Raw genomic sequence first — 55098 nt, forward strand, 5'->3', positions numbered from 1 at the left:
CAGGGTCTACCACCGCGGCGTGTGGTGCCAGACCGCCGAGGTCGAACTGCCCACCGCACGGGGGGAGGCCACGCTGGACATCACAGCGGCCGCCTACGCCGACCCCGCCGCGCGCCGGGTGCGGGTCTTCTACCGGGTCAACGACTGGAACACGGACCTCGTGAACCTACCGTGGATCAATGGCGGCAGAACCTTGCGGATGCGCCTGAACTGCGACAACCAATGCGGCGTCATCGGAAACGACGACGCCGACAAGTCCAAGGCCCTGACGGAATGGAGGGTCCCCTCCAGAGACCTTCCCGCCCGCCAACCCAATTGGGTGAGCTGGGACATCACCTCCCCCGACACCGGGTCCGGCCCGGAGCGCATGCTCCAGCACCTGTGGCAGTTCCAGGGCACCCTCGAAGGGCAGCCGCTCCTGAGCGACGACCACGAGTTCGGCCTCCCGGAGCACAGCATCCGCTGCGACTCGGCCGGCCTGGCTCCGGGATACGGCAACTGGACGCCACGGGCCTGCATCAACGACGACGTGCTGCCCTTCATCACCTACAAGAAGAGCGACCCTTTGGTAGGGCAGGTCGCCCACCACATCGACTACGCCCTCAACAAGCCCCGCGAGACCTTCCCGAACTTCGGCTCGGCGAAGTCGATCCCCGGTAAATACACCGGCAGCAAGGACACCCCCGGCCTGCACCGCGTCGCCTATGACTCGGAAGTGGCCAATGCCAACCGACGGGTGAAGGACGCCATCCGCGACCGCCAAGGCGAGTGGAACGGCCCCGACGACCTGCCGCCCAAGGAACGGCCCGAGATGCAGGCCGACGAGTACCCCTTCGCGACAACCGAAGAAGGACTGTCCCGGGCCACCGCGGAGGACGGCATCTTCGACGCCTCCGTGGCCTGGGTCGACGGCGATCAGAACACCGTTGCCGGCAACCAGCTCCAGGAGTTCTATCGCAAGGACCGCGTCCTCTTCGGAGGCAGGGACGAATTCTGGGTCAACGTCCAGCCCTGACGCCCCCAACGCCACTCGGCACGAGGCCGGGGCCTCCCGGGCAGTGGCCCCCCGGCGCAACACCGGGGGGCCACTGCGCATCGCGGCTCGCGGAGGCCACGGCGGCGCCGACGTTGGTCGCGGGAACCTCCAGCCGCTCCACCACTCTCCGGGAAGTCGTGGTCGGTGCCTTCACCGACGGGTGGCCCGCCGCCGGCCCCCTCCGCCGTCAGGCGGAACCCGTGCTGGCCAGCGCCCCCGACAGTTCGGCCGCGACCTCCTTGAGGATCGGCACGATCCGCTCCGTGGCCTCGTCGGTCACCCGGCCAGCCGGGCCGGAGATGGAGATGGCCGCCGGGGCGGGGGAGTCGGGCACCGGGACCGCGAGGCAGCGCACGCCCATCTCCTGCTCGTTGTCGTCCACCGCGTAGCCCTGCTCGTGGACCTGCCGCAGCGCGTCCAGGAACTCGTCCGGCGAGGTGATCGTCTTCTCGGTGGCCGCGGGCATGCCGGTACGGGCCAGCAGGGCGCGCACCTCCTCGGGGGGCGTGCCCGCGAGCAGTGCCTTGCCGACGCCCGTGGTGTGGGGCAGCACCCGCCGCCCGACCTCGGTGAACATCCGCATCGAGTGGCGCGAGGGCACCTGCGCGACGTACACCACCTCATCGCCGTCCAGCAGCGCCATGTTCGCGGTCTCGCCGGTCTCCTCCACCAGCCGCGCCAGATACGGCCGCGCCCAGGTGCCCAGCAGCCGGGACGAGCTCTCGCCGAGCCGGATCAGCCGGGGCCCGAGGGCATAGCGGCGGTTGGGCTGCTGGCGGACATAGCCGCAGGCCACCAGCGTGCGCATCAACCGGTGGATGGTGGGCAGCGGCAGCCCGCTGCTGGTGGACAGCTCGCTCAGCCCGACCTCGCCCCCGGCGTCGGCCATCCGCTCCAGCAGGTCGAAGGCGCGCTCCAGGGACTGGACGCCACCGGAACCGGCGGTGGTGGCGGCGGTCTTGGACTCGGCGGACGGCACGTCGGTGTTCCTTTCACAGCGGTCGGCACCGGCCCGCACACGGTGACGATCCGCTGCCGACCGGCCACGGGCAGCCTACCGGTCCCGGCCGACGCCCACAGCGGGCTTGGAAATGCTGTCGGTGCCGGTCACGGCCGGTATGGGGGACTGGCCATGATCGGCCGATGCCGGAATACCGGGTTCCCTCGACGCGGGCGGCGGGGCTGGCTAGGTTCTCTGTATCGAAAGTCAACTTTCATCCTACGGAATCGACGTCCTGAATCACCGGACCGGAACCGCTGCGGGAGTCCCATGCGCATCCTCGTGCTGAACCCCAACACCACCGCCTCCATGACGGCCTCGATCCGGGCCATCGCGGAGGCGAGCGCGAGCCCCGGCACCGAGATCGTGGCCACCGAGCCGCTGTGGGGGCCCGAGTCGATCGAGGGCCACTTCGAGGGCTATCTCAGCGCCGCCGCCGTACTGGACCGACTGGCCACGTACGACGAGCCCTTCGACGCCCTCGTGATGGCCGGCTTCGGCGAGCCGGGCCGCGAGGGGGCGCAGGAACTCCTCGACGTACCGGTCCTCGACATCACCGAGTCCGCCGCCCAGCTGGCCATGATGCTCGGCCACGCCTACGGGGTCGTCACCACTCTCGACCGGGCCGTACCGCAGATCAGGGACCGGCTGCTCATCGCCGGGCTGGCGCAGCGCTGCGCGGCGGTGCGCGGCACCGGCCTGGGCGTGCTGGAGCTGGAGGAAGACCCGGAGCGGACCGTCGAGGCCATCGTGCGGACCGCGCGCGAGGTGGTGGAGCGGGACGGCGCCGAGGTGATCTGCCTGGGGTGCGGTGGCATGGCCGGGCTCCAGGAGCAGGTCTCGGCGGCGCTGGGCGGGATCCCGGTCGTGGACGGCGTCGCCGCCGCGGTGCGGTTCGCCGAGTCGGTGGTCGGGCTCGGTCTCTCCACCAGCAAGGTGCGCACCTTCGCCCCGCCCCGTCCCAAGGCCATCGGCGGCTGGCCTGTCAGCGCCCGGCCGTCCTGATCCCACGGGTGAGTCCGCGGGCAACGTCGGCGTAATCGCACGGCAACACCTTCAAGGCACCGTCAAGCGGAAAAGTTATTCCGGACGACTCTTATGGAGGGCGCCATGGCATCACCCGTCGAACCGGACCCCCGTCTCCACAACGAAGACCTCGCGCCCGCCGTGGAGCGCAAGTGGGGAACGTACAGCATCTTCGCCATGTGGATGTCCGACACCCATGCGATCAGCAACTACACCTTCGCGGCGAGCCTGTTTGTGCTGGGGCTGCCCACCTGGGAGGTCTTCCTGTCCCTGCTGGCCGGTGTCACCATCCTCTACTGGTTCATGAACCGGATGGGCCATGCCGGCCACCGCACCGGAGTGCCCTTCCCCGTGCTGGCACGGGCCAGCTGGGGGGTGTACGGGGCCAATATCCCCGCCCTTCTGCGGGCGGTGATGGCGGTCGCGTGGTACGGCATCCAGACCTGGCTGGCGTCGGAGGCGTTGATCCTCCTCGGCGTCCAACTGGCGCCCTCGCTCGCCGAATACGACCACAACTCCGTCTTCGGGCTGTCCACCCTCGGCTGGATCGCCTTCCTGGTGATGTGGCTGCTGCAGGCGGTGCTGCTCACCCGGGGCATGGAGTTCATCCGCAAGGTGCAGGACCTCGCCACCGGCCCGGTGGTCTGGCTGGTCATGCTCGCGCTCGCCGTGTGGCTGATCGCCAAGGCGGGTGGCGACATCTCGCTCACCGACAGCCTGACCGGGCTGAGCGGGCGCGAGCAGCTCCACCAGAGCCTGATCGCGGTCAGCCTGACCGTCGCCACCTTCCTCACCCTCGTGCTCAACTACGCCGACTTCGCGCGCTTCACCCCGGACCACCGGGCCTACCGGCGCGGCAATCTGCTGGGACTGCCGGTGAACTTCACCGCCTTCGCCGTCGTCTCGGTGCTGATGACGGCCGGCACCATCTCGGTCTTCGGCGAGGCGATCTCCGATCCGGTCGAGGTCATCGCGCGGATCGACAACCCGGTGGTCACGGTGGTCGGCGCGGTGTCCTTCATGGTCGCCACCATCGGCATCAACGTCGTGGCGAACTTCGTCTCGCCCGCGTACGACTTCGCCAACCTCGCGCCGAAGTACCTCGACTTCCGGCGCGGGGGCATGATCACGGCGGTGCTCGCGATCGTGGTCATGCCGTGGAAGCTCTACTCGAGCCCGGTCGTCATCCAGTACTTCCTGGGCGCTCTCGGCGCCTTCCTCGGCCCGCTGGTCGCCGTGCTGCTCGTGGACTACTACCTGGTGCGGCGCGGAAACATCGATGTCGACGCGCTCTTCAGCGCCGACAAGGCGGGGGCGTACTACTACCGCAAGGGTTTCAACCCGGAGGCGATCATCGCCTTCGTGCCCTCCGCCACGGTCTCGGCGGTGTTGGCCCTGGTCAAGGGGTTCGAGGACGTGGCCCCGTTCTCCTGGGTCTTCGGAATGGCCATCGCCGGGGTCATCTATGCCGTGAGGTCCGCGAAGGTCCGCGTCGGTGGCGAACTGGCCGATGTACCGATTCCCTCGCAGGTCACGGCGGGTGGGGCCTTGACCGCGCCGACGGCGGAGTGAAGAATGCAACGAAAAATGAATTCCGGGTAGCGGAAAACCCAGAGTTGGCGGGTCCGGAGTTGGCGGGTGAGGAGGATGTCGGTGTCCGACGTCGAGCTGGTGCTGCGCTCGGCCAACGTGGTCACGCCGGACGGCCCGCGCGCGGCCTCCGTGTCCGTCGCCGACGGCCGCATCGTGGCCGTCGGGCCGTACGACGCCCCGGATCCGGACGGCGCGCGGGTCGAGGACCTCGGCGACGACGTCCTGCTCCCCGGCCTCGTCGACACCCACGTCCATGTCAACGACCCCGGCCGCACCGCATGGGAGGGGTTCGGCTCCGCCACCCGCGCCGCCGCGGCCGGCGGCGTCACCACCCTCGTCGACATGCCGCTCAACAGCGTCCCGCCGACCACCACCGTCCCGGCCCTGGAGGTCAAACGGGCCGTCGCCCGGCGGTCGGCCCATGTCGACATCGGGTTCTGGGGCGGCGCCGTGCCCGGGAACACCCAGGAGCTACGGCCGCTGCACGACGCGGGCGTCCTCGGCTTCAAGGCGTTCCTGCTCCCCTCCGGCGTGGACGAATTCCCGCCACTCGCCCCCGACCAGCTCCGGACCGCCCTCCGCGAGATCGCGGGCTTCGGCGGACTGCTCATCGTCCACGCCGAGGACGCCCGCCTCATCGACGGCGCCCCGCCGCCCACCGGCCCGCGCTACGCCGACTTCCTCGCCTCCCGCCCGCGCGCCGCCGAGCACGAGGCCATCGCGGGCCTCATCGCCCTCGCCCGCGAGCTGGACGCCCGAGAGTTGGACGCCCGCGTCCACGTCCTGCACCTCTCGTCCGCCGACGCGCTGCCGCTGATCGCCGACGCCCGCCGTCAGGGCGTCCGGATCACCGTGGAGACCTGCCCGCACTTCCTGACCCTCACCGCCGAGGAAGTCCCCGACGGCGCCACGGAGTTCAAATGCTGTCCGCCCATCCGGGAGGCCGCCAACCAGGACGCCCTGTGGGCGGGGCTGGCGGCCGGGGAGATCGACTGCGTCGTCTCCGACCACTCGCCCTGTACGGCCGACCTCAAGGTCGGCGACTTCGGACGGGCCTGGGGCGGCATCTCCTCGCTCCAGCTCGGGCTCCCCGCCGTCTGGACGGCGGCCCGGCGGCGCGGCCACACCCTCCACGACGTCGCCCGCTGGATGTCCACCGGCCCCGCCGCGCTCGTCGGTCTCGACCGTAAGGGCGCCATCGAGGCCGGGCGCGACGCCGACTTCGCGGTCCTCGCCCCCGACGAGACCTTCACCGTCGACCCCGCCGCCCTCCACCACCGCAACCAGGTCACCGCCTACGCGGGCAGAACGCTGTACGGCGTCGTACGGTCCACATGGCTGCGCGGCCGGAAGATCGCCGACCACGGCACGCCGACCGAACCCACCGGCCGACTCCTGGAAAGGCAACCCCGCCCATGACCGCGCCGACCCCCCGCTTCACCGGCGACGCCGCCCCGTACGGCGGTGGCGACCCGTACGCCGACTACCGCACCGCCGACCTCCCCTTCACCCACCTCGTGGACCTGGCCGACCGGCGGCTCGGCGGAAGCGTGATCGCGGCCAACGACGAGTTCTTCGCCGAGCGCGAGAATCTGCTGAGGCCCGAAGCGCCGCGCTTCGACCCCGAGTCCTTCGGCCACAAGGGCAAGGTCATGGACGGCTGGGAGACCCGGCGGCGGCGCGGGGCCTCGGCCGACACCCCGCATCCGGCCGAGGACGACCACGACTGGGCCCTGATCCGCCTCGGCGCGCCCGGTGTCGTCCACGGCATCGTGGTCGACACCGCCCACTTCCGCGGCAACTACCCGCGGGCGGTGAGCGTCGAGGCGACGGCGGTGGACGGCACCCCGTCCCCCGAGGAACTCCTCGCCGACGACGTCGTATGGACCGAGCTCGTCCCCCGTACGCCCATCGGCGGCCACGCGGCCAACGGCTTCCCCGTCTCCGTCCGCCGTCGCTTCACCCACCTCCGCCTCAAGCAGCACCCCGACGGCGGCATCGCCCGCCTCCGCGTCCACGGCGAGGTCGCCCCCGACCCGGCGTGGCTCACCGCCCTCGGCACCTTCGACCTGGTGGCGCTGGAGCACGGCGGTGTGGCCGAGGACGCCTCCGACCGCTTCTATTCCCCGCCCGCCAACTCCATCCGGCCGGGCCGCTCCCGCCGGATGGACGAGGGCTGGGAGACCCGCCGCCGCCGGGACACGGGCCACGACTGGGTCCGCTACCGCCTCGCCGCCCAGGGGACCATCCGCGCCGTGGAGATCGACACCGGCTGCTACAAGGGCAACGCACCGGGCTGGGCGGCGCTGTACGGCCTCGACGCGACAACGGGCGCGGACCCGGCCGACCCCACGGCCCCGGCCTGGACCGAACTCCTGCCCCGCACCCGCCTCCAGCCCGACACGGTCCACCGCTTCCTCCTCCACGCCGCCCCGCCGGTGACCCACGTCCGGATCGACATCTACCCGGACGGCGGCGTGGCCCGGCTGCGGCTGCACGGCTCGCTGACCGAACACGGCGCGAGGCACCTCGCCGCCCGCCACACGGAGCTGACCGCCTGATCGCCTCATTCATGACACTCCCCGACTGGAGGGAGCTTCGCCCTTTTCGTGAGCCGGCGGTAGGTGAGATGCGTACGCAGCCCGTACAGGCCGTAGCGGGCTTGCCGGCCGTCGAGCGTCGTCACCACTGTGCCCCGCTTGACCAGCGAGAGGTGATAGCACTCGGGGTCCGCGCGGCGGATCATGGTCCGGGTCCTGCTGATGGTGGCGGGCTGCCAGTGCGTGGTGTAGACCGTCAGCTCGCTGAATTGCAGCACGTGTTGCCTGCCGCGATAGTCCGCCCCGTAGGCGCTGGCCATCTCCACCCGGAAGCCAGGCTTATGGCCCCGGCCCGAAGGAGAATCACGAGCAGTGCCGGCACCACATAAGGACCCCGGCGAGCTCTGAGAGCGGGCCGTCCGCGAGGTCCGCACCACCGGCCGCCCGGGGGCTGTCCGTGACGGCCGAAGGGAAGGGGCTGGTCGGGCATACCGGGGGCGGTGCCGCCGAGCCTGGCGGACCGGATCGGCCTGAGACGCGTCGTCAAGGGACCGTGGACTCAAAGTCAATGACATCCGGCCGTCACGATGTGACTCTCTTGAAGGGCCGTTCACGAGCCTGCACGACCATCTCGGCGACTTCCATCGACAAACGGGAGAAAGATGAGAAGGAATCACATACGGCGAACGGTTGCGCTTGTATTGGGGGTACCGCTGGCCGGAATTCTCACATTCGGGCAAGGGGCGACCGCGTCAGCTTCCGAGGTCGGGATCATGGCCCATCCCACCGGTTGCGACTATGACGTTTGGCCATATACCGGGGCGCGGGCCACGTGCAGTAACAACAATGGCGGTTCCTACCGGGCCATCGCCGTGTGCACGCACCCGGACACCGGCAAAGTGCGGTGGTTCTACGGTAACTGGTTGCAGCATGGGACCTCTTATGCGTACTGCGAGGGATCGTACTGGCCCACGTCCGCCGGCGTCTCGTTGTCCCCCCGAAACGAGACCTGAAAACGAGTAGATCGATCGAGAAAGGATCGGTAGCGATGCAGAAGCTGCGCGGCGCCCTTCTCGCCGCCTCGATGATGGTGGCTCTGGGTTTCCAAGGTACGGCCGCTGCGGCCCCCACGGCCACCGAGGCGGGCGACGTCTCCATCATGGACTGGCCAACCGACTGCTACTACGGGAAGTTCTCGGACGGCACACAAGCTGAATGCGAGAAGAGCAACGGCGGAAGCTATAAAGCAGTTGTCATATGCACACGCTATGACAATTTTGAAAAGGTAGTTCACGAGCCGCAGCTCTGGAGGACCAGCGGAATCTCCTACGCATTCTGCCCGATGGGAACCTTCTACAGCAGTTCTGGGATAAAAACCAGGGCCAGCAGCTAGCCTCGTTCTCGCATGAAAGGCCCGTCAGCTGCTGAGCTTGAACCCGAGTTGTCGCGGGTGTGAGTGCTAGCCCGGTTCCGGCAAGGCGTCCATCAATCAGGGGGGCGGTACGTCGACGACACCACGCGCCTTGCGTACCTCACTCAACGAGTTGATCACGTCCGTACCTCTCTGTGCTCGGGCCGGATCGGCGGGTGCCACGTGGGCGGTCTCGGTCCGCGCCCTGGGGTTCGGACCGAGACACCCCGGTTGAGTTGGAGTGGGCCTGAAGCACTCAGGTCGGGCTGTCGTCCGGTGGGCGCACCAGCAGTTCGTCTCCAGCCGGGAAACGCGCCGTGCCGCCTCCCTCCCAAGTGACCACGACGGCTGATCCGCCCATCGGGCCCTGGGCGGTCGTCGCCTCCTTGACCGTGCGCCACTCGCCCTCGTAGCCGATCACATCACCCGGACCGATCAGGGCAGCGCACTTGGTGGGCAGGCTTAAACGTTCTCGTCGGCGGGCTTGATGCGGTTCAAAGGGGCTTCCCACTCAAGGCTTCCTCCCCTCGGCCGCATGTACGCCGTTTGGCTGAACAGCTTTCCGGTCCCCTTGACGCGTTCCTCGATCACGCCCTGCAGCTCGCCCGTGCATCCGGTCTCGGTGTCCTCGACAAGCGTGCCCTTTGGGTACGGCAGGTCGCCGTGGCTGAGCACCGTCGGCGGCTTCTCTTCTGTCTGTGCCATGATCCCTCGTCCCACCTGTGCATACGTTTCTCACACAAGAGAACTGCCGCCGCGCAAAGGGAACTTGCACACCCCTTGCACAAGGCGCAACCGCATGAGTGCTGACAGTGAGAAGATGGATCAGAGGTAACGCCAGTCGAGTGGGGAAGACGCACACCATGAGCGTGACCAAGATTCCCGGACCAGGTGCGAATGTGGCGATCCGCCGCAAGGCCCGCGGCTTCAGCCAGGTTGCCCTCGCCCGGCGGGCAGGCGTGTCGGTTTCGCTGCTCAGCAAGATCGAGGTGGGCGACCGTGCGCTGACCCAGGGCATTGCCGCCGCTCTCGCTCAGGCCATGGGCTTGACGCTGGATGAGCTTCTGGGCACGGCCCCCGTCGAGCGCACCGACGAGAAGAGCCTTGCGGACCTCAATTACGCCATTCGGCGGTTCGACATTCCCGAGACGCCCCCGTCACACCCCGAGGACCTTCCGCGCGAGCTGGCCGAGCTGAACGAGCACCGCTATCGGACCGAGCTGTCGGCGGTTCTCCAGAAGCTCCCCGGGGTGCTGGCCGACGCGACCAACTACGCGCACGCCACCCAGTCGCCCGACGCCTGGACCCGCGTCGCCGACACGTACTCCGTGGTCTACTGGCTGGCCGCCCGACACCGCTGGATGCACCTCGCCGAGCTTGCCGTCATGAAACAGCGGCTGGCCGCCGAGCGTGCGCACCCCATCGCGGCCACGGTGGCCGCCCGGGACGAGGCCGGAGCGTTCCTGAACTCCGGAGACTTCGCGGGCGGGTTAGCGATCGTGGACCGTGCTGTTGTTGAGGCCGAGTCGACCTTGCGAGGCCGTGATCGCGCGTACGGCCTGGGCATCCTGCACCTGCGCGGGCTGACGCTGGCCGGTCGGATCAAGGACAAGGCAACCGCCGGACGGCACATCGCGGCAGCGTGGCAGGTGGCCGAGGAGTTCCCCGAGGACATCGAGGACCACGGCATCCACTTCGGGCCCGAGAACACCGCCGTGCATGTCATCTCGACAGCCTCTGACATGGAGGACTACCGCGAGTCTCTCAATACGGCGGATGACCTGATCCGGGGCGGGGTGACGCTTCCGGCCACGCGCGTTGGTCCGCTGCACATGAACATCAGCCGGTCGAAGCTCGCCCTGGGGGACCGTGACGGGGCGCTCGAATCGCTCGAAGCGGCTTGGGACGTCGCCCCGGAGATGGCCCGTGTCCATCCGACCAGCCAAGAGCTGATGCGCGTGCTGACCTCGCTGCACCGCCGCAGCAACCCGCGCCTTACCAAGCTGGCCAAGCGGGCGGGCGTGCCCTTCTGAGCCCGTCAGCGCCGAAACGGGCGATGGCGTGGAGGGGGCTGGGCGGGGGTGGCTGCTTCGCGCGGCGCGGCTTCAGGGCGCTCTTCGGCAGCTTTGGACCGTCGGCTCCGGGACCCCGATCGGGTTGGGGAAGCGGAGGGCGGCGGCGCAGGCCGTGGTGAGGGGGGTGAGGAGGCGGACCAGGGTTGCCACCTGCTCGGGGGCCAGTGGGCGCCAGGGGCGTTCCGCCGCTTGGTCCGTCGCGGTCTCGGCCGCCCGGAGCAGGGCGCGTCCGGCCTCTGTCGCGGCGCTGTTCTGGGTGAGCAGGCCGCGGTCGGTCAGGCGCTGGGCGGCGGCGTCCCACTCCTGATCGGTCCAGCCGCGGTGGGGCTGGAGTTCGGCGCGGGGAACGTCCACGGCGGAACGGAGGACGAGGGCTTCGCAGCCGTCGAGACCGGCGGCGACGAGGGCCGCGACATGGCCGTCGCCGCGGTGTTCGCGCAGCAGGGTCGCCGCGTGCCACAGCCGTTCGACCGGTTTGTCGGGAAAGTCCAGCGCGCCGTTCGCGGCGGCCAGTACCCGGCCGGAGCCGTCCAGGCCTGCCGCGCGGGGGACCAGGGCCTCGGCGGCGCGCTCCACCTCGCGTTCGTGCCCGGCGAGCAGCCGGGTGAGGGCGGCCGCGGTGCCCGCGCGGCGGAGCGCCAGGGCGCGCTCGGGCGCGGTCAGGGACCAGACGTCGGGCAGGGCGCGGGCGACCATCGCGGGGGCGAAGGTGAAGAAGGACGCCACGACGGGCTCCGGTCCGACCGGCCCGAGGGGCGCGGCACGGCCCGCGAAGTAGCCGCGCCAGAAGCCGCGGAGCCCGGCGTCCTCGTACGCGGCCAGGGCCTCGGGGGCGAAGTACGCGACCGCGTGGATCGGCTCGTAGAGGGCCCACATCGTGCGGGCGGTCGTCGCGGCGCTGGTGTTCATCGCCATGCTCCCTGCTCCCTTCGGCGTCGACCCGGGGCCGGACCACGACCGGCATTGTGCCAAGCTCACGGAACCTGGTGGTCCGGGTCGGACGTTGACCCGGATGTCCGGTTATGGCGGCACCTGGCGCCATCCGACACCACCTGACGCGACCCTCGAGGAGATCGGCTGTGACCCTGCGGCAAGAGATCGTCGGCAACGCCATGCAGATGGCGGTCTGCACCCTCCACCCGGGGCAGACCGTCTACTGCGAGGCCGGAAAGTTCCTGTTCAAGACGTCGAACGTGACGATGGAGACCCGGCTGTCCGGGCCCGGCGGGAGCGGCGGCCAGGCCGCCGGGGGTAACGGGGGTAACGGGGGTAACGGTGGGAGCGGCGGGAGCGGTGGCATGGGCGGGATGCTGCGCCAGGCCATGGGCACCGCCATGCAGGTGGGGCAGCGGGCGCTGGCGGGGGAGTCGCTGGCGTTCCAGTACTTCACCGCCACCGGTGGCGAGGGCACCGTCGGCTTCGCGGGGGTGCTGCCCGGTGAGATGCGGGCGCTGGAGCTGGACGGGAGGCGGGCGTGGTTCGCGGAGAAGGACGCCTTCGTGGCGGCCGAGTCCACCGTGGAGTTCGGGATCGCCTTCCAGGGCGGGAAGACCGGGCGCAGCGGCGGCGAGGGGTTCATCCTGGAGAAGTTCACCGGGCACGGCACCGTGATCATCTGTGGTGCGGGCAACTTCATCGACCTCAACCCGGCCGATTTCGGCGGCCGGATCGAGGTCGACACGGGCTGCATCGTGGCCTTCGAGGAAGGCATCCAGTACGGCGTGGAGCGCATCGGCGGGCTCAACCGCCAGGGGCTGATGAACGCGGTCTTCGGCGGTGAGGGGCTGTCGCTGGCCACGTTGGAGGGCAATGGGCGGGTGATCCTCCAGTCGCTCACCATCGAGGGCCTGGCGAACGCCCTGAAGAAGGCGCAGGGCGGCGACAAGCAGGGGCCGACGGGCGGGCTGTTCTCCACCCACTCGGGGTGATCGGCGTCTCGGGGCCCAGCCCGGCCACCGCTCCCGGGGCCCAGCCCGGCGGCCGGGGCAGCGGCTACCTCGCGCCCGCCGCGTATCGGCTACCTCGTGTCGGCTACTTCGCGCCCGCCACATAGAAGAGGAAGAAGAGGAAAGCGGCGATGAAGTGGACCCCCACGAGGTAGATGAAGACCCGCACCGTGAACGTCATCGGCGCCCGGTCCTCCTCGTTCGGCCCGGTCCGGGCCCGCGTCGCGGGGTTCACCGGGGCATCGGTCGCAGCGGTCGCACTCATGTCGTTCGCGTCCTTCATGGCGTACCGTGCCTTCCTCGGCGAGCGGCGTCGCCGAGGCACAGCTCGACCGCGCCGCTCTGCAGCAGCGTGTGGACGAAGAGCAGATCCACGCCGCCGGGCGAGGTGGCGGCGATGCGGTGCGGGGTGAGGGAGTCGAAGTGGGCCGCGTCGCCCGCGGAGAGGGCGTGTACGGTCTCGCCGAGCGTCAGCCGCAGCCGACCCCCCAGGACGTAGAGCCACTCCTCGCCGGGGTGGATCCGCACCAGGTCCTCCTGGGCGGCGGAGCGTTCCGGGACATGCAGCCGCAGCGCCTGCATGGCCCGGCCGGAGCCGCCGGCCTGCCAGTAGGTCCAGCCGCCGGCCTCCTGCGCCTCCATGAGGTCGGCCCGTACGACCGCGTCCCGCTCCGCGGGTGCCTCGCCCAGGAGGTCGGATACCGTGGTTCCGTACGTACGGGCCAGGGCCAGCAGCATCGGGAGCGAGGGCTGGCGGCGGCCCGTCTCCAGCCGGGACAGGTGCGCGGGGGAGAGCCCGACGCGAAGGGCGGCGGCCTCGAGCGTCAGACCACTGCGTCGCCGCAGGTCACGCAGGCGGGGAGCGACGGTGGGCAGCTCGGCGGACGGTCCGTCGGAGTCACCGTCGGCCGGTCCGCCCGTGGGCCCCTCGGCGGGCCCGTGGGGGAGCGGGTTCATGTCTCCGGTATAGCCAGCCTTGACCTCTCAGGCAAAAACTTTGCCTCATAGGCAAAAGTTGCATTCTCGTTACCTCTCCTCACGCTTCGCGCAGCTCTTGTGAACTCCCGGAGAACGGCGGTCACTTGGCATTGACACGACAGCGTCTACGCGCGTCATGCTATGTATATGACAATCCCCCCACGGATCGCCCGCATCGGTGCCCTCGGCGCCCTCGTCTCGACGCTGCTCATCGGCGGTACGGCCACCGCGGCCACCGCCGTCGCCCCGGCGGCATCGCAGACCGTTGCGTCGTCGCAGGTCATCGCTGCCGTTGGCGACATCTGCTACTCGGATCTGCCCTCCCAGGCCCATGACACCCTGGACCTGATCGAGAAGGGCGGCCCCTTCCCGTTCCCGCAGGACGGCACCGTCTTCCAGAACCGTGAAGGCATCCTTCCGTCCCAGTCCTCCGGCTACTACCACGAGTACACCGTGATCACCCCGGGCTCCGACGACCGTGGCGCCCGGCGCATCGTCACCGGCAAGCAGACGGACGAGGATTACTACACCGCGGACCACTACGCCTCGTTCGACCTGGTGGACCGCGGCTGCTGACGCGGGCCCACCGAAGACCGCCACCCCCCGCAACCGCGGCCGCTGCCCCCACCGGGGCAGCGGCCGTGGTGCTGTGCCCGCCGGGGCAGCGGCCGTGGTGCTGTGCCCGCCCTGCCGTGCCCCGCCCCGCCTCGCCCTGCCCTGGACCCCGTCCTCCGCGCCCGCCGCTGTCCTGTATCGGCCACTGCCCCGGGAACTATCGGCCACTGCCCCCGGGAACCCCACGCGGGCCATTGTCGTTGCTTCCCGATACCGTCTCGGTAGCAGCGGACGTGCGGGGAGGCATGGTGGCGAACGGTCCGGAAGTGGTCACGTGCGGGGAGGCGATGCTCCTCCTGCTCGCCGAGCCCGGGGTTCCGCTGGACCGGGCCGTGCATTTCCGCAGGTCGGTGGCGGGGGCCGAATCCAATGTGGCCGTGGGTCTCGCCCGGCTCGGCCACGGTGTGCGCTGGCTCGGCCGGGTCGGCGCCGACCCCGCGGGGGAGGCGGTGCTGCGCGAGCTGCGCGCCGACTGTGTGGACGTCGCCCACGCGATCGTGGACGACCACGCCCCCACCGGGCTGCTGATGCGGGACAGCCACGCGTACCGCGCCATCGATGTGCAGTACTACCGCATGGGCTCGGCCGCCTCCCGGCTGACGCCCGAGCAGATACGCCCCGAAGCCCTCGAAGGCGCCCAACTGCTGCATCTGTCGGGGATCACGCCGATGCTCTCGCCGACCGCGGCGGCCGCGAGTCGCCGCCTGGTGGAGCTGGCCCGTGAGGCCGGGGCGAAGGTGTCCTTCGATCCGAACGTACGGCACAAGCTGGGCGGCGCGGCGCAGTGGGCCCAGACGGCGGGCCCGTTGCTGCGCGACGCCGACATCGTCCTCGCGGGGGAGGGGGAGTTGGAGCTGCTCACCGCCCAGCCCGCCGACGAGGCCGCGCGGGAGCTGCTGCGCGGCGGGGCCGACGAGGTCGTGATCAAGCGCGCCGACCACTCCTCGACCGTCCTCACCTCGGGCGGCGGCTGGGACCAGTCGCCCCACGCGGTGCCGGTCGTCGATCCGATAGGCGCCGGTGACGGGTTCGCGGCCGGCTATCTGTCGGCGCGGCTGCGCGGGTTGCACGAGGACCAGGCGCTCGCCGAGGCGGCGTGCGTGGCCGCCCTGGTCGTCCAGGCCGCCACCGATACGGACGGGTTGCCCACCGCCGCCGCGCGGGACCGGGCGCTCGCCGAGCTGTCCAAGGGCGGGGACGCGGTCTACCGCTGAGCCGACCGGCCGGGGCCGCGGACCGCCCGGAGGGCGCGGAGGCCGCACACCTCACAACAACACAGAGCAGCACCGGTAAGTAAGACGGAGCAGCACCGGTAAGTCGGACAACCCAGATACCGATCCACCAAGCGCAGCACAGCACCGCGTATCGTCCACCGCACACCGAAATCGCCGCATATCCCGGAGGCAATCCGGGGCGGCATCGCCAGCACCTGGGAGAGGAAAGGCGGCGACCGCCGTGTACCGCTGGGAGATCACCCGGGCCGCGCTCGCGCAGCGCGTGCTCGCCATCGTCCGTAGCGACAGCTACGACCACGCGCACGCCACGGCGGACAGCCTGCTCTCCGCCGGTATCACCAGCCTGGAGATCTCGCTGACCACACCCTTCGCCCTGGAGGCGGTCACCACACTGATCCGGGAGGTCGGCGATGACGCGGTGATCGGCGCGGGCACGGTGCTCGATGGCGCCTCGGCCCGGATGGCGGTGGACGCGGGCGCCCGCTTCCTCGTCTCGCCGAGCCTGGACCCCGAGGTCATCCGCACCGGCCACCGCTACGGTCTGCCGGTCTTCCCCGGCGTGGCCACGCCCACCGAGGCGGTGCGCGCGATGGAGTTGGGCGCGGACGCCCTGAAGCTCTTCCCCGCCTCCGCCTACGGGCCCAGATGGATCAGCGACGTACGGGCCGCGCTGCCGCAGGCCGCCGTGGTCCCCACCGGCGGGGTGACCCTGGCCGAGGCTCCGGACTGGATCGCGGCCGGGGCCGTCGCGTGCGGAATGGGCTCGGCGCTGTCCGAGGGCGACCGGGACACGGTGGGCAAGCGCGCCGCCGAACTGCTGGCCCGCCTCGCGGATGTGGCGCCCCCGCTGGTCTCGGCGCCCGAGCCGTACTGACGTCGGCACACGACCCGTACTGACGGTGGCACGCGACCCGTACTGACGTCGGCACGCGACCCGTACTGACGGTGGCACGCGACCCGTACTGACGGTGGCACGCGACCCGTACCGACGGTGGCACGCGACGCGGGTCGTACGGACCACCGCACGGCGTGCGCACCGCGTATCCCATCCGGCGGTCAACGGCTTCCCGTGGGCCGGGACTTCTGCCACCCTGAGCGCGCTGTGATCATGCGGCTCGTAGCAGCCGCCCGCCCGCGCCCAGGAGGTGCCGTGAGACGTACCGTCACGCTGTCCGCCCTCGCCGCCGTGCTCGCCGCCACCGCCGCCGGTTCGGCGCTGGCCGTGGGCTCCACCGCGAATTCCGCGTCGAAACAAGCGCCTGCCGAGCGCGCCCGGCAGCAGCGCGGCACCCTGCTCGACCGGGTGCCCGAGCGCGGGGTGCTGCGGGTGTGCACCACGGGCGACTACCGGCCCTTCAGCCATCGCGACCCCAAGTCCGGCGCCTACACCGGCATCGACATCAAGATGGCCGGGGACCTCGCCAAGAGCCTGGACGCCAAGCCGGCATACGTGCCCACCACCTGGGCCACCTTGGTGGACGACCTCGCCGCCGGACGCTGTGACGTGGGCATGGGCGGAGTGTCGGTGACCCTGGCCCGCGCCCGTAAGGCGTCCTTCAGCGAGCCGTACCTCACCGACGGCAAGACGCCGATCGTGCGCTGCGAGGACAAGGACAAGTACCGGACGCTGGAGGAGATCGACCAGCCCGGCGTACGGGTCGTGGTCAACCCGGGCGGCACCAATGAGCAGTTCGCCCGAGCCCATGTCAAACGGGCCACCCTCACCGTCCATCCGGACAACACCACGATCTTCGACGAGATCATCGCGGGCCGCGCCGATGTGATGATGACGGATGCCAGCGAGACCCGCTATCAGTCCGCGATCCACCCCGAGCTGTGCGCGGTCCACCCCGACGAGCCGTTCTCCTTCTCCGAGAAGGCGTACGTACTGCCGCGCGGCGACGCCCAGTTCAAGGAGTACGTCGACCAGTGGGTCCATCTGGCCACCCACGACGGTACGTACCAGAAGTACGAGGACGAGTGGATGAAGCGGTGACGGAGCGGTGACGCGGCGGCGGAGACGAGAGCGGCGGAGACGAGAGCGGCGGACACGAGAGCGACAGAGCGGCTGAAAATCTGGGCATCCCCGTACGACTCTCGCGTCCGTCGCCCTTCCACCCGGCCCGGAGCGGGAAGATGGCCCCATGAGTCCCGCCCAGCCCGCGCGCCGCCGCTCGGACGCCATCGCCAACCGCGCCGCCCTCCTCGACGCGGCCGAGCGGGTCCTGCTCCGCGACGGGCCCGCCGTGCCGCTGGACGTGGTGGCGCGCGAGGCCGGGGTCGGCATCGCCACGCTCTACCGGAACTTCGCCGACCGCGAGGAGCTGTACGCGGCCGTCGTGCACCGCTCCTACGAACTCGTGGCCGCCCTCGCCCAGGAGGCCGAGGACAGCGCGGCACCGCCGCTGGACGCGCTGGCCGGTTTCCTGCACGGGCTGCTCGCCGAACGGCACCATCTCGCCCTGCCGCTGCTCGGTGCCCCGGGCCCGCTCTCGGCGGACGAGGCCGACCCCCTCGGTTCGCGGATCTCCCGGTCACTGGCCGCGGTCCTGAAGCGGGGTGTCGGTGACGGCTCGATCCGCCCCGACGCCACCGTCGCCGACCTCGTCGTCACCGGCGCGATGCTCGCCCACACCCAACTCCCGCCCGACGCCTGGGGGCGCGCCGCCCGCCGTATCGCCGCGCTCGTCCTGGAGGGCTTGCGCGCCCGCCCCGACACCGCCCCGCTGCCCGCCGGGCTCACCGGGGCCGAGCTGGACCGGGTCATGACCCGTGGCGCGGGCGAAACGGCGGCCTATTAGCCTGGCCTCTTAGCCCGTCGAACACAGCGGGATGCGCATTTGCGCGAATCCGGGCGCGGCCCTCGTGCGGGTGCTACACGCTGACGGATGCCGGTTGTAATGCCCTGGACCGGTGACCGTTTCCTCGCACCCGGAGAGACGACATGAGCAGCCCCCTCAGCCACCCCCTCGTGCGGACCTTTCTGTCCTCGGTCGAGCGGCGGACCGCGGCGCTTCCCGCCGCGTGGCGGGAGGAGCTGCTGGAGGACCTGCGCGAGGAGATCGCGGCGGCGCTCGCGGACGACCTGGCCGAGGAGGGCGCTGGGGACGGTGATTCCGCGATCGGCGACGAGCGGGTGCGGCGGGTGCTCGACTGGATCGGCACCCCGGAGGAGATCGCGGCGGACGCGCTGGCCGAGGAGTCCGGCAGCATCCCGCCCGAGCCGGAGGACGCCGGTGCCACCTGGGTGACGCTCGGCCTCGCCGTGCTGCCCGTGCCACTGTGCCTGGTCCCGGGCGTGGGCATACCCCTGGGGCTGGTCGCCGCCCTCGGTGCGCTCGTCCGGCTGTGGCGGTCCGCGCCATGGGTCCGGCGCGAGAAGCGGCAGGCCACGCTGTTCGTCCTGTCGCCGCTGGTCACGGTGCCGGTGCTGGCGGTGGCGTTCTCCATCGCGTTCGACGGGATCAGCGCCCCCGCGTTCGTGGCCTCCCTGCTGATAGCGCTCACCCTGCCGGTGGTGGGCGCCATACGGCTGGCCCGGTCCGCCGCCCGGCTGCGCGAGCGGGCCGGCGCGGAAGGTTGAGATCGCCCAACGGGCAAGCCCTCAAAGGTCTCACCTCGTCTCCAGCCGCAGCACCCGCACCCCGTACGGCGGCAGGACGACCGTCGGCGGGCGGGGTGAAGGTCACCGGCCAGCCCCGGCCTGCGGCGTGAGATCCATGGCGGGCTCCAGGTCGTGGAGGACTGGAACTCGGCGAATCACAGTGCCCCGGCCGCGTTTCCCTGAGCCCACCGCGACGACGCCCAGCTGCGTGTTCGGCGCCGTCGAAGAGAGTGCCCGAAGCCAGCTCCAACGGCTTCGGGCGCCTCTCGCCGTGGGGGAGGATCTCGTCGATGGTCTTGAGGTCGGTGTCGGTGAGGGTGAGGTCGGCGGCGCCGGCGTTTTCCTGGATGCGCTTCGGGCTGCGGGTGCCGGGGATGGGCACGATGTGCTCGCCCCGGGTCAGGAGCCAGGCCAGGGCGAGCTGGGAGACGGTGGCGCCCTTGGCCGCCGCGAGGGCGGCGAGCCGGTCGACGGCTTCGATGTTCTTCTCGAAGTTGCCCGGCTGCCAGCGCGGGTCGACGTTGCGGATGTTGTCGGGCCGGCTGTTGAGAGGGCCGCCGATCTGCTCGGGAGGTACCGACATGTCGACGCCGAACTTGGTGGCCAGGACCACGTCGTCGCGGAAGTCCCTGACTGCCTTGCCGACGAGGATCTCGTTGGATCCGGTGCCCCAGCCGTACATCTCGGCGGTGTCGAAGAAGGTGACGCCCAGGTCGTGGGCGCGGCGGAGGGCGGCGACGCCGGCCTCCTCGTCGGTGGGTCCCTAGGCCATCGTCAGGCCCATCGCGCCTAGCCGATCGCCGAGACCTCAAGGCCCTGGCTTCCGAGTGTCCGGTTCTGCATGACTCACTCCTCGGAAAGAAACCAGAAGGCAATTTCCGGCGGACCGTTGTGTCAGTGCGTTGCGGCGGTCAGTCCGGCGCGGTGGATGCGGGTGTGCTCGGCGACGCGCCGGCCGAGGTGGCGGGCGGTGTTGAGGTCTGCGTCGTGGACGGCGGGTGTGTCGTTGAAGCTTTGCGCGCCGGCGCCGAGGTAGAAGCCGAGGCGGTTGTCGTCCTGGGGGCCGGATGTGGTGGTGTTCCAGCCCGGCAGGAGGTTCAGGCTCACCCAGAGCATTCCGTGCTGGGCCGCCAGGAGCGCCAGGTACTGCAGGGTGTGCAGCTTGTCGCCGCTCATGGAGCCGGAGTTGGTGAATCCCGCCGCGAGCTTGTCGCTCCAGGCGCGGGTCATCCACCGCTTGCTGGTGGCCTCGGCGAAGGCGTGGAACGCCCCCGAGGCGGTGCCCATGTAGGTGGGGGTACCGAAGATGATGGCGTCCGCGGCGTCCATCAGTTCCCAGTCGGCGTCGCTGAGGGAGGCGACGTCCACGCGGTGAACGTGCGTCCCGGCGATGGAGCGTGCGCCGTCGGCCACGGCCGTGGCGATCTGCGCGGTGTGGCCGTAGCCGGAATGCGACGCGATGACGATCGAGATATCGGACACGGGTGTTCCTATCCTGCCGCGATGGCGGCGTGTTCGGTGGTGTGCCGGCAGACGACGAGCTGCCCGGTGCGGCGGTCGGCCGCACTGCTCCACGAGTGGGGACCGACGTTCCGGGCCGGGGTGCGGGGCATGCCCAGGTGTCGCGGGCCGGCGCCGACCACCAGCAGCGTGGATCGTCGTTCCGCTTTGAACAGTAGCACCGATAAGGCGGCGATACGCAATATGGGATATCGTTGTTCCATGAACGAGGGACGACGCGCCGCGCGGCGCCAGGTACTGCAGGTGGCAGCCAAGCTCCTGGAGGAGGGCGGCAGCGAAGCGGTCTCCACGCGCGCGGTCGCCGCAGCCGCGGGCATCACGGCCCCCGCGCTGTACCGGATGTTCGACGACAAGGACGGACTCCTGGCCGAGCTGGCCGCCTACGGATTCGAGATGTACCTGGCCGAGAAACGGGAGGCACTGGCGCTGACCCCCGACGACCCGGTGGCCGACCTCTACCGCGGCTGGGACCTGCACGTCGACTTCGGACTGCGGCACCCCGCGTTCTACATGCTCATGTACGGCACCGTGCGGCCCGGGCGGCGGCCCCCCGCCGCGGACGAGGCGCACGCCCTGCTGGTGAGACTGCTGCGCCGCGCGGCCGAGGCCGGGCGCCTTCGGGTTCCGGTGGAGCAGGCGACCCGCGTCATTCACGCGGCGACGACGGGCGCCACGCTGGCGCTGATCGGCGAAGAGCCCTCGCAGCGGGACCTGACCACTTCGGCGCGGCTGCGGGACACCGTCATCGCCTCGGTCACCACGGACTCGCCCGCCTCATCCGGGTCCGACCTGGCCTCGCACGCACTCGCCCTCGATGCCGCACTTGAAACCGCGCTCGGCACCGGGGTACCTCTGCGAGACACGGAGACGGCTCTGCTGCGCGAATGGCTACAGCAGTTGGCAGGCTGAAGGGGCCGCCTGCTCCGCGGGCGGTGGGCGCAGTCGGTTACGCCGGCCGTGCAGAACTCGATGTGAGTGTCGGCAAACGACCGCTAGGGGCTTGCGGGCGCCGTGGGCACCGGCGTCAGGGCGACCAGTGCCGTCGAGGCACCGGAGTGGCAGGCCGTGGCGGACGAAGTCGATGAGCGCCTACGTGTGGGTCACCTGCCGCAGTGCCGTCCGCAGCCGGTCACCGGCGCCCAGCAGGTGGCTGCTGAGGAGGCTGGTGGCCTCCGCGACGTCGCGGGAGCGGATGGCGCGCAGCAGGTCGGCGTGGGCTTCCGCGGCGGGGTGGAGGTCGCGGTCCTGGGTGTTGGTGACGTCCAGGATGACCCCGAACACCGGGCGGTACTGCTCCCAGACGGCAGCCAGGCGCCGGTGTCCGGCCAGGGAGTAGAACGCGGAGTGAAACGCCAGGTCGGCCTGGGCGAAGGCGGCCGGGTCCCCCCTGTCGGCCGCCTCCCTCATGGCAGTGACCAGCGAGTCCAGTGCGTCGGTGTCACGTTTCCCGGCGCGCTCGACGGCGCGGGTGAGGGCCAGCGTCTCCATGGACTCGCGCAGCGTGAACAGCTCGTCGACATCGTCCTCGCTGAGCCCGGTGACATAGACACCGCGACGCCGGGATTCCACCAACCCTTCGGCCTCCAGCAGCCGCAGGGCGTCGCGGATCGGGCCACGGCTGACGTCGAACCGGCCCGCCAGGGCCCCCTCCACCAGATGCGTTCCCGGCTCCAGCTGCCCGGTGACGATCAGCACCCGCAGCTGGTGTGCCACGCGCTCCCCCAGCGGCAGCTGCCGCACCTGCCTCACGGCCAGCTGGTCCACGCCGACCCCTCCCTGGTTCTTCGCCACATGCCGTCAACGGTTGACGGGTGACTACTATCCCATCGTGCCCGACGGCCCACGGTCCAGGCGCAGCGGCTCGACCTTCGGCAGGAGGAAGGCGTACGTCGCCGCGCCGAGCAGCGCCACACAGCCGGCAGTGACGAGCGGGACGACGAAGGATCCGGAGCTGCCCATCAGCACGCCGAGGAGCAGCGGGGAGACGATCCCGGCGATATTGCCGGCGGTGTTCTGGATGCCGGCGATCGAGCCGACGTGTCCGGGCGTGGGCGCGATATCGCCGGGCAGCGCCCAGACGCTGGCGGCCGCGAAGGTGGAGCAGAAGTACGACGCGGACAGGGCCGTCAGCGCCATGCCGACGCTGGGCGACACGACGGCGAGCGCGATGACGGACGTCCCCAGCAGTCCTCCGACGAGGCAGAGCTTGCGGGCCTTGGTGATCGGGGTGCCACGCCGGACGAGCCAGTCGGAGACCAGGCCGCCGCACCAGCCGCCCACCATGGACGCGAGCCCCGGCACCATGCCCAGGAAGCCGAACTTCATCGTCGACAGGTGGTACGTCTCCACCAGGTACGACGGGAACCACGTAATGAAGAAGTAGGCGACAAAGTTGACGCAGAAGAAGCCGAGCATCATCGCCCACACCAGCCGGAACCGGAACAGGTCGCGCCAGCGGACCGCGGTCTGCTCGGGTGCGTCCGCGCGGTTCTGGCCGGCCTTGATGTACTCCATCTCCGGCTTCTTCAGTTGCCCGTGGTGCTCAGGGTCGCGGTAGTACAGCCACCAGCCGAACGCCCACAACACGCCCAGTCCGCCGGCCGCGGCGAAGGCGCCCCGCCAGCCGACCGCGGCGACGACCAGCGCGACGAGGGGGATGGACAGCGCGCCACCGACGGCGTTGCCGTTGTTGAAGGTCGCCGAAGCGAAGCTGCGCTCGGTCTTCGGGAACCACCGTGCGACGACCTTGGCGCTGGCCGGGAAGGACGGGGCCTCGCCCAGGCCGAGCACCATCCGCAGCACGATCAGCATCCCCGTGCTCCGCGCGAGCCCCATCAGCGCGGTGGCCACGCCCCACCACAGGCTCGCGAAGAACAGGGTGACGCGCGGGCCGAACCGGTCGGCCAGCCAGCCGCCCGGCATCTGCCCGAAGGCATACGTCCAGAAGAACGCCGACATGATCAGGCCGGCGACGGAGGGCGGTATGTGGAAGTCCTGGCTGATGTGTGGCAGTGAGACGCTGATGGCGGCGCGGTCGATGTAGTTGATCGTGATGCCGACGAACAGCAGGCCGAGTACGGCGAAGCGGACGCGGCCGACGCGGGGCGATCGGCCGGTGGCCGGGGTGTCCGGATCGGCGGGCCGGGTTCCGGGCTGCGTACCGGTCATACGGCGACTCCGTTGACGACGTTGCGGGGCGGCTTGCCGGACAGCACCAGGTCGAGGCTGTCGATCACGCTGGCGCGCAGGTTGTGGTACGCCTCGTGTGTCACGCCGGCGGCATGCGGATTCAGCAGTACGTCGGTACGGCCGCGTAGCGGCGAGGAGGCCGGCAGCGGCTCCTCGGTGAAGACATCGAGCGCGGCGCCCGCCAACTGCCCGGAGTCGAGGGCCCGTACGACCGCCGCCTCGTCCAGCACGCCACCGCGTCCGGCGTTCAGGACCCACGAGCCGCGCGGCATCCGCCGCAGCACATCTTCGCCGATCACTCCGCGAGTGGCGTCGTTGAGCGGCATGTGCAGGGTCAGCACATCGCTGCGCGCGGCGAGTTCGTCCAGGTCGACGTACTCACGGGCGGGCTCGCTGGGCACCGGGTCGTGGACGAGGACGCGCGCGCCGAAGGCGTCGAGGCGGCGGGCGACGGCGCGCCCGATGTTGCCGAATCCGGCGATCCCGACGGTCAGCGACGACACGTCGCGTCCCCTGACCCCTTCCGGTCCCCATTCGCCGCGCTCGACCTTGGCATGGCCGAAGGCGTACGGGCGCAGCAGGTACAGCAGCGCGCCCACGGTCCAGTCCGCCACCGCATCGGTGTTGAAGCCGGGCAGGTTGGCGACGGGGATGCCACGTTCGGCGGCAGCACGGTGGTCGACGCCGTCGAAGCCGACGGCGACGGACTGGAGCAGGCGGCAGTGCGGCATGGCGTCCAGCAGCTCCGCGGTGATGCGGCGCTCCTTCTCCAGCGGTGCCAGGACGATCGTGGCGGTCTCCAGGGTGCCGAGGTGGTCGCGCGGGTCCTCGTCCGGGCCGATCTCGGTGATCCGCAGGTCTGGGTGGTTCGGGAGAAGGCGGCGCAGCTCCGCTGGGCCGAGGTCGTTCAAGTGGTAAAGCGTGACCAGATGTTCGGACGGGTCGGGCATGTGTGCACTCCGGTGTTCGGGCGGCGTGGTGGCCACCCCGGCGGCTCGTGATACCGCAGATCCTCGGGCGCACGATAAGATTCGTCAACGGTTAACCGTAGACTGATTCGAAATGTTTCCGTGCCACCGGAGGGACCGCTCGCCCATGTCTGCGCAGACCACCGTCATCACCCCGCTGACCACCCCGTTCACCCCGGACGGCGAGCTCGACCTGGTCGCTGCCCGCGAACTTTTCCGCTTCACCGCCGACACCACAGGCCAGCTGATGATTGCCGGGACGACCGGGGAGTTCCCCGCCCTGGACCGTAAGGAGCGGCGCCAACTGACCGAACTCGCTCTGGAGGTTGGAGGGCCGGACGCCGCAATGGCCCACGTCGGCGCCCCCGATGCGCACACGGCCGTGGCCCTCACCCGCGACGCGGTCTCCGCGGGCGCCACCCGGCTCGCGGCGCTCACCCCCTACTACCTGCCCGCCGAGGCGGACGAGCTGCGGGACTACTTCCGGCGTGTACGGCAGGCCGCCGGGGACGCCGAGCTGTACGCGTACCTCTTCCCCGAGCGCAGTGGCATCACCGTCACCCCTGAGCTGTTCGCGCAGCTGGCGGGAGAGTGCGACCTGGCCGGCGTCAAACTGAGCGGTTCTCCGTCCACCGAGGTCGCCGCGTATCGTGCTGTACTTCCGGCGGAGTTCACCGTCTACTCGGGCAACGACGCCCTGCTCACCACGGTGCTCGACGAGGGCGGTGCAGGCGTGATCTCCGGCTGCTCCGGTGCGCTCCCCGAGCCCTTCCTGGAGCTGGCCGCCGCCAAGCTGGCCGGTGCCGGAGCCGACGAACTCGCGACGCTGCAGGAGCGTGTGGACCGCGTCGTCGCCTTGCTGGGCCCGAGCCCCGGACGGATCAAGCACGCCCTGCGCGTTCGCGGCCTGCCGGCTGGATCCTCCCGCATGACCGTCGGCGCCCCGGAGGCGACGACGGCGGCTGAGATCGAGAAGCTGGTGGCGGATCTGGTCGGCTGAGTTCCGGCGATGTCAGCCCTCGCGCTGAAGTCGAGCGCGATCGTGGAACACGGCCCCGCCGAGCGCGTAGCCACCGCCCAGGCCCATCCGTACACGCCCCGGAGCTGGGCGCGGCGGCGGCCAGGAGCTGGGTGTAGGGGTGGCGCGGGGCCAGGATCACCTCGTCCGGCCCGACCCGGACCTCGGGCGGGCGCCGGTTACATGCGTCCATCGCGAACGGACAGCGTGGCCGGAAGCGGCAGCCGTCCCCGGCCACCACCTCGCGCCGCTCGGCGTCCCGGCGCGCCCGCGCCGCCAGCCGTGCCGCCCGCGCGGCCCGCGCCTGCTCCCGGTTCGCCACTCCCGGCGCTGGCTGGGGGCGGACGGCGGTGGGCGGCCGTGGCCGTGGCGGTGACAGCGTTGTCGGCCTCGACTGATCACCTGTGCGTAGTTTGTCCTGACAACAGAACTTCACGACTTCCCGTCATGTGCTCATCCGGATACTCTCGGCCCGTGGCTATGGAGGATGAAGACGCTTCGGGCGGGGCGGAGGCGCTCCAGCTCAGCGTCGACCGCAGCAGTCCGGTCCCGCTGTACTTCCAGCTGTCCCAGCAGCTCGAGGCGGCGATCGAGCAGGGGCGGCTGGCGCCCGGCAGCCTGCTGGGCAACGAGATCGAGCTGGCCGGGCGGCTCGGGCTGTCCCGCCCCACCGTCCGGCAGGCCATCTCGTCGCTGGTCGACAAGGGGCTGCTGGTGCGCCGCCGGGGCGTGGGCACGCAGGTCGTGCACAGCCAGGTCAAGCGCCCGCTGGAGCTGAGCAGCCTCTACGACGACCTGGAGGCGGCCGGTCAGCGCCCCGCCACCCAGGTGCTGCGGAACACCACCGAGCCCGCGACCGCCGAGGTCGCCGCCGCGCTCGGCGTCGCGGAGGGCGAGGAGGTGGTGCTGATCGAGCGGCTGCGGCTGGCGCACGGCGAGCCCATGGCCCATCTGCGCAACCACCTCCCGGCGGGCCTGCTCAAGCTGGACAGCGCCGAGCTGGAGGACACCGGGCTCTACCGGCTGATGCGCGCGGCCGGGATCACCCTGCACAGCGCACGCCAGGCGGTCGGCGCCCGCGCGGCCACCGCCGAGGAGGGGGAGCAGCTCGGGGAGCCGGCGGGCGCGCCGCTGCTGACCATGGAGCGCACGACCTTCGACGACACCGGCCGGGCCGTGGAGTTCGGCTCGCACACCTACCGGGCCTCGCGCTACGCCTTCGAGTTCCAGCTGCTCGTACGCCCCTGAGCACCGCCTCGCGCCGTGTGCCGCGCCCTTTGTCCTTGACGTGTCCCGCGTCCCCGGCTACAAGTCCTCAAGCCGTACGGGCGCCGGGCCCCGCCCACCCCGGCGGCCCCGGCGATGACCGGTGACGGATACTTGGGCGGCGGCCGGGACCGATCATGCGGTGCCCGGCCGTGAAGGTGACGCTGGGGACGAACACACAGGGAGAAGGGCGGGTCTTCGTGGCGACGGTGCGGAGAGGGGCACGCGCGATGACCGCCGCCGTGCTCGCGGCGGTGCTGGGTACGGCGTTGGCGGGCTGCAGCGATACGGGCGGCAAGCGGGCCGAGGAGCGGGCCGCCCGGGAGGCGGCCGCCGGGGGACGGGCGGCGGTCAACACCCCGAGGTGGACCTTCGCGATGGTCACCCACTCCGGCGACGGCGACACCTTCTGGGACATCGTCCAGAGCGGCGCCAAGCAGGCCGCGGTCAAGGACAACATCAAGTTCCTCTACGCCCACAACGAGGAGGGCAAGGAGCAGGCCCAGCTGGTCCAGTCCTACATCGACCAGAAGGTCGACGGCCTGATCGTCACCCTCGCCAAGCCCGACGCCATGAAGTCCGTGGTGAACAAGGCCCGCAAGGCCGGGATACCGGTGATCACCGTCAACTCCGGCGCCGAGGTGTCCAAGGCGTTCGGCGCGCTCACCCACGTCGGCCAGGACGAGACCATCGCGGGCGAGGCCGTCGGCGACGAGCTCGACAAGCGGGGCCGGAAGAAGGCGCTGTGCGTGATCCACGAGCAGGGCAACGTCGGCCTTGAGCAGCGCTGCGACGGCGCGGCCAAGACCTTCGACGGCAAGATGGAGAAGATCTACGTCGAGGGCACCAACATGCCCGATGTGCAGTCCTCGATCGAGGCCAAGCTCCAGTCCGACAAGGGCATCGACACCGTGGTCACCCTCGGCGCGCCCTTCGCGGATACCGCCGCCAAGGCCGCCGACCAGGCGGGCAGCAAGGCCGAGATCGACACCTTCGACCTCAACGCGAAGGTCGCCGCCGCGCTCCAGGACGGCACGCTCGGCTTCGCCGTGGACCAGCAGCCGTACCTCCAGGGCTACGAGGCCGTGGATCTGCTGTGGCTCAACCGCTACAACGCCGATGTGCTCGGTGGCGGCAGGCCGGTGCTCACCGGTCCGCAGATCATCACCAAGGACGACGCCGCCGAGCTCGCGTCGTACACGAAGCGGGGGACCCGATGAGCGCGGAGGCACCGCCCGCCGAGGAGACCCTTTCGAGTCCGCGGCCGGTGCGCGGCTCGCTGCCGCGCCGGCTGGTGGGCCGGCCGGAGCTGGGCGCGGTCGTCGGCGCCGTCGCCGTCTTCGTCTTCTTCTCGATCGTCGCCGACGCCTTCCTCCAGTGGTCCAGCTTCAGCACCGTGCTGTACGCCTCCTCGACCATCGGGATCATGGCGGTGCCGGTGGCGCTGCTGATGATCGGCGGGGAGTTCGATCTGTCGACCGGGGTCCTGGTGACCAGCTCGGCGCTGATCTCCTCGATGTTCTCGTACCAGATGACGGCGAACGTGTGGGTCGGCGTCGGGGTGTCCCTGCTGGCCACCCTCGCGATCGGCTTCTTCAACGGCTATCTGCTGGTCCGCACCAATCTGCCGAGCTTCATCATCACGCTCGGCACCTTCCTGATCCTCCAGGGCTGCAACCTCGGCTTCACCAAGCTGATCAGCGACACCGTCTCGACCAAGAGCATCTCCGACATGGAGGGCTTCCCCTCCGCCCGTAAGGTCTTCGCCTCGCATCTGACCATCGGGGACGTCGAAGTGCAGATCACCGTCCTGTGGTGGTTCGCCCTGATCGCGCTCGCCACCTGGATCCTGCTGCGCACCCGCGCCGGGAACTGGATCTTCGCGGTGGGCGGCGCCAAGGAGGCGGCCCGCGCGGTCGGCGTGCCCGTGGAGCGCACCAAGATCGGCCTCTATCTGGGCGTCGCGCTGGCCGCCTGGATCTCCGGCCAGCATCTGCTGTTCAACTACGACGTCGTCCAGTCCGGCGAGGGCGTGGGCAATGAGCTGCTCTACATCATCGCGGCCGTCATCGGCGGCTGTCTGCTGACCGGCGGCTACGGCTCGGCGGTCGGCGCGGCCGTCGGCGCGTTCATCTTCGGCATGACCAACAAGGGCATCGTCTACGCGCAGTGGGGCGCCGACTGGTTCAAGTTCTTCCTCGGGGCGATGCTGCTGCTCGCCACGCTGCTCAACTGGTGGGTCCGCAAGCGGGCGGAGGAGAGCAAATGAGCACATCCCAGACATCCAAGGTGTCTGAGACATCCCCGGCGTCCCGGGCGGCCCTGGTCGAGCTGAGCGACATCAGCAAGTACTACGGCAACGTCAAGGCCCTGGACGGCGTCTCCCTGGAGGTGCGCGCCGGGGAGATCACCTGCGTCCTCGGGGACAACGGCGCGGGCAAGTCCACCCTCATCAAGATCGTCGCCGGGTTGCACCAGCACGACGGCGGAACCTTCGCCATCGAGGGGGAGGAGACCCGGCTGGGCTCCCCGCGCGAGGCCCTCGACCGCGGGATCGCCACGGTCTACCAGGACCTCGCCGTGGTCCCGCTGATGCCGGTGTGGCGGAACTTCTTCCTGGGCTCGGAGATGCACAAGGGCCGCGGACCGCTCCGCCGCCTCGACGTGGAGGCGATGCGCACCACGACCCACCGCGAACTGCTGCGCATGGGCATCGATCTGCGCGATGTCGACCAGCCCATCGGCACCCTCTCCGGCGGCCAGCGCCAGTGCGTGGCCATCGCCCGCGCCGTCCACTTCGGCGCGAAGGTGCTCATCCTGGACGAGCCCACGGCGGCGCTGGGCGTCAAGCAGTCCGGGGTCGTGCTCAAGTACGTCGCGGCCGCCCGGGACGCGGGCCTCGGCGTGGTCCTCATCACCCACAACCCGCACCACGCCTATCTCGTCGGCGACCGCTTCGTGCTGCTCAAGCGCGGCACCATGGCGGGCAGCCACACCAAGGACGAGATCGCCCTGGAGGAGCTCACCCGGCAGATGGCGGGCGGCAGCGAGCTGGAGCAGCTCAGCCATGAACTGGCCCGCACCCCCGCCCCCGATCTGTCGGGAGGGGTCGCCAAGGGTTGAGCCGGTTCGCCAAGGGGTGAGCCGGTTCGCCGAGGGTTGAGCGGGTTCGCCAAGGGGTGAGCCGGTTCGCCACGGGCTGAGCGGCCGGGCCGTCGGCCGTGTTCCGGTGCTTCCCGGGGGCCGCGCGCCGTAGGCTCGCCATGCGGCATGAGGCGCGGGTGAGGCACAATCGCACGGCGGGCCACACCCGCCACGACCGACGCACCCGAGGCCCCGCGGCCTCCCGAGACCCCCGCAGGGACGACGAACTCTTGCGAGCACGTACCCGCAGCGACCGTACCCCCCACACCGGCGAGGGGGCCGGCCGATGAGCATCTACCGCGAACGAGTGCACCGGGGCTCGGCCCGGGCCACCGTGCTGCGGACCGTCGGCACCCGTGAGCGCCGCTCGCACCTCAGCGCGCCCCGGGTGCCCACGGTCGGCATCGACATCGGCGGCACCAAGGTGATGGCCGGGGTCGTCGACGCCGACGGCACCATCCTCGAGAAGCTGCGCACCGAGACGCCGGACAAGTCCAAGAGCCCCAAGGTCGTCGAGGACACCATCACCGAACTGGTGCTGGACCTCTCCGACCGGCACGATGTGCACGCCGTGGGCATCGGCGCCGCGGGCTGGGTGGACGCCGACCGCAACCGCGTGCTGTTCGCCCCGCACCTGTCCTGGCGCAACGAACCGCTGCGCGACCGGCTCGCGGAGCGGCTCGCCGTCCCGGTCATGGTCGACAACGACGCCAACGCCGCCGCGTGGGCGGAGTGGCGGTTCGGCGCCGGGCGCGGCGAGGACCATCTCGTCATGATCACCCTCGGCACCGGGATCGGCGGCGCGATCCTGGAGGACGGCCAGGTCAAGCGCGGCAAGTACGGGGTCGCCGGGGAGTTCGGCCATATGCAGGTCGTCCCGGCCGGCCACCGCTGCCCGTGCGGCAACCGCGGCTGCTGGGAGCAGTACAGCTCCGGCAACGCCCTCGTCCGCGAGGCCCGTGAACTGGCCGCCGCCGAATCGCCGGTGGCGTACGGGATCAACGACCGGGTCGGCGGCAACATCCAGGAGATCACCGGGCCGCTCATCACCGAGCTGGCCCGCCAGGGCGACGCCATGTGCATCGAACTGCTCCAGGACATCGGCCAGTGGCTCGGCGTCGGCATCGCCAACCTCGCCGCCGCCCTCGACCCCTCCTGCTTCGTCATCGGCGGCGGCGTCAGCGCCGCCGACGACCTGCTGATCGCCCCCGCCCGGGACGCCTTCCGGCGCACCCTCACCGGCCGCGGCTACCGGCCGGAGGCCCGGATCGTCAAGGCGCAGCTGGGCCCCGAGGCCGGGATGGTCGGCGCCGCCGACCTCGCCCGGCTGGTCGCCCGCCGCTTCCGCCGCGCCAACCGCCGCCGCGTCGAGCGGTACGAGCGCGCCGGGTCCTCCTCCCCGCTGCGGCTGGCGCCGCGCGGCCAGGCAGGCCGCGAATGACCGCCGCCGACCAGCGGCCCGGCGCCGCGATGCCCCCGGCCGACGGCATGCGCCCCGGCGGGCCCACACCGGGCGGCCCCACACCGGGCGGCCCCACACCGGGCGGGCCCACGTCCGGCGGACCCATGCCCGGCGGCGGCCGTCCGCCCCGCCGCTGGCTCAAGATCCTGGTCGTCTTCCTGCTGATCGCGATCCCGGCGGGCTATCTGGTGATCTCCGCCATCCAGAGCCGCAACGGCGGTGAGGACAAGGCGGAGGCGGCCTCGGCCAAGGGCCTTGCGGCGGGCTACCCGACCCGGGTTCAGCGGCGCATATACGACGTGCCGGTGCCGCCCTACTCCAAGAAGGTCGCCTTCTACGAGACCAACTCCTGGAAGGTCAGCTCGCTGTACGTGCAGTTCGTCACGTCCCGCGATGGCCTCGACTCCTTCCTGGCCAAGCTCGGAACCCGCCGCTCCGCCCTGGACAAGGGCGAGGTGACCATCACCAAGGAGCAGGCCAGGAAGGTCGGTTGGCAGGTCGGAGCGCCCGGTCACGACTGGGCGGGGATGGTCATCAAGCGACAAGATCCGCAACCCAAGCTGAGGATCACCGTCAAGTTCGACAGCCCGGCGCATCCGAAGGTTTACGTGGTCTCCACGGTCACGCCGTAAGGCCTTCACATTCTGGGCGCATCGCGCCCGAAAACCCCGCCACCCGGGTCGGATACCGTTTTCGGGTGAGCGAGACGAAGACACTTCAGTACCGGACCGATGGCCCCGAGGACGGGCCCGTGCTCGTCCTCGGACCGTCGCTGGGCACCACCTGGCACATGTGGGACCGCCAGATACCCGAGCTCTCCCGCCACTGGCGCGTCCTCCGCTTCGACCTCCCCGGCCACGGCGGCGCCCCCGCCCATCCGGCCCCCTCCGTGGCCGAGCTCGCCGCCCGGCTGCTGGCCACCCTCGACCAGCTCGGCGTCGAGCGCTTCGGCTACGCGGGCTGCTCGATCGGCGGGGCCATCGGCGCCGAACTCGCCCTGCGACATCCCCATAGAGTGGGCTCACTCGCTCTCGTCTCCGCCTCCCCGCGCTTCGGCACCGCCGACTCCTACCGGCAGCGCGGCGTCGTGGTCCGCACCAACGGCCTCGACCCGATCGCCCGCGCCACCCCCGAGCGCTGGTTCACCCCCGGCTTCGCCGCCGCCCAGCCCGCCATCGTCGACTGGGCCGTCCAGATGGTCCGCACCACCGACCCCGGCTGCTACATCGCCGCCTGCGAGGCCCTCGCCGCCTTCGACATCCGCGCCGAGCTCAGCCGGATCGGCATCCCCACCCTCGTGGTGGCCGGCGCCGACGACCAGGTCACCCCGGCCGCCGACGCCCGCGTCCTGGTCGCCGGGATCGCCGACGCACGGCTCGCGCTGGTCCCCGGCGCCTCCCATCTCACCCCCGTCGAACAGCCGATGGCCGTCACCGATCTGCTGGTGCGCCACTTCTCCAGCTCCTGGCAGACCCCGGACCACCCGACCGGGATGACCGCGGTCCCCGCGCCCCCGTCCAAGCCCGTGCTCTCGCCGGTGCCGCCCGGCGCCGAGGTCGTCGGTTTCGCCCACAACGTGCCCGAACCGCTGCTGGACGCCCGCGCCGACGCGTACGACCAGGGCATCAAGGTGCGCCGCGAGGTGCTCGGCGACGCCCATGTGGACCGCGCGCAGTCCCTGGCCGACGAGTTCACCGGCGACTTCCAGGACTTCATCACCCGGTACGCCTGGGGCGAGGTGTGGACCCGGCCCGGAATCGACCGGCGGATCCGCAGCGTGGTCACCCTCACCGCCCTCGCCGCCCGCGGCCACCTCGACGAACTCGCCTTCCACACCCGGGCCGCGCTGCGCAACGGGCTCACCCCCACCGAGATCAAGGAGGTGCTGCTGCACACCGGCGTCTACTGCGGGGTGCCGACGGCGAACTCCGCCTTCGCCGTGGCCCAGCGGATCATCCGCGAGGAGACGAGCCCTGAGGGCTGAGGAGACAGGCCCGGAAGGGCAGTGCGGTCAACGGGGGCCGCGGTAGCACAATGATCTCCATGAAGCTCACCAAGAAGGGCCATGCCTGCGTCCGGATCGAGAAGGACGGGCAGACGCTCGTCATCGACCCCGGAACCTTCAGCGAAGAGGACGCCGCGGTCGGCGCGGACGCGATCCTGGTCACCCACGAGCACTTCGACCACTTCAACGAGGAGCGGCTGCGCACGGCGCTCGACGCCAACCCGGCCGCCCACATCTGGACCCTCTCCAGCGTCTCCGCCCAGATCTCGGCGGCGTTCCCCGGGCGGGTGCACACCATCGGGGAGGGCGACTCCTTCACCGCGGCGGGATTCGACATCGAGGTCCACGGCCAGCTGCACGCCGTCATCCACCCCGACATCCCCCGGATCACCAATGTGGGCTATCTGCTGGACGGCACGCTCTTCCACCCCGGCGACGCCCTCACCGTGCCCGCCGGGCGGCGGGTGGACACGCTGATGCTGCCGGTGCACGCCCCCTGGAACAAGTTCGCCGAGATCCTCGACTACGTCCGCGCGGTCGGCCCGCGCCGGGCCATCGACATCCACGACGCCCTGCTGTCCGACGTCGCGCACATGGTCTACGGGCGGATGCTCGGCCCCGAGGGCCCCGGTACGGAAGGCGCCGAGCACCTGCGGCTGACCCCGGGCGAATCCCTCACCCTCTGAGGGCCGGGCCGGCTGTCAGAGCCGGGATGTAGGTTGTGCCCTATGCGCATCGCGACCTGGAACGTCAATTCGATCACCGCCCGGCTGCCCCGGCTGCTGGCCTGGCTGGAGAGCAGCGGCACGGACGTCCTGTGCGTCCAGGAGACCAAGTGCGCCGAGTCCGCCTTCCCGTACGAGCCGCTGCGCGAGCTCGGCTACGAGGCCGCGGTCAACGCCACCGGCCGGTGGAACGGAGTGGCGCTGCTCTCCAAGGCCGGGCTCACGGACGTCACCGTGGGCCTCCCCGGCGGCCCGGACTACGACGGCGGCCAGGAGCCGCGGGCGATAGGCGCCACCTGCGGCCCGGTCCGCCTCTGGTCGGTCTATGTGCCCAACGGCCGGGAGATCGGCCACCCCCACTACGACTACAAGCTGCGCTGGCTGGAGGCGCTGCGCACGGCCGTCGCGGGGGACGCGGCCGGTGAGCGCCCCTTCGCGGTCCTCGGCGACTTCAATGTGGCGCCGACCGACGAGGACGTCTGGGACCGCCCCGCCTTCGACGGGCTGACGCATGTGACGGACCTGGAGCGCGAGGCCCTGGCGGCGCTGCGCGAGGCGGGTCTTTCGGACGTGGTGCCGCGGCCGCTGAAGTACGACCGCCCCTTCACCTACTGGGACTACCGCGAGCTGTGCTTCCCCAAGAACCGCGGCATGCGCATCGACCTGGTCTACGGCAACGAGACGTTCGCCAAGGCGGTCGGCGACGCGTATGTGGACCGCGAGGAGCGCAAGGGCAAGGGCGCCTCCGACCACGCCCCGGTCGTCGTCGACCTGGAGGTGTGACCCCGCGGCGGGTCGGGTGACCCGCGGCGGTTCGGGTGACCCGCGGCGAGGTCTCCTGGCGAGGAGGGGGAACCCCTGAGGCTCCCCCTACCCCGTCAGCTTCCGCAGGTCGATCGACTCCGCCATCGCCCGCAACCCCGCGTCGCCCGGGTGCAGATGGTCCCCGCTGTCATAGGCGGGCAGGATCCGCGCCGGGTGCTCGGGGTCCCGCACCACCGCGTCGAAGTCCAGCACGGCGTCGAACACCCCGCCGCTGTCCCGGATGAAGGCGTTGACGGCCGAGCGCCGCGCGTCCGCGTCCGCCGTGCACAGCGACTCGCCCTCGCACGGGGCGATGGTCGCCCCGACCACCCGCAGCCCGCGCTCCCGCACCCGCGACGCGACCGACCGCAGACCCGCGATCAGCTCCTCGGCCGAGCTGCCCCACCGCAGATCGTTGATGCCCTGGAAGACGACGACCGTACGGGCCCCGGTCTGGGCGAGCACATCCCGCTCCAGCCGGTGCCGGGTGCTGACCCCGCCGGTGTCCGTGGAGACCCCCTCGCCCGGATAGCGGTCGGCCACCACGCGGTTGGCGGAGATGCCCGCGTTGAGCACCCCGTACGCCGGGACCTCGGACTGGCCGCGCAGCCGCCGCGCGAGCACATCGGGCCAGCGGCGGTTGGCGTCATTGGTGGACTTGGTGCCGTCGGTGATCGAGTCGCCGAGCGCCACCACCGAACCCGGACCGCCCCGCACATCGACCCCGGTCAGGAACGGCCAGGTGGTGAGGGTGCCGGTGTAGGACTCAGCCCCCGGCTCGGCGGTCCGGTCCCCGCTGCCCGCCGCGCTCAGATACGACCGCTGGGTGGCCTGGCTGTGCACCGGCACCGCCGCGACCGGACCCGGCAGATGGATGCTCACCAGCAGATTGGCGTCCGCCGGAACCGCGAAGTCCACCGGATCGCTGAACACCTGCGCGCCCGCCGGGATCGAGGTCCCCGGCCGCCCGCCGAACGTCAGCGGCACCGGTGACCCCTGCGCCGCCGCGCCGCTCGCCTGGAGCGCGACCGTCGCATGCCCGATCTCCACGGGGGACGCGGCGAAGGTGTTCTCCAGCCGGACCCGTGCCCTCGGCCCGCCCACGCTGGTGTGCACCACCAGCCGCAGCGTCTGATCGGTCCACGGCCCCACCTTGGTGTACCCGGCGGTGCTCGCCGCCCAGCTCCCGGTCCAGCCGTACGCGGGCTGCCGCAGCGACGCGGCGAAGACATGGAGGTCGGCCGCCGGGCCCGGGTCCCTCGGCAGCACCACCGACGCGACCTCGTGGCCGCGGTCCAACGGAACCGTCACCGCGTACAGCCGGGCCGTCTCCTGCCGCTGCCCGGCGGCGGTGTTGAGGTGGGGGAGGCCGACGGCCTTGGTGGCGGCGGGGCCCGCCCGCCAGTCCGGCGCGCTCAGCGTGTACGGATGGCTCGACCCGTCGCGGTAGCGCACCGTTCCGACGCCGCTCGCCCCGGCGCCGGGCCCGTTCGGCGAACTGCTCGCCACCAGGAAGGTCAGCGCCTCGCCCCGGCCACGCAGCCGCACCGCCTGGCCGTCGGCGATCACATTGTCCGGCCGTGCCCCCGCGCTCCTCGGCCAGGTCAGCCGCGCCGCGTCCAGGGCGATAGCGCGCCCCGGCGTCCAGCCGGCGGCCCGCAGATCCTGCGCGGAGAGCGAGGCGCCCGCACCGTCGAAGTCGGCGTCACCCGGCCGGGTGTCATCGCTGACCGCCCGGTTGTCGAAAAGCCGCTCCAAAGGGAGCGGCTTGTGGGTCGGCACGTCGGCCGGTGCGGCGGAGGAGGGTGCGATCAGTGCGAGGGTGACACCTCCCGCGACGATCCCGGCGGTTGTCCACGGTCTCGCGACGCGCATATGTGTCCCCTCTCGCAACCAACCCGACCGGCGATTCGACAGGCGCCGGAAGAACGTACGGAGGCAGGTGGGTGTCGTCAAGACAAGCATCGGGTCACAGCTCATACCGCGCGCCCTGTGGTGCGCCGGTGGCCTGGATGCCACGCTGAGCGGTATGAACATCTCCTTCTTGGGCAACTGGCGCAAGCGACGTGGCCCCGCCTCGGGCGAGGCCCTGATGGGTGCCCAGGAGGAGGACCCGCAGGGCGTCGCCCAACTGCTCTCCGAATGCGAACTCCTGCGCGCGCGGGCCTCCGCCGCGGGCATCGGGCTCGATGACTCCACGGCCTCCCTGGAGGCGCTGGACCAGATGGCGCCGCGCTGGCGCGACGACCCGGACGAGCTTCCCTGGCTCGGTAACGACGCGGGTCTCTACCTGGGCACGGTCATCGTCCGCACCGTCCCCGGGGCCGTCTGGCAGGTGTGGCCCAACGGCCGGCCCGTCGTCCGGCTGGCCTCCGGCCGCGAGGTCGACGTCGTCGAGGCCGGTCACCAGTGGGCCGCCGACGGCGCCCCCGAACTCTGCCAGCGCTACGCGGAGGTCGCCGAGGCGTAGGGGCGCCTGACGGATCGTGGCCGCCTGCGGCGAGCTGTTCCCCTCCCCGAACCATGGGCTTCGCCCCTGGACCCCGGGGCGTGGGGTGGAGTCCCGGGCACGCGTTGCGCCGGCGGGGCGGGCGGTTCTTTCCCCTCCCCGCCCCTTCCCGAACCATGGGCTCCGCCCTCGGACCCCGGTGCCCGGGGCGGACGCCCGTGCACATTCGGGGCGTCCGGCCGGGGTCTGGGGCGGAGCCCCAGTTGAGGGAAGGGGCGGGTAAGGGGAAAGCAGTCCGCCGCAGGCGGCACGACCCCCCGCACCCCGCACCCCCGTAGGCCCTGTCGGGCGGTATCCGCCCATCGACGCGTGTCCGTACCCAACGCTCCGCAGTTGTCCGGATAGCTTGCGCTGACCGGGACACAGCTGACCTGGACACGCGGAAGGCGGGTGGGGCCGGGTATGGCCGTCGGCGAGCCGCTGATCGAGCTGCGCGGCGTCAACAAGCACTTCGGCGCGCTGCACGTTCTGCGGGACATCGACCTCACCGTCGGGCGCGGCGAAGTCGTCGTGGTCATCGGCCCCTCCGGCGGCGGCAAGTCCACCCTGATCCGGACCATCAACCGGCTGGAGACCGTCCAGTCCGGCTCCATCGTGGTCGACGGCCGCCCGCTCCCCGAGGAGGGCAAGGAGCTGGCGCGGCTGCGCGCCGAGGTCGGGATGGTCTTCCAGTCGTTCAACCTCTTCGCCCACCGCACCGTGCTGGCCAATGTGATGCTCGGTCAGGTCAAGGTCCGCCGCCGCGACAAGCAGGACGCCGAGCGGCGCGCCCGCGAGCTGCTGGGCCGGGTCGGACTGGCCGACCAGGCCGGGAAGTACCCCGCCCAGCTCTCCGGCGGCCAGCAGCAGCGGGTGGCCATCGCCCGCGCGCTGGCGATGGACCCTCAGGTGATGCTCTTCGACGAGCCGACCTCCGCCCTCGACCCCGAGATGATCAACGAGGTGCTGGAGGTGATGCGCCAGCTCGCCCAGGAGGGGATGACGATGGTCGTGGTCACCCATGAGATGGGCTTCGCCCGCTCCGCCGCGAACCGGGTGGTCTTCATGGCCGACGGCGGGATCGTCGAGGACCGTACGCCGGAGGAGTTCTTCCGGGCCCCGGAGAGCGAGCGCGCCCGGGACTTCCTGTCCAAGATCCTCAAGCACTGAGCCGGGTGATGACGGACAGATGACGGACATGAGGCGTCTGCGCCGCGCGACCGCCGCCCTCGCCACGGCCCTGGTCCTGCTGGTCGTGCCCGGCTGCGGGAAGGAGGGCAGCCCGCCCGCCAAGGGCCCGCGGGCCGAGAAGCTGCCCACCTACAAGGTGGACACCGGGTTCCGGCTGCCCGCCTCGCCCACCTGGCGCCGGGCCGAGCGCCGCGGCCACCTCACCGTCGGGGTCAAGGAGGACCAGCCCTATCTGGGCGAGCGGGACCCGGCCACCGGCCGCTACTCGGGCTTCGACATCGAGATCGCCCGCATGATGTCCGCCTCCCTCGGCTTCGCCCCGGGCACCATCCGCTACCAGACCATCGCCTCCGCCAACCGCGAGACCGCGCTCCAGAGCGGCCAGATCGACTACTACGTCGGCACCTACACCATCAATCCGCTGCGAAGGCGGCTGGTCGGCTTCGCCGGGCCGTACTTCATGGCCGGTCAGTCACTGCTGGTGCGCACCGACGAGAACGACATCCATGGCCCCGGCGACCTCGCGGGCAGGACCGTCTGCTCGGTGGCCGGCTCCACCCCGCTCCAGCGCATCCAGGCCGACTACCCCAAGGCCCACGCGGTCGCGTACGACACGTACTCGGTGTGCGTGGACAACCTGCTCAGCTTCCAGGTGGACGCGGTGACCACCGACAACACCATCCTGCTCGGCTACGCGGCCAAGGCCCCCGACGAGCTGAAGGTGGTCGGCCGGCCCTTCTCCAAGGAGCCGTACGGCATCGGCGTGCCCAAGCGGGACACCGCGCTGCGCTTCGCGCTGGACGACGCGATCCTCTTCCACGAGCGCAACGGCGACTGGAAGAAGGCGTACGACGCGACCCTCGGCCTCTCGGGTGTGCCCGCCCCCAAGCCACCCCCCATCGACCGCTACCGCACCGGCTGAAGGCCCTCCCATGGACGTGCTCACCCAGAACTTCTCGCTGTACGGCAGGGGCTTCCTCGGCACCGTGCAGCTGACCGTCTACGCCTCGCTGCTCGCCCTCGCGCTCGGCATCCTCATGGCCGCGTTCCGGGTGGCGCCGGTCGCCTCGCTGCGCGCGTTCGGCACCGTCTGGGTGACGGTGCTCCGCAACACCCCGCTGACGCTGCTGTTCTTCGCGGTGATGCTGGGGCTGCCGCGCTTCGGTCTGGTGCTGCCGTTCACCGTCTTCGCGGTGATCGCGCTCGGCTGCTACACCTCGGCCTTCATCTGCGAGGCGGTGCGAGCGGGCATCAACACGGTGCCGGTGGGGCAGGGCGAGGCGGCCCGCAGCCTGGGCATGACGTTCGACCAGACGCTGAGCGCGGTGGTGCTGCCGCAGGCGTTCCGCACGGTCATCCCGCCCATCGGCTCCACCCTGATCGCGCTCGCCAAGAACTCGGCCATCGCCGGGTCGTTCAGCGTCACCGAACTGCTCGGCACCTACAAGCCCCTCAACGAGCGGGGTTACAACATCATCTGGTCCTTCGTCTGGATCGCCGTCGGATACCTGATCATCACCCTCGCCATCAGCGCGATCTTCTCCCTGCTGGAGCGGCGCTGGGGGGTGCCCCGATGACCGCGCCCGCGACCACCAGCGCCCTCTACGACGTCCCCGGGCCGCACACCCGGCGGCGGCACCGGATGTACGCGCTGGCCGGGACGGCCGTGCTGCTGGTGCTGCTCGGCTGGATCGTCTATCTCCTCATCCACACCGGTCAGTTCGCCTACCGCAAGTGGATGCCGTTCGAGTACAAGGGCATCCAGGAGCTGCTGCTGAACGGGCTCGCGGGCACCCTCAAGGCGTTCGGCATGGCCGCGGTCCTCTCGCTCGCCCTCGGCGGGGTGCTCGCCGCCGGGCGGCTCTCCGAGCACCGGCCGCTGCGCTGGGTGGCCACGCTGGTGGTGGAGTTCTTCCGGGCGATGCCCGTGCTGGTGATGATCTTCTTCGTCTTCGTGGCGCTGCGGGTCCAGCCGCTGCCCGCGCTCGTCACCGGGCTGACGCTGTACAACGGCTCGGTGCTGGCCGAGGTGTTCCGGGCCGGGGTGAACTCGGTGGAGCGCGGCCAGCGCGAGGCGGCGTACTCGCTCGGCCTGCGCAAGACCCAGGTCATGATGTCCGTGCTGGTGCCGCAGGGGGTGCGGGCGATGCTCCCGGCCATCATCAGCCAGCTCGTGGTGGCCCTGAAGGACACCTCGCTCGGCTTCCTCATCACCTATGAGGAGTTTCTGCACGCCGGAAAGCTGATCGCGTCCAATCTCGACTACGGTCTGCCGTTCATCCCGGTGGTCATGGTGATCTCACCGATCTACATCGGGATGTGCATGCTGCTGTCGTGGTTCGCCAACTGGGTGGCCAAGCGGGAGCGGCGCAGTGTGAAGACCCGCCAGGTCGAGGTCGCCGCCGCCGAACCGGCCGCCCCGATGCCGGGGGACACCCGCGGCTGAGCCGGGGCGGCCGGAGGGTGGCTCAGCGGCCAGTGATGTCCGGCGGTACGCGTACGCCTGCGGCGGGCCACGCGGCCGAGCCGCATATCGGTGCTTCCCCCCTCCCCACCCCTTCCCGGCCCCTGACGATATGCGGCTCCGCCGCGTGGGGGGCTCCGCCCCTGGACCCCGGGGGCTGGGGCGGAGCCCCGGTTGAGGGAAGGGGCGGGGAGGGGAAAGGTCCGCCGGACACCGCTTCAGTCGCGGACCGGGATCGTCAGATGGGACGGGTCCGAGTCCGGCGACGAGAAGGTGAGATGGGCGCCGTCGGGGTTGTGCTCGATGTAGAGCGGGTCGACGGTGTCCACGACCAGCGCCAGCCGGTGACCTGCCGGGACGTCGTACGCGGTGGAGAACAGCTCCAGGTCCACGCCGAACGGCGTGCCCGGGGTGCGGTCGTGGAAGGTGAACGGGGCGTGGGTGATGAGCTTGCCGACGCCCAGCGGGCCCACGTCGTACAGATACGCCACCGCCGTACCGTCGGAGCGGTCGCTGGTCACGGTGGTGTGGAGCTTCACGGTGCCGCGGACGCGCTGCTCGCGGGCGTAGGCCCCGGTCTGCCAGACGGCCGCGTAGGACCGGGGCAGCAGCGGGATCGAGGCGAGCGGCGGGATCTTCAGGAACTGGTCGAGGGCGCCGCCGAGCAGCACGGTCCCGGCGTTGGCACCGGAGTCATGGTTGGCGGTGACCTTCTCGGTGCTGTCGAGCGGGACGCTGCGCTGCTCGGAGGGGACGGCCGACCAGCTGGGGTAGCCCTCGTAGTCGTCACCGTCCGCCGTACGGGACGTCAGCTGCACCGGCGCTTGGCGGTCGATGCCGTTGCGCTCGCCCTTGAGGTAGCGGTCGAGCCACTGCCGGGCGTGGTCCCAGGTGGTGTTGGGCAGTCCGAGCACCCCGGTGAGCTCGGCGGTGGCGTGGTCGCCGGGCCGCAGCTCCAGCCGCTTGGGGCCGGTCAGCTTCTCGAAGAAGTCGGCGTAGCTGTTGGGCGGGAAGATCGAGTCGCCCCAGGAGTTGCCCAGCATGATGGCCGCGCCATGGGCGTTGATCCGGTCGAGGTAGGTGGCGGCGGAGCGCTTCTTGCCCCAGGCGATCAGATCCTTCTCCTTGGCGAGGTTGGAGGAGAAGAAGTCATCGAGGATCTGCTGGAACTCCTCGCTGGGCCGGCCGGTCAGCGCCCCGGCCCCGGCGAGCAGCCCGGCGGCCTGGGCGTGCTGGGTGCGGCCGCTGTAGATCGAGCCGACCAGGTCCGCCCAGCCGCTCATGGCCACCACGGCCTTGATCCGCGGGTCGGCCCCGGCCGCGAGCAGGCTGATCCCGGCGCCGTAGGAGAGCCCGGCCATGCCGATGTGGTCGGGGTCGGCGGGGGTGTTGGCGAGCGCCCAGTCGATGACCTTGGACGCGTCGGCGATATCGGGCGGCCCCGCCGTCTCGATCTTCCCGCCGGACTGCCAGAAGCCGCGGGTGTTGTAGGTCAGCACCACATAGCCGGTTTCGGCGAGCTTCTTGGCCTGGGCGAGATATTCGACCTGGGGCAGGGACCAGCTGGTGGGCAGGACGACGAGGGGGAGGTGGTGGGAGGCGTCGGCGTTCGCGGGGGCCACGACGTTGGCGGCCAGGTTGACGCCGCCGTCGCCGGGGATGTCGACGAAGCGGATGGAGACGCCGGAGGAGGTGGCGGTGGAGGTGGCTGTTGAGGCGGGGTAGGCGGCTGTGGAGGCGGTCGGGGCCGGTGCCGCGGCGGCGTTGGCGGGAGCGGGGGCGAGGCCGAAGGCCGCACCGGCCATGACGGTGACGGAGAGTGCGGCGGCGGTCGTGGGGCGCAGGGCTTTTCGGGCAGGGGTCACGATGGCTCCTGGTGGGGGATGCCGTGGGGGCAGGGGAGCGCCGGTGCTTGTGACCTGACGGTAACTCGGGTGTTTACCGGCGGTAATAGCGCGGTAAGTTACGCGTGGGTAACGATAATGGGCCGCGGTCGGCTGCCGGGGCCGACCCGGCCCGGAGCGCTACCCGGGGGCCGGATCCGCCAGGGTCCGGCCCCACCTATGCGGCGTTCCGCTCGCGCGGAACGCCGCCGGTGCTGAGATTTGACCGCGCGTTGAGCCCCGGCCCCGGGCTGGGGGCGGTCACGGGCTGGGCCGCGGCCCCGGGCTGGGGGCGGTTACGGGCTGGGCCCCGGCCCCCGGGCTGGGGGGTGTCCGGCGGGGCTTGACGCCTGCGGCGGGCTGTTCCCCTCCCCGCCCCTTCCCGAAACTGGGGCTCCGCCCCAGACCCCGAACTGGGGCTCCGTCCCAGCCTCGCACTGGGGCTCCGCCCGCGGCCTCGCACTGGGCCTTCGCCCGCGGCCTCGCACTGGGGCTCCGCCCCCGGCCCCGAACTGGGGCTCCGCCCCAGGCCTCGGATCGGGGCCTCGGTCCAGGTCCCGGATTGGGGCTTCGGTCCTTCCCGTGGCATCGATATGCGGCTCCGCCGCGTGGCGGGGCTCCGACCCAAGCCTGGGGGTCCAGGGGCGGAGCCCCTGGTACGGGAAGGGGCGGGGAGGGGTGAGCATCCATATGCGGCTCCGCCGCGTTGTCCGCCGGACACTCCGTAGCGCCGCTCGCGAGGGATCGCGCCCACCGTCCAAGCCCTGGCCCCAGGCCCTGAGTTGGGCCAAGACTCGGGCCCGGGTCCGCGTTACGTGCCGCCCGCCCCGCGAGGCTTGCGGCGGATCTTGATGTTCCGCATGTCCGTCACGCCGATCCGCAGGATCCGATGGGGGTAACCATGGGCGGTCAGCGCCGCGATGGCCCGCTCGGTCGCCTCCTGCTCACCGTCTTCCGGCTCCGCCGGAACCCCGCAGCGGAAGGTGAACGCCGAAAGGCTCCGGTCGCAGGTGAAGGTGCCCGCCTCGGTGAAGGCCACCTGGAGCGAGTCGACCGCACCGCGCAGCGCCTCGCGGTCGTCCTCGCCCAACTCCTCGAAGGCGCCCCTGATCGTCACTCGGAACACGATCGCTCCTCCCGTCCCTCCCGTACGGCGTAGCCGAGCATCGGTGCGCCGAGCATCTCCTCGATGGCGTCGAGGAGTTCCGTCACGGCCTTGGCGATGGCGTCGGGGCGCTCTCCCGCCGTGACGCGCCGTCCGATCTCGCCGAAGATCAGTGAGTGATAGCCGCTGATCTGGGCGGCCACCACGCGCGGCAGTGGATCCTCCGGCGCCGCGCCGGTCTCCTCGGCGAGCACGGCGGCCAGTTCGTCGTTCATCCGGTGGCCGAGCTCCTCCAGCCGGGCCAGCAGCGTGGGGGCGGCCCGCATCATCGCGAAGAACGGGCCGAAGCCCTCGGTCAGCCCCAGCGAGCGGTCGCGCCGCTCCACCTCCTCGCGCAGCCGGTCCAGTACCGCCTGGGCGGCGGACCGGCCGGGCGGGCGCTCGCGCACGATGTCGGCGAGCCGCCGCGGGGATGCCTGGTCGGGCGGCAGGACCAGATCCTCCTTGGCCGGGAAGTAGTTGTAGACGGTGTTGACGGACACTTCCGCGGCCTCGGCGACCTCGGCGACCGTGACCCGGTCGAAGCCGCGCTCCAGGAACAGGCCGGTGGCCACGTCCGTGATCCGCCGGCGCGTACGGCGCTTGTGCTTCTCCCGCAGTCCTTCGCTCATGGCCGTCAGTGTAGTCCGTTGCAAAGTTGCATGTGCCTCAAAGCTTTAAGTCGATTGCAAGTTTGTAGCGCGTTGTGCTCTGATCGGGGCATGTCCTCATCCGTCATCCGCGTTCACGGCCTCACCCGGACGTTCTCGCTGGGCAGCGGCCCCGTGCACGCCGTCCGTGGGATCGATCTGACCGTCCGCCGCGGCGAGATCCTCGGCTTCCTGGGCCCCAACGGGGCCGGTAAGACCACGACCCTGCGCATGCTCACCACCCTGCTGCCGCCCAGTGGAGGCGAGGCCGAGATCGCCGGGCGCGATCTGCTCCGCGATCCGGCGGGTGTGCGTCGGCGGATCGGCTATGTGGCCCAGTCGGGCGGCCTTGACCCCGGGTGTTCCGTACGAGAGGAACTGGTCACCCAGGGGCGGCTGCATCTGATGTCCAAGGGCGCGGCGGCCGGGCGCGCCGATGAACTCGCCGGTGAGCTCGGCCTGTCGGGGCTGATGAACCGCCCGACCGCCGCTCTTTCCGGCGGTCAGCGCCGCCGGGTGGAGATCGCGCTGGGCCTGGTCAACCGGCCTGAGGTGCTCTTCCTCGACGAGCCCACGACCGGTCTCGACCCGGGGAGCCGGGCCGAGCTGTGGGATCTGGTGCGGCGTGTCCGTGCCGAGCACGGCACAACGGTCTTCCTCACCACCCACTACCTGGACGAGGCCGACGCGCTCGCCGACCGGATCGTGGTCGTGGACGCCGGGCGGATCGTCGCCGAGGGGACCTCCGCCGAGCTCAAGAGCCGCTATGCGGGGGATCCGGCCGCCAGTCTCCAGGACGCCTTCCTCGCGATCACCGGTCGGGGCACGGCCGAACAGCCCCTCGCCGTCTAGTGGGTGTCCGGCGGGCTGTTCCCCTCCCCGCCCCTTCCCGAAACTGGGGCTCCGCCCCAGACCCCGACCGGGCCTTCGCCCCACACCCGGACTGGGGTTCCGCCCCAGGCCCGACCGGGGCTTCGCCCCAGGCCCCGTCCGGGGTTCCGCCCCAGGCCCGCCCGGGGCTTCGCCCCAGGCCCCGTCCGGGGTTCCGCCCCAGGCCCGCCCGGGGCTTCGCCCCAGGCCCCGTCCGGGGTTCCGCCCCAGGCCCGGACCGGGGTTCCGCCCCAGACCCCGACCGGGGCTTCGCCCCAGGCCCGGACCGGGGTTCCGCCTCAGGCCCGACCGGGGCTTCGCCTCAGGCCCGGTCCGGGGTTCCGCCTCAGGCTCGGACCGGGGTTCCGCCTCAGGCTCGGACCGGGGTTCCGCCCCAGACCCCGACCGGGGCTTCGCCCCGTCCCGCGGCACCGATGTGCGGCTCCGCCGCGTGGCGGGGGTCCGACCCAAGCCTCGGGGTCCAGGGGCGGAGCCCCTGGTAGCGGGAAGGGGCGGGGAGGGGAACAGCCCGCCGCAGGCGTCACCATCCGCCGGACAGCCCGTAGTGCCGGCCACGACATCCGACCCACCCAAGGGCCTCTTATGACTCTTCTCGCCCACACCGGCATCGTCTTCGGCCGCTGCCTGCGCTCAACGCTTCGCTCGAAGACCAATCTCTTCTTCGGAATGCTCCAGCCGCTGCTCTTCCTCGCCCTCTTCGGTCCGCTGTTGACCGAACTCGACATGGGTGTCAGCGGATCGTCCTGGCAGACGCTGGTCCCCGGTGTGCTCGTCCAGCTCGCCCTGCTCGGGGGGTCGTACGTGGGGCTCGGTCTGCTGATGGACCGTAACCTCGGCGTACTGGACCGGATGCGGGTCACCCCGGTCAGCCCGCTGGCGCTGCTGCTCGGCCGCATCCTGCGCGATGTCGTCCAGCTGGTGGCCCAGTCGGTGCTGCTGGTGCTGCTCGGCGTGGCCTTCGGGCTGCGCGCACCGCTCCTCGGCGTGCTGCTCGGGCTGCTGTTCGTGGCCGTGCTCGCGGCGGCCCTGTCCGCGCTCTCCTACGGGCTGGCCATGAACGTCCGTACGTCCCCGGAGTTCGCCGCCATCGCCAATACGGCGGGCATGCCGCTGATGCTGCTCTCCGGGTTGCTGCTGCCGATGACCCTGGCTCCCGGGTGGCTCGCGGGCGCCTCGCGCGCCGTGCCGTTCCGCTACACGGTCGACGCGGTGCGCCAGGTGTTCCTGGGACACTACGCCAACACCACGGTCGCCGTCGGGGCGGCCGTCACCCTGGGCCTGGCGGCGCTCTGCCTGCTGGGCGGGGCGCGGCTGTTCGGCCGGGGCCGCGGCTGACTCAGCCGCCCTGCCGCCTCGGGGCCGTCCTTGGCCGCCTCAGTCGTCCTTCGCGGCCGCCTTCGCGGCGGCGCGCGGGCCGGCCGAGGTGGTCGCGGGCTTGGTCACATCCGCGACCACCTCGACCAGATCCGGGCCGTACGCCTGCGAGTTGACCACCTTCAGCAGCAGGCAGAAGGAGCCCTGCGCGCCGTACTTCCGGGCCAGCCGGGCGCGGTTGCGGACGAGGTGACGTACGGCGGCGCGATGGGTGACCGGCCGCTGACCGGCGGCCAGGAAGACCGGGCGGCTTTCCTCGCCCGCCGTCAGCCGGGCCAGCAGCACATGCTCGACCGCGCCCGGTTCCGGGCGGTAGTGGGTACCGGCGATGGTGAACATCCCCCGGTCCGTGCCGGAGTCGTCCCCCGGGTGCACGGTGACGCCCGGCAGGAGATTGGTCATATGGGCGGCGAGCCTGCGGTGCGCGGTCGGATCGCCGACGCAGAACTCGGTGCGCGCCCCAAAGCCCTGCAGCCCCGTGTCATGCGGGGCCACCTCGGCGTGCGCCCCGCAGTTCTCCACCACCGACGCCAGCCCCAGCAGCGCCAGCGCGTCATGGCGGGGGATGCTCCAGTGGGCCGAGGTGCTGTCCCGGTGGGTGACCAGCACACACTCCGAACCGTCCGGCAGACCGAAGAAGCGCTGCTCGCGGGCGCGCTTGCGGCGCGCGGACGCGGAGTGCACGGCCCAGCCGGCGGCCAGGCCCACGATCAGCGCGGCCGCGGAGGCGATCAGGTCCTGCAGCGTGTCTGTCATGGCCGCGCATCGTAGCGGCCGACCGGGTACACGTTCGAGCGTACGGATGAACGAGCGCCGAAACGGACACATGAACGGATGGGGGACCGATCCACCCCTGTTGGGGGTGCGTGGCTCGCGGGTAGGCTCCGGCCCCTGTCGTTTCGCTTGGAGGTCACGGATGGGGCACGCCGCACGACCAGCCGCATCGTCAACCAGGTCCACCACCACCGTCGCATCCGCCGGGGCTGCTGGGTCCGCCGCATCCGCCGGGTCCGCCGCGGCGGCCGTCCGGCGCCGGTTGCCCGCGCTCGCGGTCGCGGCCGGAATGGTCGCGGTGCTGGGCGTCGCCCCGGCCGGTGCCGCCGGGCACGGAAGCGCCGACACGGGCGCTCCCGCCAAGACGGCCGCCAAGGGCGCTCCCGCCAAGACGCCCGTGGCCGTCGGCTACGGCGGCGCGGTCTCCAGCGTGGACCCCGACGCCTCGGCGGCCGGGATCGACGTGCTGCGGCACGGCGGCAACGCGGTGGACGCGGCGGTGGCGACCGCCGCCGCGCTCGGGGTCACCGAGCCGTACTCGGCCGGTGTCGGCGGCGGCGGATACTTCGTCTACTACAACGCCAAGCGGCACAAGGTCTACACCCTCGACGGCCGCGAGACCGCGCCCCGCAGCGCGGACCAGAAGCTCTTCCTCGGCAAGGACGGCAAACCGCTGCCGTTCGCCGACGCCGTCACCAGCGGGCTGAGCGTCGGCACCCCCGGCACCCCCGCCACCTGGAACGACGCCCTGAAGGACTGGGGCACCCGATCGCTGGGGCAGGTGCTGAAGCCCGCCGAGCGGCTGGCCCGCGACGGGTTCACGGTCGACCCGACCTTCCGTCAGCAGACCGCCGACAACCAGGCCCGTTTCAAGGACTTCCCGGCCACCGCCAAGCTCTTCCTGCCCGGTGGCGAGCCCCCGGCGGTCGGCTCGACCTTCCGCAACCCCGACCTCGCCCGTACCTACGCGCTGCTGGCCGAGAAGGGCGTCGGCGCCATCTACAAGGGCGAGCTGGGCCGCGACATCGTCGACACCGTGCGCAAGCCGCCCGTCGACCCGAAGGCGCAGCGCGTCGTGCGCGCGGGCGATCTGACCGCCGAGGACCTGCGCTCCTACGGGACGAAGCGGCAGGCCCCGACCCGGACCGACTACCGCGGTCTGGACGTGTACGGCATGGCGCCCTCGTCCTCCGGCGGCACGAGCGTCGCCGAGGCGCTCAACATCCTGGAGAAGACCGATCTCTCCAAGCTCAGCGACGTCGACTATCTGCACCGCTACATCGAGGCCAGCCGGATAGCCTTCGCCGACCGGGGCCGCTGGGTCGGCGACCCCGCCGCCGAGGACGTCCCCACCAAGGGGCTCACCTCACAGCGGTTCGCCGACTCCCGGGCCTGCCTGATCAAGGACGACGCGGTGCTCAAGAGCCCCGTACCGCCCGGTGACCCGAACAACCCGGCCGGGCCCGGCTCCTGCGACACCCGGGGCCACGCCGCCCCGACCACGTACGAGGGCGAGAACACCACGCATCTCACGGTCGCCGACAAGTGGGGCAACGTCGTGGCCTACACCCTCACCATCGAGCAGACCGGCGGCAGCGGGATCACCGTCCCCGGCCGTGGCTTCCTGCTCAACAACGAGCTGACCGACTTCTCCTTCGCGCCCGCCGACCCCGCCGTCCACGACCCGAACCTGCCGGGCCCGGGGAAGCGGCCGCGCTCGTCCATGTCGCCGACGATCGTGCTGGACGGCCACAAGCCGGTGCTGGCGCTGGGCTCCCCGGGCGGGGCGACCATCATCACCACCGTGCTCCAGACCCTGCTGAACCATCTCGACCGGGGCATGCCGCTGGTCGACGCGATCGCCGCACCGCGGGCCAGCCAGCGCAACGCGGCCCAGACGGAGCTGGAACCGGGGCTGTGGAACGGCCCGGAGCGCGCCAAGCTGGAGGCGCTCGGCCACTCCTTCAAGCAGAACCCCGAGATCGGGGCGGCCACCGGGGTGCAGCGGCTGTCCGGCGGACGGTGGCTGGCGGCGGCCGAGACCGAACGGCGGGGCGGCGGCTCGGCGATGGTGGTGAGCCCGAAGGGCTGACCAGGTACGGCGGCGGTACGGCGGGCTGAAGGTTCCGTAGCCCGCCGTACTCCTGCGTGTCAGCCGTCCGTCAGCCCAGCAGGCCGATGATCGCGTCCGTGGAGTCCGTCTCGCCGAGCCGGGGGAAGATCTTCTCGACGCTGTTGCGGTGCGCCTCCCCGTCCATGTCGGTCATGGCGTCGGTCGCGAGGGTCACGTGATACCCGTGCGCGTACGCCCCACGGGCCGTGGACTCCACCCCAATGCTGGTGGCGATGGAGCCGAGCACCACCTGGGTCACCCCGCGGCGGCGCAGCTGCAGGTCGAGGTCGGTGCCGTGGAAGGCGCCCCAGGTGTGCTTGGTGACCACGATGTCGCCGTCCTCGCGGCCCAGTTCCGGCGCGAGGTCGGCGAAGTCGGCCGGGAACTCCCCGCCGCCCCCGCTCCGCTGCGCCTCGGTGCGGCCCGGAGCCCCGGCCACCACCCGGACCAGGACGACCGGCAGCCCGCGCTTGCGGAAGGCGGCGGCCAGCCGGGCACCGCGCTCGACGACCTCGGCGGTGGGGTGGACGGTGGGCAGTCCGGTGATGCCCTTCTGGAGGTCGACGAGGACCAGGGCGGTGTTCGGGTCGAGCGTGGTGGCGGGCACGGTGCCTCCTGGGGTGGGTCTGCGGGGCGTATGAGGGAACGGCAGGTGGTGGTCAGGTGCGGGTACGGGCGCGGCCGCGCAGAGCCCGGTCGGTGGCGGTCAGCACCAGCACCGCGAGGCTGAGCGCACCCGCCACCATGGCGATGCCGTGCAGCCCGGCGGCGGTCGCCCGCTGCCCGTAGAAGAGCCCGATCAGCCCGGCGGCGGTGATCGCGCCCAGGTACTGCGAGGTGCGCTGGAGCCCGGCCGCCGCGCCGACGCTGTCCGGCGGGGCCTGGGTGTAGACGGCGGCCTGGTTGCCGGTCGAGGACAGCCCCTGCGGCAGCCCGAAGAGGACCGCGGCCAGCAGCAGCGCGACCAGTGGGGTGGACTCGTCGGCGAGCAGCAGCACCCCGCTCCCGGCGGCGAGCAGGACGGCCGCGAGGACGAGCGGCGCGTAGATGCCCTTCGTCCGGGCGCCGAGCAGGGAGCACACGGCGGCCGCGCCCGACATGGGCAGCATGATCAGGCCCGCGCGGGAGGCGGAGTAGCCGTGCCCCTCCTCCAGCCACTGCGCGTAGCCGTACATCACCATGTAGATGACCAGGTACGCCGTGCCGTGCCGGAGGTAGGTGAGGGCGAGGGAGCGGTTGCGTCCGATCATCCGCAGATCGATGAAGGGGCGGGGGCGGCGCAGCTGCCACCAGGTCAGGACGCCGGCGAGCACCAGGACGACGGGCAGCAGCGCCCAGTTGGGCCGCTCCAGGTCCATCAGGAAGATCATGAGGGTGGTGAGGGTGGCGGTGAACAGCGCGATCCCGAGCGGATCGAACGCCGCGCCCGCCGTCCGGGCCCCGGCGCCCGCCGCGCCGCCATCCTCCCCGCTCGCCGCGCCGCCGTCCTCCCCGCTCGCCACGCGGGTCCTGGGGAGCCAGAGCAGCGCGAGCGCGATGCCGATGAGTGCCAGCGGCACATTGACCGCGAAGATCGCCCGCCATCCGGCCGTCGCGGTGAGCGCCCCGCCCAGCACCGGTCCGACCGCCGCGCTGCCGAGCGAGGTGAGCGAGAGCCGGCCGAGCACGGGGCGCGGCGTCTCGCGCCCGGTGGCGAAGGACTGGGCGCGCAGCAGCGCCATCGCCGCCGGATAGGCCGCGGACGTACCGATGCCGAGCAGCACCCGCGAGGCGATCAGCCAGCCGAACGCGGGCGCGAGCGCGCCCACCAGCCCGGCGGCGCACACCACGAGCAGCCCGGAGAGGAAGACCCGGCGCGGACCGAGCAGATCCGCGAGCCGTCCCATCGCGGGCTGCGCCACGGCGCTGGCGAGGTAGAGGGAGGCCACCAGCCAGGCCGTCTGGGCGGCGCCGACCCCGAAGTCGTGGCCGATGGCCACCAGGCCGGTGGCGATCATCGTGGAGTTGACGGGGTTGAGGACCGAGCCGATGAGCAGCGGGGTCATCAGCCGGGGGCCGAAGGGATCGGCGGGGGCATGGCTCCCGCCCGTCGCCCCGGCTGTCGTCCCGGCTGTCGTCCCGCCCGTCGTCCCGCCCGTCGTCCCGGCCGCCGGTATGGCGGGCTTTCCCGCGGTGTCGGTCATTCCTGGACCAGTCGCTTGAGGAGGTCGGTGGCCTCGGCGAGGGTGCGGCGCTCCTCGGCGTCGAGGCGGGTGTCGATCGCGTCGAGCAGCCAGCTCTGCTTGGCCTGCCGTACGGAGGTGATCGCCTGCCGCCCCCGCTCGGTGCTCGAGAAGACCACCTGGCGTCCGTCGGTGGGGTGCGGGGCCCGCTCCACCAACTCCTGCTCCTCCAGCGCCGCCAGGATCATGCGCATCGACTGCGGCCGGACCAGCTCGGCGCGGGCCAGCGCGGCGGTGGTGGCCGGCCCGTCGTTGGAGAGCCGGCTGAGCACGGCGCGCTGGGAGGGGGTGAGCGCCCCCTGCGAGGAGGCCGCCCGCATGCGGCGCATCAGCTGGGTGACGACGCCGGCGAGGTCGACGGCGAGGTGCTCCTCCGGCCGTGGGTCGGCCGCGATGGGCGTTCGTTCATGCGGGGTCATGGTGAGAGCATAGGAAATCGACAGGCAAACTTGCAAGTTTGCCTGTCGTGTGCGGAGCAGGAAAAGCGCCCGTAGCACAGCCGTAACCGGTCCCGTAACACGCAGGGTGTCGAATGCGTGGCCTCGGGTTGCGCATCGTCCATCGTCCGAGGGAGGGGTGGCCATGGCGGGCGGGCAACTCCCGGCCGAGGTCGAGGAGTTCGCGACGTATCTGAGGGCGCTGACGAGGCGGCTGGACGCGGGGGCGGGCTGGTACGGCGTCTTCGCCCTGCGCGACCCGGACGGGCTGCGGGCCTGTCTCGACGGCCTCGAGGTGCCGCCGTGGGACCTCGTCCAGTCCCTGCTGCAGGACCTCTCCGCCCAGCACGGCCCCGGGGTCGCGCAGGAGGCGGCGTCCCGCGCGGCGACCCTCTACCGCGCCTCGGTCGCGGCCCACGACGCCGGCCCCGGCCGCCGCGAGGCCCTCCGGGACCGCCTGGACGGCATGCTCCGCGAACGGCACAACGCCGCCCGCCGCGAAGCCGACCTCCGGTCGGCCCTGTCCACCGCCGACGACCCGGCCGCCCGGGACCGCCTCGCCACGGAGCTGGCCTGGGCCCACGACGACCACCAGCGCGCCACCGCCCGCACGGAAGAACTCCACGCCCGCCTGGCCGCCCAGTCCGCGGCGCCGGGCCCCCTCGCAGGTGCGCCCGCGACGGGCGGGGCCGGCCGGGGAGGGCGCCCGCACGCGGCGAGGTTCGCGATGGCGTACGAAGAGGAGCACGCCGCCCCCGCAGCGGCGGCCCCGGGCCCCCGCACCGCGGGGGCGCCCACGGGCTCTGGCGTCGCGGGGGCGGCTACCGGTCCTGGCGTTGCGGGGGCGGCCACGGGCTTCGGTGTTGCGGGGCCGACCCCGGGCCCCGGCACCGCAGGGGCGCCCACGGGCCCTGGCAGCGCAGGGGCGCCCACGGGCCCTGGCAGCGCAGGGGCGCCCACGGGCCCTGGCAGCGCAGGGGCGCCCACGGGCCCTGGCAGCGCAGGGGCGCCCACGGGCCCTGGCAGCGCAGGGGCGCCCACGGGCCCTGGCAGCGCAGGGGCGGCCACCGGTCCTGGCGTTGCGGGGGTGCCCACGGGCGCTGGCACCGCAGGGGCGGCCACCGGCTCCGGCACCGCGGGGGCGGCTCCGGGCTTCGGCGTTGCGGGGGCGGCCACAGGCCCCGGCACCGCGGGGGCGGCCCCGGGTTCTGGCGTTGCGGGGGCGGCTACCGGCTCCGGGGTCGCGTCGCTCGGACGCGCCGTGCCATCGGACGCGCCGGTGGCCTCGGTGTCGGCGGAGAGCGAGTCGGCGTCGGCCCTCCCCGGCAGCGAGCCTGCAGCCGCCGGGGGCGACGGACCCGCTCAGCCCTGGGCGACGACTCCCGGCCCCGGCACCGCCCAGCGCGCTCCTGCCCCCACGAGGCAGCGACCTCGCGGCGCGCGGTTCGCGGGGGCGGAGGATGCGGGGGCGGCGCCCGGGGTGCCGACCCCGGAGGGCGCGGCGACGACCCTGGCGGCGGGGCCCATGGCGCCGGGCGTCCCCGCTGGCGCCTCGGCGTCCGCCGCGGATGCGTCCTTCGAGCCCACCGCGCAGGGCCCGGAGCCGACGACGACCGCGCCCGCGCCCGTTCCTGCCCACGCCCGACCTCGGCCCCGGCCGCGCGGGGCGCGGTTCGCGGGGGTGGAGGAGGCGGACGCGGCTCCGCGACCTCGCGGGGCGCGGTCTGCTGAGGCCGGTGACGGGGGCGCCGCCGTGGCGCCGCCGACGTCGGCTTCGCCCGGGCCTCCCGTGGCGGAGGCCGGAACCGGGGGGCGCGCGACTCCTCGCGGGGCGCGGTTTGCCGGGGCCGACGGTGAGGGCGCCGCAGGGGCGCCGACGTCGGCCTCGCCCGAACCTGCCCCGGCGGAGGCCGGAACCGGGGGGCGCGCGACTCCTCGCGGGGCGCGGTTTGCCGGGGCCGACGGTGAGGGCGCCGCAGGGGCGCCGACGTCGGCCTCGCCCGAACCTGCCCCGGCGGAGGCCGGAACCGGGGGGCGCGCGACTCCTCGCGGGGCGCGGTTCGCCGGGGCGTACGAGGGCGGAGGGGGCGGCAAGCGTCACCGGCGGGACAGGGGGGCGGACGACGGGCGGCGGCTCGCACGCGAGGCGGCGGAGCGCGCGGCGGCGCGGCGCGCCGCCCAGGAGGCGGTCGCGCGGCTGGGCCGGCTCCGGGCCGAGGGCCGCTCGGGCGAGGCCCATGTCGTGCTGTACGAGGCCGCCATCTGGCCCGCCGCGCGGCTGCCGGTGCTCGCGGAGGAGCTGGAGC

At 71.9% G+C, this 55098-nt stretch carries 54 protein-coding genes and 1 pseudogene (2 of these 55 running past the window's edge); 34 read left to right on the plus strand and 21 right to left on the minus strand.

Annotated elements, in window-relative coordinates; translation table 11 throughout:
- On the plus strand, window positions 1–1015 hold the 3' portion of the coding sequence (locus tag IEJ02_RS31835) for a NucA/NucB deoxyribonuclease domain-containing protein (protein WP_191067989.1). 188 nt of this gene lie to the left of the window's left edge; the window shows 1015 of its 1203 coding nt (coding positions 189–1203); the start codon falls outside the window, past its left edge; its stop codon occupies window positions 1013–1015.
- Window positions 1016–1223: 208 nt separating this feature from the next.
- On the opposite strand, the gene IEJ02_RS31840 is transcribed toward IEJ02_RS31835, so the two are convergent.
- Window positions 1224–2015, minus strand: coding sequence for an IclR family transcriptional regulator (locus IEJ02_RS31840; RefSeq protein WP_191067990.1), 792 nt, complete (start codon window positions 2013–2015; stop codon window positions 1224–1226).
- A gap of 291 nt (window positions 2016–2306) precedes the next feature.
- Here IEJ02_RS31840 and IEJ02_RS31845 point away from each other — a divergent pair, with 291 nt between their 5' ends.
- The 4 genes from IEJ02_RS31845 (at window position 2307) to alc (ending at window position 7216) form a co-directional block, all read left to right on the plus strand.
- Window positions 2307–3041, plus strand: a complete 735-nt coding sequence (locus IEJ02_RS31845; protein WP_191067991.1) for an aspartate/glutamate racemase family protein — start codon at window positions 2307–2309, stop codon at window positions 3039–3041.
- A gap of 105 nt (window positions 3042–3146) precedes the next feature.
- Window positions 3147–4634, plus strand: coding sequence for an NCS1 family nucleobase:cation symporter-1 (locus IEJ02_RS31850; RefSeq protein ID WP_223864809.1), 1488 nt, complete (start codon window positions 3147–3149; stop codon window positions 4632–4634).
- A gap of 75 nt (window positions 4635–4709) precedes the next feature.
- Window positions 4710–6074, plus strand: coding sequence for an allantoinase AllB (allB, locus tag IEJ02_RS31855; protein WP_191067993.1), 1365 nt, complete (start codon window positions 4710–4712; stop codon window positions 6072–6074).
- Window positions 6071–7216 carry an allantoicase gene (gene alc, locus IEJ02_RS31860; protein WP_191067994.1) on the plus strand — a complete coding sequence of 382 codons (1146 nt, stop codon included), beginning with the start codon at window positions 6071–6073 and terminating at the stop codon, window positions 7214–7216. The genes allB and alc overlap by 4 nt, the downstream gene beginning before the upstream one ends.
- A 5-nt stretch (window positions 7217–7221) precedes the next feature.
- Here alc and IEJ02_RS31865 read toward each other — a convergent pair whose 3' ends face one another.
- Window positions 7222–7515 (minus strand): hypothetical protein, encoded by a 294-nt coding sequence (locus tag IEJ02_RS31865; protein WP_191067995.1) that lies wholly within the window; start codon window positions 7513–7515, stop codon window positions 7222–7224.
- A 728-nt stretch (window positions 7516–8243) separates the two neighbouring features.
- Here IEJ02_RS31865 and IEJ02_RS31870 point away from each other — a divergent pair.
- Window positions 8244–8588, plus strand: a complete 345-nt coding sequence (locus IEJ02_RS31870) for a hypothetical protein (RefSeq protein WP_191067996.1) — start codon at window positions 8244–8246, stop codon at window positions 8586–8588.
- A 480-nt stretch (window positions 8589–9068) separates the two neighbouring features.
- Here the strand turns inward: IEJ02_RS31870 and IEJ02_RS31875 are convergent, their stop codons facing one another.
- Complete coding sequence (locus IEJ02_RS31875; RefSeq protein ID WP_191067997.1) at window positions 9069–9311, minus strand: hypothetical protein; 243 nt, start codon at window positions 9309–9311, stop codon at window positions 9069–9071.
- A 158-nt stretch (window positions 9312–9469) separates the two neighbouring features.
- Between IEJ02_RS31875 and IEJ02_RS31880 the strand changes: the two genes are divergently transcribed.
- Window positions 9470–10639, plus strand: coding sequence for a helix-turn-helix domain-containing protein (locus IEJ02_RS31880; RefSeq protein WP_191067998.1), 1170 nt, complete (start codon window positions 9470–9472; stop codon window positions 10637–10639).
- A gap of 72 nt (window positions 10640–10711) precedes the next feature.
- Here IEJ02_RS31880 and IEJ02_RS31885 read toward each other — a convergent pair whose 3' ends face one another.
- Window positions 10712–11590: an SCO6745 family protein gene (locus IEJ02_RS31885; protein WP_191068038.1), complete on the minus strand. Its 879-nt coding sequence runs from the start codon at window positions 11588–11590 to the stop codon at window positions 10712–10714.
- Between the two features lie 170 nt (window positions 11591–11760).
- On the opposite strand from IEJ02_RS31885, the gene IEJ02_RS31890 reads away from it, so the two are divergent.
- On the plus strand, window positions 11761–12609 hold the full coding sequence (locus IEJ02_RS31890) for an AIM24 family protein (protein WP_191067999.1): 849 nt from the start codon (window positions 11761–11763) through the stop codon (window positions 12607–12609).
- Window positions 12610–12712: 103 nt separating this feature from the next.
- On the opposite strand, the gene IEJ02_RS31895 is transcribed toward IEJ02_RS31890, so the two are convergent.
- Window positions 12713–12892, minus strand: coding sequence for a DUF6126 family protein (locus IEJ02_RS31895; RefSeq protein WP_223864811.1), 180 nt, complete (start codon window positions 12890–12892; stop codon window positions 12713–12715).
- Window positions 12893–12906: 14 nt separating this feature from the next.
- Entirely contained in the window at window positions 12907–13584 is a 678-nt protein-coding gene (locus IEJ02_RS31900) for a helix-turn-helix domain-containing protein (protein WP_223864812.1), read from the minus strand.
- Window positions 13585–13752: 168 nt separating this feature from the next.
- Between IEJ02_RS31900 and IEJ02_RS31905 the strand changes: the two genes are divergently transcribed.
- From IEJ02_RS31905 to IEJ02_RS31930, 6 genes are all read left to right on the plus strand, one after another.
- The gene (locus IEJ02_RS31905; RefSeq protein WP_191068001.1) at window positions 13753–14181 is read left to right on the plus strand and encodes a ribonuclease; all 429 of its coding nucleotides are present in this window, start codon (window positions 13753–13755) and stop codon (window positions 14179–14181) included.
- Between the two features lie 284 nt (window positions 14182–14465).
- Window positions 14466–15434 (plus strand): sugar kinase, encoded by a 969-nt coding sequence (locus tag IEJ02_RS31910; protein WP_191068002.1) that lies wholly within the window; start codon window positions 14466–14468, stop codon window positions 15432–15434.
- 241 nt (window positions 15435–15675) lie between these two features.
- Window positions 15676–16329, plus strand: a complete 654-nt coding sequence (locus tag IEJ02_RS31915) for a bifunctional 4-hydroxy-2-oxoglutarate aldolase/2-dehydro-3-deoxy-phosphogluconate aldolase (protein ID WP_191068003.1) — start codon at window positions 15676–15678, stop codon at window positions 16327–16329.
- Window positions 16330–16605: 276 nt separating this feature from the next.
- A complete protein-coding gene (locus IEJ02_RS31920) occupies window positions 16606–17451 on the plus strand; it encodes a transporter substrate-binding domain-containing protein (protein ID WP_191068004.1) in 846 nt (281 codons plus the stop codon).
- Between the two features lie 148 nt (window positions 17452–17599).
- On the plus strand, window positions 17600–18256 hold the full coding sequence (locus IEJ02_RS49130) for a TetR/AcrR family transcriptional regulator (protein WP_223864814.1): 657 nt from the start codon (window positions 17600–17602) through the stop codon (window positions 18254–18256).
- A 143-nt stretch (window positions 18257–18399) separates the two neighbouring features.
- On the plus strand, window positions 18400–19038 hold the full coding sequence (locus IEJ02_RS31930; RefSeq protein WP_191068005.1) for an HAAS signaling domain-containing protein: 639 nt from the start codon (window positions 18400–18402) through the stop codon (window positions 19036–19038).
- 289 nt (window positions 19039–19327) lie between these two features.
- Here the strand turns inward: IEJ02_RS31930 and IEJ02_RS31935 are convergent.
- The 3 genes and pseudogenes from IEJ02_RS31935 to IEJ02_RS31945 form a co-directional block, all read right to left on the minus strand.
- Window positions 19328–19902 (minus strand): annotated as a pseudogene (locus tag IEJ02_RS31935) (aldo/keto reductase); the annotation flags it as partial.
- 51 nt (window positions 19903–19953) lie between these two features.
- Complete coding sequence (locus tag IEJ02_RS31940) at window positions 19954–20541, minus strand: flavodoxin family protein (RefSeq protein ID WP_191068006.1); 588 nt, start codon at window positions 20539–20541, stop codon at window positions 19954–19956.
- Between the two features lie 8 nt (window positions 20542–20549).
- The gene (locus tag IEJ02_RS31945; RefSeq protein WP_191068007.1) at window positions 20550–20741 is read right to left on the minus strand and encodes a hypothetical protein; all 192 of its coding nucleotides are present in this window, start codon (window positions 20739–20741) and stop codon (window positions 20550–20552) included.
- Window positions 20742–20781: 40 nt separating this feature from the next.
- Between IEJ02_RS31945 and IEJ02_RS31950 the strand changes: the two genes are divergently transcribed.
- Window positions 20782–21489, plus strand: a complete 708-nt coding sequence (locus IEJ02_RS31950) for a TetR/AcrR family transcriptional regulator (RefSeq protein ID WP_191068008.1) — start codon at window positions 20782–20784, stop codon at window positions 21487–21489.
- A 180-nt stretch (window positions 21490–21669) separates the two neighbouring features.
- On the opposite strand, the gene IEJ02_RS31955 is transcribed toward IEJ02_RS31950, so the two are convergent.
- Genes IEJ02_RS31955 through IEJ02_RS31965 form a run of 3 tightly spaced genes read right to left on the minus strand, consistent with a single transcriptional unit; the run spans window position 21670 to window position 24719 of the window.
- On the minus strand, window positions 21670–22344 hold the full coding sequence (locus tag IEJ02_RS31955) for a GntR family transcriptional regulator (protein WP_275561589.1): 675 nt from the start codon (window positions 22342–22344) through the stop codon (window positions 21670–21672).
- Between the two features lie 54 nt (window positions 22345–22398).
- Window positions 22399–23748 (minus strand): MFS transporter, encoded by a 1350-nt coding sequence (locus IEJ02_RS31960; protein WP_191068009.1) that lies wholly within the window; start codon window positions 23746–23748, stop codon window positions 22399–22401.
- Window positions 23745–24719, minus strand: a complete 975-nt coding sequence (locus tag IEJ02_RS31965; protein ID WP_191068010.1) for a 2-hydroxyacid dehydrogenase — start codon at window positions 24717–24719, stop codon at window positions 23745–23747. Before IEJ02_RS31965 ends, IEJ02_RS31960 begins: the two co-directional genes overlap by 4 nt.
- A gap of 145 nt (window positions 24720–24864) precedes the next feature.
- Between IEJ02_RS31965 and IEJ02_RS31970 the strand changes: the two genes are divergently transcribed.
- Window positions 24865–25737: a dihydrodipicolinate synthase family protein gene (locus IEJ02_RS31970; protein WP_191068011.1), complete on the plus strand. Its 873-nt coding sequence runs from the start codon at window positions 24865–24867 to the stop codon at window positions 25735–25737.
- Here the strand turns inward: IEJ02_RS31970 and IEJ02_RS31975 are convergent.
- The gene (locus tag IEJ02_RS31975) at window positions 25619–26191 is read right to left on the minus strand and encodes an ABC transporter ATP-binding protein (RefSeq protein ID WP_317985976.1); all 573 of its coding nucleotides are present in this window, start codon (window positions 26189–26191) and stop codon (window positions 25619–25621) included. The two genes, IEJ02_RS31970 and IEJ02_RS31975, sit on opposite strands and share 119 nt — an antisense overlap.
- A 44-nt stretch (window positions 26192–26235) precedes the next feature.
- On the opposite strand from IEJ02_RS31975, the gene IEJ02_RS31980 reads away from it, so the two are divergent.
- The 9 genes from IEJ02_RS31980 to IEJ02_RS32020 all read left to right on the plus strand — a co-directional run bounded on the left by IEJ02_RS31980 (window position 26236) and on the right by IEJ02_RS32020 (window position 35140).
- On the plus strand, window positions 26236–27003 hold the full coding sequence (locus IEJ02_RS31980) for a GntR family transcriptional regulator (RefSeq protein WP_191068041.1): 768 nt from the start codon (window positions 26236–26238) through the stop codon (window positions 27001–27003).
- Between the two features lie 248 nt (window positions 27004–27251).
- On the plus strand, window positions 27252–28241 hold the full coding sequence (locus tag IEJ02_RS31985) for a sugar ABC transporter substrate-binding protein (protein WP_191068013.1): 990 nt from the start codon (window positions 27252–27254) through the stop codon (window positions 28239–28241).
- Window positions 28238–29290 (plus strand): ABC transporter permease, encoded by a 1053-nt coding sequence (locus IEJ02_RS31990; RefSeq protein ID WP_191068014.1) that lies wholly within the window; start codon window positions 28238–28240, stop codon window positions 29288–29290. Before IEJ02_RS31985 ends, IEJ02_RS31990 begins: the two co-directional genes overlap by 4 nt.
- Window positions 29287–30144: an ATP-binding cassette domain-containing protein gene (locus tag IEJ02_RS31995; protein ID WP_191068015.1), complete on the plus strand. Its 858-nt coding sequence runs from the start codon at window positions 29287–29289 to the stop codon at window positions 30142–30144. Before IEJ02_RS31990 ends, IEJ02_RS31995 begins: the two co-directional genes overlap by 4 nt.
- A gap of 307 nt (window positions 30145–30451) precedes the next feature.
- A complete protein-coding gene (locus IEJ02_RS32000; RefSeq protein ID WP_137980006.1) occupies window positions 30452–31606 on the plus strand; it encodes an ROK family glucokinase in 1155 nt (384 codons plus the stop codon).
- Window positions 31603–32259, plus strand: a complete 657-nt coding sequence (locus tag IEJ02_RS32005; RefSeq protein ID WP_191068016.1) for a hypothetical protein — start codon at window positions 31603–31605, stop codon at window positions 32257–32259. Before IEJ02_RS32000 ends, IEJ02_RS32005 begins: the two co-directional genes overlap by 4 nt.
- Before the next feature lie 65 nt (window positions 32260–32324).
- Window positions 32325–33611, plus strand: coding sequence for a bifunctional 3-oxoadipate enol-lactonase/4-carboxymuconolactone decarboxylase PcaDC (pcaDC, locus tag IEJ02_RS32010; RefSeq protein ID WP_191068017.1), 1287 nt, complete (start codon window positions 32325–32327; stop codon window positions 33609–33611).
- A 59-nt stretch (window positions 33612–33670) separates the two neighbouring features.
- Window positions 33671–34318: an MBL fold metallo-hydrolase gene (locus tag IEJ02_RS32015; RefSeq protein ID WP_191068018.1), complete on the plus strand. Its 648-nt coding sequence runs from the start codon at window positions 33671–33673 to the stop codon at window positions 34316–34318.
- A 42-nt stretch (window positions 34319–34360) separates the two neighbouring features.
- A complete protein-coding gene (locus tag IEJ02_RS32020) occupies window positions 34361–35140 on the plus strand; it encodes an exodeoxyribonuclease III (RefSeq protein WP_191068019.1) in 780 nt (259 codons plus the stop codon).
- Between the two features lie 87 nt (window positions 35141–35227).
- On the opposite strand, the gene IEJ02_RS32025 is transcribed toward IEJ02_RS32020, so the two are convergent.
- Window positions 35228–37036, minus strand: a complete 1809-nt coding sequence (locus IEJ02_RS32025; RefSeq protein ID WP_191068020.1) for an SGNH/GDSL hydrolase family protein — start codon at window positions 37034–37036, stop codon at window positions 35228–35230.
- Window positions 37037–37190: 154 nt separating this feature from the next.
- Here IEJ02_RS32025 and IEJ02_RS32030 point away from each other — a divergent pair, with 154 nt between their 5' ends.
- From IEJ02_RS32030 to IEJ02_RS32050, 5 genes are all read left to right on the plus strand, one after another.
- Window positions 37191–37631, plus strand: coding sequence for a DUF6278 family protein (locus IEJ02_RS32030; protein ID WP_191068021.1), 441 nt, complete (start codon window positions 37191–37193; stop codon window positions 37629–37631).
- 441 nt (window positions 37632–38072) lie between these two features.
- Window positions 38073–38819, plus strand: coding sequence for an amino acid ABC transporter ATP-binding protein (locus tag IEJ02_RS32035; RefSeq protein ID WP_137980010.1), 747 nt, complete (start codon window positions 38073–38075; stop codon window positions 38817–38819).
- A 28-nt stretch (window positions 38820–38847) separates the two neighbouring features.
- Window positions 38848–39762 (plus strand): glutamate ABC transporter substrate-binding protein, encoded by a 915-nt coding sequence (locus tag IEJ02_RS32040; protein ID WP_370467163.1) that lies wholly within the window; start codon window positions 38848–38850, stop codon window positions 39760–39762.
- Between the two features lie 10 nt (window positions 39763–39772).
- Entirely contained in the window at window positions 39773–40417 is a 645-nt protein-coding gene (locus IEJ02_RS32045) for an amino acid ABC transporter permease (protein ID WP_191068023.1), read from the plus strand.
- Complete coding sequence (locus tag IEJ02_RS32050; RefSeq protein ID WP_191068024.1) at window positions 40414–41286, plus strand: amino acid ABC transporter permease; 873 nt, start codon at window positions 40414–40416, stop codon at window positions 41284–41286. Before IEJ02_RS32045 ends, IEJ02_RS32050 begins: the two co-directional genes overlap by 4 nt.
- 236 nt (window positions 41287–41522) lie before the next feature.
- Here the strand turns inward: IEJ02_RS32050 and IEJ02_RS32055 are convergent, their stop codons facing one another.
- The 3 genes from IEJ02_RS32055 to IEJ02_RS32065 form a co-directional block, all read right to left on the minus strand.
- On the minus strand, window positions 41523–43169 hold the full coding sequence (locus IEJ02_RS32055) for a CocE/NonD family hydrolase (RefSeq protein WP_191068025.1): 1647 nt from the start codon (window positions 43167–43169) through the stop codon (window positions 41523–41525).
- An 829-nt stretch (window positions 43170–43998) separates the two neighbouring features.
- On the minus strand, window positions 43999–44313 hold the full coding sequence (locus IEJ02_RS32060) for a DUF6204 family protein (RefSeq protein ID WP_191068026.1): 315 nt from the start codon (window positions 44311–44313) through the stop codon (window positions 43999–44001).
- Window positions 44301–44963: a TetR/AcrR family transcriptional regulator gene (locus IEJ02_RS32065; RefSeq protein WP_191068027.1), complete on the minus strand. Its 663-nt coding sequence runs from the start codon at window positions 44961–44963 to the stop codon at window positions 44301–44303. The genes IEJ02_RS32060 and IEJ02_RS32065 overlap by 13 nt, the downstream gene beginning before the upstream one ends.
- A 90-nt stretch (window positions 44964–45053) precedes the next feature.
- Here IEJ02_RS32065 and IEJ02_RS32070 point away from each other — a divergent pair, with 90 nt between their 5' ends.
- The gene (locus IEJ02_RS32070) at window positions 45054–45833 is read left to right on the plus strand and encodes an ABC transporter ATP-binding protein (RefSeq protein WP_137980016.1); all 780 of its coding nucleotides are present in this window, start codon (window positions 45054–45056) and stop codon (window positions 45831–45833) included.
- A 621-nt stretch (window positions 45834–46454) separates the two neighbouring features.
- On the plus strand, window positions 46455–47207 hold the full coding sequence (locus IEJ02_RS32075; protein WP_191068028.1) for an ABC transporter permease: 753 nt from the start codon (window positions 46455–46457) through the stop codon (window positions 47205–47207).
- A 39-nt stretch (window positions 47208–47246) separates the two neighbouring features.
- On the opposite strand, the gene IEJ02_RS32080 is transcribed toward IEJ02_RS32075, so the two are convergent.
- Window positions 47247–48002 carry a hypothetical protein gene (locus IEJ02_RS32080; protein ID WP_137980018.1) on the minus strand — a complete coding sequence of 252 codons (756 nt, stop codon included), beginning with the start codon at window positions 48000–48002 and terminating at the stop codon, window positions 47247–47249.
- A 307-nt stretch (window positions 48003–48309) separates the two neighbouring features.
- Between IEJ02_RS32080 and ggt the strand changes: the two genes are divergently transcribed.
- Complete coding sequence (gene ggt / locus IEJ02_RS32085; protein ID WP_191068042.1) at window positions 48310–50112, plus strand: gamma-glutamyltransferase; 1803 nt, start codon at window positions 48310–48312, stop codon at window positions 50110–50112.
- A gap of 70 nt (window positions 50113–50182) precedes the next feature.
- Here the strand turns inward: ggt and IEJ02_RS32090 are convergent, their stop codons facing one another.
- Genes IEJ02_RS32090 through IEJ02_RS32100 form a run of 3 tightly spaced genes read right to left on the minus strand, consistent with a single transcriptional unit; the run spans window position 50183 to window position 52774 of the window.
- Entirely contained in the window at window positions 50183–50740 is a 558-nt protein-coding gene (locus IEJ02_RS32090; RefSeq protein ID WP_191068029.1) for an isochorismatase family protein, read from the minus strand.
- Window positions 50741–50792: 52 nt separating this feature from the next.
- Window positions 50793–52316: an MFS transporter gene (locus tag IEJ02_RS32095; protein ID WP_191068030.1), complete on the minus strand. Its 1524-nt coding sequence runs from the start codon at window positions 52314–52316 to the stop codon at window positions 50793–50795.
- Window positions 52313–52774 (minus strand): MarR family winged helix-turn-helix transcriptional regulator, encoded by a 462-nt coding sequence (locus tag IEJ02_RS32100; protein ID WP_191068031.1) that lies wholly within the window; start codon window positions 52772–52774, stop codon window positions 52313–52315. The genes IEJ02_RS32095 and IEJ02_RS32100 overlap by 4 nt, the downstream gene beginning before the upstream one ends.
- Before the next feature lie 163 nt (window positions 52775–52937).
- Here IEJ02_RS32100 and IEJ02_RS32105 point away from each other — a divergent pair, with 163 nt between their 5' ends.
- Window positions 52938–55098, plus strand: partial view of a hypothetical protein gene (locus tag IEJ02_RS32105; protein WP_191068032.1) — the 5' portion only. The gene runs 398 nt beyond the window's last position; 2161 of the gene's 2559 nt are visible here — the first part of the coding sequence; the start codon lies at window positions 52938–52940; its stop codon lies off the right edge, out of view.

This window comes from Streptomyces sp. 5-10 (assembly GCF_014712245.1).
Classification (GTDB): Bacteria; Actinomycetota; Actinomycetes; order Streptomycetales; family Streptomycetaceae; genus Streptomyces; species Streptomyces violaceusniger.

Excerpts from the sequence above, each read along its gene's own strand:
- IEJ02_RS31845 (WP_191067991.1), top strand. The coding sequence starts at position 2,307 with ATGCGCATCCTCGTGCTGAACCCCAACACCACCGCCTCCATGACGGCC.
- IEJ02_RS31850 (WP_223864809.1), top strand. The coding sequence starts at position 3,147 with ATGGCATCACCCGTCGAACCGGACCCCCGTCTCCACAACGAAGACCTC.
- allB (WP_191067993.1), top strand. The coding sequence starts at position 4,710 with ATGTCGGTGTCCGACGTCGAGCTGGTGCTGCGCTCGGCCAACGTGGTC.
- alc (WP_191067994.1), top strand. The coding sequence starts at position 6,071 with ATGACCGCGCCGACCCCCCGCTTCACCGGCGACGCCGCCCCGTACGGC.
- IEJ02_RS31865 (WP_191067995.1), bottom strand. The coding sequence starts at position 7,515 with ATGGCCAGCGCCTACGGGGCGGACTATCGCGGCAGGCAACACGTGCTG.
- IEJ02_RS31870 (WP_191067996.1), top strand. The coding sequence starts at position 8,244 with ATGCAGAAGCTGCGCGGCGCCCTTCTCGCCGCCTCGATGATGGTGGCT.
- IEJ02_RS31875 (WP_191067997.1), bottom strand. The coding sequence starts at position 9,311 with ATGGCACAGACAGAAGAGAAGCCGCCGACGGTGCTCAGCCACGGCGAC.
- IEJ02_RS31880 (WP_191067998.1), top strand. The coding sequence starts at position 9,470 with ATGAGCGTGACCAAGATTCCCGGACCAGGTGCGAATGTGGCGATCCGC.
- IEJ02_RS31885 (WP_191068038.1), bottom strand. The coding sequence starts at position 11,590 with ATGAACACCAGCGCCGCGACGACCGCCCGCACGATGTGGGCCCTCTAC.
- IEJ02_RS31895 (WP_223864811.1), bottom strand. The coding sequence starts at position 12,892 with ATGAGTGCGACCGCTGCGACCGATGCCCCGGTGAACCCCGCGACGCGG.
- IEJ02_RS31900 (WP_223864812.1), bottom strand. The coding sequence starts at position 13,584 with ATGAACCCGCTCCCCCACGGGCCCGCCGAGGGGCCCACGGGCGGACCG.
- IEJ02_RS31905 (WP_191068001.1), top strand. The coding sequence starts at position 13,753 with ATGACAATCCCCCCACGGATCGCCCGCATCGGTGCCCTCGGCGCCCTC.
- IEJ02_RS31910 (WP_191068002.1), top strand. The coding sequence starts at position 14,466 with ATGGTGGCGAACGGTCCGGAAGTGGTCACGTGCGGGGAGGCGATGCTC.
- IEJ02_RS49130 (WP_223864814.1), top strand. The coding sequence starts at position 17,600 with ATGAGTCCCGCCCAGCCCGCGCGCCGCCGCTCGGACGCCATCGCCAAC.
- IEJ02_RS31930 (WP_191068005.1), top strand. The coding sequence starts at position 18,400 with ATGAGCAGCCCCCTCAGCCACCCCCTCGTGCGGACCTTTCTGTCCTCG.
- IEJ02_RS31950 (WP_191068008.1), top strand. The coding sequence starts at position 20,782 with ATGAACGAGGGACGACGCGCCGCGCGGCGCCAGGTACTGCAGGTGGCA.
- IEJ02_RS31960 (WP_191068009.1), bottom strand. The coding sequence starts at position 23,748 with ATGACCGGTACGCAGCCCGGAACCCGGCCCGCCGATCCGGACACCCCG.
- IEJ02_RS31965 (WP_191068010.1), bottom strand. The coding sequence starts at position 24,719 with ATGCCCGACCCGTCCGAACATCTGGTCACGCTTTACCACTTGAACGAC.
- IEJ02_RS31970 (WP_191068011.1), top strand. The coding sequence starts at position 24,865 with ATGTCTGCGCAGACCACCGTCATCACCCCGCTGACCACCCCGTTCACC.
- IEJ02_RS31980 (WP_191068041.1), top strand. The coding sequence starts at position 26,236 with ATGGAGGATGAAGACGCTTCGGGCGGGGCGGAGGCGCTCCAGCTCAGC.
- IEJ02_RS31985 (WP_191068013.1), top strand. The coding sequence starts at position 27,252 with ATGACCGCCGCCGTGCTCGCGGCGGTGCTGGGTACGGCGTTGGCGGGC.
- IEJ02_RS31990 (WP_191068014.1), top strand. The coding sequence starts at position 28,238 with ATGAGCGCGGAGGCACCGCCCGCCGAGGAGACCCTTTCGAGTCCGCGG.
- IEJ02_RS31995 (WP_191068015.1), top strand. The coding sequence starts at position 29,287 with ATGAGCACATCCCAGACATCCAAGGTGTCTGAGACATCCCCGGCGTCC.
- IEJ02_RS32000 (WP_137980006.1), top strand. The coding sequence starts at position 30,452 with ATGAGCATCTACCGCGAACGAGTGCACCGGGGCTCGGCCCGGGCCACC.
- IEJ02_RS32005 (WP_191068016.1), top strand. The coding sequence starts at position 31,603 with ATGACCGCCGCCGACCAGCGGCCCGGCGCCGCGATGCCCCCGGCCGAC.
- IEJ02_RS32015 (WP_191068018.1), top strand. The coding sequence starts at position 33,671 with ATGAAGCTCACCAAGAAGGGCCATGCCTGCGTCCGGATCGAGAAGGAC.
- IEJ02_RS32020 (WP_191068019.1), top strand. The coding sequence starts at position 34,361 with ATGCGCATCGCGACCTGGAACGTCAATTCGATCACCGCCCGGCTGCCC.
- IEJ02_RS32025 (WP_191068020.1), bottom strand. The coding sequence starts at position 37,036 with ATGCGCGTCGCGAGACCGTGGACAACCGCCGGGATCGTCGCGGGAGGT.
- IEJ02_RS32030 (WP_191068021.1), top strand. The coding sequence starts at position 37,191 with ATGAACATCTCCTTCTTGGGCAACTGGCGCAAGCGACGTGGCCCCGCC.
- IEJ02_RS32035 (WP_137980010.1), top strand. The coding sequence starts at position 38,073 with ATGGCCGTCGGCGAGCCGCTGATCGAGCTGCGCGGCGTCAACAAGCAC.
- IEJ02_RS32040 (WP_370467163.1), top strand. The coding sequence starts at position 38,848 with ATGAGGCGTCTGCGCCGCGCGACCGCCGCCCTCGCCACGGCCCTGGTC.
- IEJ02_RS32045 (WP_191068023.1), top strand. The coding sequence starts at position 39,773 with ATGGACGTGCTCACCCAGAACTTCTCGCTGTACGGCAGGGGCTTCCTC.
- IEJ02_RS32050 (WP_191068024.1), top strand. The coding sequence starts at position 40,414 with ATGACCGCGCCCGCGACCACCAGCGCCCTCTACGACGTCCCCGGGCCG.
- IEJ02_RS32065 (WP_191068027.1), bottom strand. The coding sequence starts at position 44,963 with ATGAGCGAAGGACTGCGGGAGAAGCACAAGCGCCGTACGCGCCGGCGG.
- IEJ02_RS32070 (WP_137980016.1), top strand. The coding sequence starts at position 45,054 with ATGTCCTCATCCGTCATCCGCGTTCACGGCCTCACCCGGACGTTCTCG.
- IEJ02_RS32075 (WP_191068028.1), top strand. The coding sequence starts at position 46,455 with ATGACTCTTCTCGCCCACACCGGCATCGTCTTCGGCCGCTGCCTGCGC.
- IEJ02_RS32080 (WP_137980018.1), bottom strand. The coding sequence starts at position 48,002 with ATGACAGACACGCTGCAGGACCTGATCGCCTCCGCGGCCGCGCTGATC.
- ggt (WP_191068042.1), top strand. The coding sequence starts at position 48,310 with ATGGTCGCGGTGCTGGGCGTCGCCCCGGCCGGTGCCGCCGGGCACGGA.
- IEJ02_RS32095 (WP_191068030.1), bottom strand. The coding sequence starts at position 52,316 with ATGACCGACACCGCGGGAAAGCCCGCCATACCGGCGGCCGGGACGACG.
- IEJ02_RS32100 (WP_191068031.1), bottom strand. The coding sequence starts at position 52,774 with ATGACCCCGCATGAACGAACGCCCATCGCGGCCGACCCACGGCCGGAG.